The 54,701-nt window shown below is 68.5% G+C and carries 56 protein-coding genes, 2 tRNA genes and 2 pseudogenes (2 of these 60 cut by a window edge); 30 read left to right on the top strand and 30 right to left on the bottom strand.

From position 1 onward, the window contains the following. A protein-coding gene (locus tag NLF94_RS13825) for a DUF7839 domain-containing protein (RefSeq protein ID WP_254838209.1) crosses the window boundary here: on the bottom strand, positions 1-447 show its 5' portion. It extends 327 nt beyond the left edge of the window; 447 of the gene's 774 nt are visible here — the first part of the coding sequence; its start codon is at positions 445-447; the stop codon falls past the left edge of the window. A gap of 80 nt (positions 448-527) precedes the next feature. On the opposite strand from NLF94_RS13825, the gene NLF94_RS13820 reads away from it, so the two are divergent. Then, positions 528-1,226 carry a metallophosphoesterase gene (locus NLF94_RS13820; RefSeq protein WP_254838208.1) on the top strand — a complete coding sequence of 233 codons (699 nt, stop codon included), beginning with the start codon at positions 528-530 and terminating at the stop codon, positions 1,224-1,226. Here the strand turns inward: NLF94_RS13820 and NLF94_RS13815 are convergent. Both NLF94_RS13815 and NLF94_RS13810 read right to left on the bottom strand, forming a co-directional pair. After that, a complete protein-coding gene (locus NLF94_RS13815) occupies positions 1,218-2,477 on the bottom strand; it encodes an NAD(P)/FAD-dependent oxidoreductase (protein ID WP_254838206.1) in 1,260 nt (419 codons plus the stop codon). The two genes, NLF94_RS13820 and NLF94_RS13815, sit on opposite strands and share 9 nt — an antisense overlap. 53 nt (positions 2,478-2,530) lie before the next feature. Continuing rightward, entirely contained in the window at positions 2,531-4,786 is a 2,256-nt protein-coding gene (locus NLF94_RS13810) for a hypothetical protein (RefSeq protein ID WP_254838205.1), read from the bottom strand. A 206-nt stretch (positions 4,787-4,992) separates the two neighbouring features. Here NLF94_RS13810 and NLF94_RS13805 point away from each other — a divergent pair, with 206 nt between their 5' ends. Continuing rightward, complete coding sequence (locus tag NLF94_RS13805) at positions 4,993-6,171, top strand: threonine synthase (protein WP_254838204.1); 1,179 nt, start codon at positions 4,993-4,995, stop codon at positions 6,169-6,171. A gap of 441 nt (positions 6,172-6,612) precedes the next feature. Here the strand turns inward: NLF94_RS13805 and NLF94_RS21005 are convergent. The 3 genes and pseudogenes from NLF94_RS21005 to NLF94_RS13790 all read right to left on the bottom strand — a co-directional run. Beyond that, positions 6,613-6,897 (bottom strand): annotated as a pseudogene (locus NLF94_RS21005) (PAAR domain-containing protein); the annotation flags it as partial. A 1-nt stretch (position 6,898) separates the two neighbouring features. Then, positions 6,899-7,309: a hypothetical protein gene (locus tag NLF94_RS13795; RefSeq protein ID WP_254838202.1), complete on the bottom strand. Its 411-nt coding sequence runs from the start codon at positions 7,307-7,309 to the stop codon at positions 6,899-6,901. A gap of 40 nt (positions 7,310-7,349) precedes the next feature. Beyond that, positions 7,350-8,099, bottom strand: coding sequence for a hypothetical protein (locus NLF94_RS13790; RefSeq protein WP_254838201.1), 750 nt, complete (start codon positions 8,097-8,099; stop codon positions 7,350-7,352). Positions 8,100-8,313: 214 nt separating this feature from the next. On the opposite strand from NLF94_RS13790, the gene NLF94_RS13785 reads away from it, so the two are divergent. After that, positions 8,314-9,003, top strand: a complete 690-nt coding sequence (locus NLF94_RS13785; RefSeq protein WP_254838200.1) for a LysE family translocator — start codon at positions 8,314-8,316, stop codon at positions 9,001-9,003. Here the strand turns inward: NLF94_RS13785 and NLF94_RS13780 are convergent. Continuing rightward, positions 9,000-9,698, bottom strand: coding sequence for an HD domain-containing protein (locus NLF94_RS13780; protein WP_254838199.1), 699 nt, complete (start codon positions 9,696-9,698; stop codon positions 9,000-9,002). The genes NLF94_RS13785 and NLF94_RS13780 overlap by 4 nt on opposite strands. A 227-nt stretch (positions 9,699-9,925) precedes the next feature. On the opposite strand from NLF94_RS13780, the gene NLF94_RS13775 reads away from it, so the two are divergent. Both NLF94_RS13775 and NLF94_RS13770 read left to right on the top strand, forming a co-directional pair. Beyond that, positions 9,926-10,897 carry a DUF3179 domain-containing (seleno)protein gene (locus tag NLF94_RS13775; protein WP_254838198.1) on the top strand — a complete coding sequence of 324 codons (972 nt, stop codon included), beginning with the start codon at positions 9,926-9,928 and terminating at the stop codon, positions 10,895-10,897. A gap of 71 nt (positions 10,898-10,968) precedes the next feature. After that, positions 10,969-11,691 carry a GNAT family N-acetyltransferase gene (locus NLF94_RS13770; protein WP_254838197.1) on the top strand — a complete coding sequence of 241 codons (723 nt, stop codon included), beginning with the start codon at positions 10,969-10,971 and terminating at the stop codon, positions 11,689-11,691. A gap of 187 nt (positions 11,692-11,878) precedes the next feature. Here NLF94_RS13770 and NLF94_RS13765 read toward each other — a convergent pair whose 3' ends face one another. From NLF94_RS13765 to NLF94_RS13745, 5 genes are all read right to left on the bottom strand, one after another. Beyond that, positions 11,879-12,244, bottom strand: coding sequence for a cupin domain-containing protein (locus NLF94_RS13765; RefSeq protein ID WP_254838196.1), 366 nt, complete (start codon positions 12,242-12,244; stop codon positions 11,879-11,881). Between the two features lie 55 nt (positions 12,245-12,299). Then, complete coding sequence (locus NLF94_RS13760) at positions 12,300-13,292, bottom strand: hypothetical protein (protein ID WP_254838195.1); 993 nt, start codon at positions 13,290-13,292, stop codon at positions 12,300-12,302. A 66-nt stretch (positions 13,293-13,358) separates the two neighbouring features. Then, positions 13,359-13,463: transfer RNA gene (locus NLF94_RS13755), tRNA-Gln, on the bottom strand. Between the two features lie 43 nt (positions 13,464-13,506). Continuing rightward, positions 13,507-13,944: a metal-dependent transcriptional regulator gene (locus NLF94_RS13750; protein WP_254838194.1), complete on the bottom strand. Its 438-nt coding sequence runs from the start codon at positions 13,942-13,944 to the stop codon at positions 13,507-13,509. Further along, the gene (locus tag NLF94_RS13745) at positions 13,941-14,426 is read right to left on the bottom strand and encodes a ferritin-like domain-containing protein (RefSeq protein ID WP_254838192.1); all 486 of its coding nucleotides are present in this window, start codon (positions 14,424-14,426) and stop codon (positions 13,941-13,943) included. Before NLF94_RS13745 ends, NLF94_RS13750 begins: the two co-directional genes overlap by 4 nt. A 120-nt stretch (positions 14,427-14,546) precedes the next feature. On the opposite strand from NLF94_RS13745, the gene NLF94_RS13740 reads away from it, so the two are divergent. Both NLF94_RS13740 and NLF94_RS13735 read left to right on the top strand, forming a co-directional pair. Next, positions 14,547-15,539, top strand: a complete 993-nt coding sequence (locus tag NLF94_RS13740) for a DUF7972 family membrane protein (protein WP_254838190.1) — start codon at positions 14,547-14,549, stop codon at positions 15,537-15,539. 213 nt (positions 15,540-15,752) lie between these two features. Continuing rightward, positions 15,753-17,024: an RNA-guided endonuclease InsQ/TnpB family protein gene (locus NLF94_RS13735; protein WP_254838189.1), complete on the top strand. Its 1,272-nt coding sequence runs from the start codon at positions 15,753-15,755 to the stop codon at positions 17,022-17,024. 50 nt (positions 17,025-17,074) lie between these two features. Here NLF94_RS13735 and sufD read toward each other — a convergent pair whose 3' ends face one another. The 3 genes from sufD to NLF94_RS13720 are packed head-to-tail and all read right to left on the bottom strand — an operon-like array spanning position 17,075 to position 20,741. After that, on the bottom strand, positions 17,075-18,340 hold the full coding sequence (gene sufD / locus NLF94_RS13730) for a Fe-S cluster assembly protein SufD (protein WP_254838188.1): 1,266 nt from the start codon (positions 18,338-18,340) through the stop codon (positions 17,075-17,077). A gap of 1 nt (position 18,341) precedes the next feature. Next, positions 18,342-19,766 carry a Fe-S cluster assembly protein SufB gene (sufB, locus tag NLF94_RS13725; protein WP_254838187.1) on the bottom strand — a complete coding sequence of 475 codons (1,425 nt, stop codon included), beginning with the start codon at positions 19,764-19,766 and terminating at the stop codon, positions 18,342-18,344. A 51-nt stretch (positions 19,767-19,817) separates the two neighbouring features. Then, positions 19,818-20,741, bottom strand: coding sequence for an ABC transporter ATP-binding protein (locus NLF94_RS13720; RefSeq protein ID WP_254838185.1), 924 nt, complete (start codon positions 20,739-20,741; stop codon positions 19,818-19,820). 239 nt (positions 20,742-20,980) lie between these two features. Here NLF94_RS13720 and NLF94_RS13715 point away from each other — a divergent pair, with 239 nt between their 5' ends. Further along, positions 20,981-22,762, top strand: coding sequence for a histidine kinase N-terminal 7TM domain-containing protein (locus NLF94_RS13715; RefSeq protein WP_254838184.1), 1,782 nt, complete (start codon positions 20,981-20,983; stop codon positions 22,760-22,762). 51 nt (positions 22,763-22,813) lie between these two features. Here the strand turns inward: NLF94_RS13715 and NLF94_RS13710 are convergent. From NLF94_RS13710 to NLF94_RS13700, 3 genes and pseudogenes are all read right to left on the bottom strand, one after another. Further along, positions 22,814-23,398 (bottom strand): annotated as a pseudogene (locus NLF94_RS13710) (hypothetical protein); the annotation flags it as partial. 31 nt (positions 23,399-23,429) lie between these two features. Next, positions 23,430-24,239, bottom strand: a complete 810-nt coding sequence (locus tag NLF94_RS13705) for an NUMOD3 domain-containing DNA-binding protein (protein WP_254838183.1) — start codon at positions 24,237-24,239, stop codon at positions 23,430-23,432. Between the two features lie 65 nt (positions 24,240-24,304). Continuing rightward, positions 24,305-26,587: a DNA-directed DNA polymerase gene (locus NLF94_RS13700; RefSeq protein ID WP_434085363.1), complete on the bottom strand. Its 2,283-nt coding sequence runs from the start codon at positions 26,585-26,587 to the stop codon at positions 24,305-24,307. Positions 26,588-26,746: 159 nt separating this feature from the next. Here NLF94_RS13700 and NLF94_RS13695 point away from each other — a divergent pair, with 159 nt between their 5' ends. From NLF94_RS13695 to NLF94_RS13685, 3 genes are read left to right on the top strand one after another with little or no spacing between them, the layout of a single operon-like run. Then, on the top strand, positions 26,747-26,932 hold the full coding sequence (locus NLF94_RS13695; RefSeq protein WP_254838182.1) for a DUF7331 family protein: 186 nt from the start codon (positions 26,747-26,749) through the stop codon (positions 26,930-26,932). A gap of 30 nt (positions 26,933-26,962) precedes the next feature. Further along, a complete protein-coding gene (locus NLF94_RS13690; RefSeq protein ID WP_254838181.1) occupies positions 26,963-27,304 on the top strand; it encodes a DUF7322 domain-containing protein in 342 nt (113 codons plus the stop codon). Next, complete coding sequence (locus NLF94_RS13685; RefSeq protein WP_254838180.1) at positions 27,301-27,714, top strand: DUF7346 family protein; 414 nt, start codon at positions 27,301-27,303, stop codon at positions 27,712-27,714. The genes NLF94_RS13690 and NLF94_RS13685 overlap by 4 nt, the downstream gene beginning before the upstream one ends. On the opposite strand, the gene rad50 is transcribed toward NLF94_RS13685, so the two are convergent. Genes rad50 through NLF94_RS13670 form a run of 3 tightly spaced genes read right to left on the bottom strand, consistent with a single transcriptional unit; the run spans position 27,715 to position 32,122 of the window. Then, entirely contained in the window at positions 27,715-30,378 is a 2,664-nt protein-coding gene (rad50, locus tag NLF94_RS13680) for a DNA double-strand break repair ATPase Rad50 (protein WP_254838179.1), read from the bottom strand. Further along, positions 30,375-31,763, bottom strand: coding sequence for a DNA double-strand break repair protein Mre11 (gene mre11, locus NLF94_RS13675; RefSeq protein ID WP_254838178.1), 1,389 nt, complete (start codon positions 31,761-31,763; stop codon positions 30,375-30,377). The genes rad50 and mre11 overlap by 4 nt, the downstream gene beginning before the upstream one ends. Then, entirely contained in the window at positions 31,760-32,122 is a 363-nt protein-coding gene (locus NLF94_RS13670) for a DUF7966 family protein (protein ID WP_254838177.1), read from the bottom strand. The genes mre11 and NLF94_RS13670 overlap by 4 nt, the downstream gene beginning before the upstream one ends. Positions 32,123-32,231: 109 nt before the next feature. Between NLF94_RS13670 and NLF94_RS13665 the strand changes: the two genes are divergently transcribed. Next, positions 32,232-32,906 (top strand): hypothetical protein, encoded by a 675-nt coding sequence (locus tag NLF94_RS13665; protein ID WP_254838176.1) that lies wholly within the window; start codon positions 32,232-32,234, stop codon positions 32,904-32,906. 3 nt (positions 32,907-32,909) lie between these two features. On the opposite strand, the gene NLF94_RS13660 is transcribed toward NLF94_RS13665, so the two are convergent. After that, positions 32,910-33,173 carry a winged helix-turn-helix domain-containing protein gene (locus NLF94_RS13660; RefSeq protein WP_254838175.1) on the bottom strand — a complete coding sequence of 88 codons (264 nt, stop codon included), beginning with the start codon at positions 33,171-33,173 and terminating at the stop codon, positions 32,910-32,912. Positions 33,174-33,340: 167 nt separating this feature from the next. Between NLF94_RS13660 and pan1 the strand changes: the two genes are divergently transcribed. Next, a complete protein-coding gene (gene pan1 / locus NLF94_RS13655) occupies positions 33,341-34,558 on the top strand; it encodes a proteasome-activating nucleotidase Pan1 (RefSeq protein WP_254838174.1) in 1,218 nt (405 codons plus the stop codon). A gap of 111 nt (positions 34,559-34,669) precedes the next feature. Here the strand turns inward: pan1 and NLF94_RS13650 are convergent, their stop codons facing one another. Further along, complete coding sequence (locus tag NLF94_RS13650) at positions 34,670-34,813, bottom strand: hypothetical protein (RefSeq protein WP_254838173.1); 144 nt, start codon at positions 34,811-34,813, stop codon at positions 34,670-34,672. Between the two features lie 329 nt (positions 34,814-35,142). On the opposite strand from NLF94_RS13650, the gene NLF94_RS13645 reads away from it, so the two are divergent. Further along, a complete protein-coding gene (locus NLF94_RS13645; RefSeq protein ID WP_254838172.1) occupies positions 35,143-35,355 on the top strand; it encodes a DUF1178 family protein in 213 nt (70 codons plus the stop codon). 183 nt (positions 35,356-35,538) lie between these two features. Here the strand turns inward: NLF94_RS13645 and NLF94_RS13640 are convergent, their stop codons facing one another. From NLF94_RS13640 to NLF94_RS13630, 3 genes are all read right to left on the bottom strand, one after another. Further along, the gene (locus NLF94_RS13640) at positions 35,539-36,534 is read right to left on the bottom strand and encodes an alcohol dehydrogenase catalytic domain-containing protein (RefSeq protein ID WP_254838171.1); all 996 of its coding nucleotides are present in this window, start codon (positions 36,532-36,534) and stop codon (positions 35,539-35,541) included. Positions 36,535-36,585: 51 nt separating this feature from the next. After that, positions 36,586-36,783 (bottom strand): DUF5800 family protein, encoded by a 198-nt coding sequence (locus NLF94_RS13635; protein WP_254838170.1) that lies wholly within the window; start codon positions 36,781-36,783, stop codon positions 36,586-36,588. 172 nt (positions 36,784-36,955) lie between these two features. Then, positions 36,956-37,450 (bottom strand): hypothetical protein, encoded by a 495-nt coding sequence (locus tag NLF94_RS13630; RefSeq protein ID WP_254838169.1) that lies wholly within the window; start codon positions 37,448-37,450, stop codon positions 36,956-36,958. A 129-nt stretch (positions 37,451-37,579) separates the two neighbouring features. On the opposite strand from NLF94_RS13630, the gene NLF94_RS13625 reads away from it, so the two are divergent. From NLF94_RS13625 to NLF94_RS13600, 6 genes are all read left to right on the top strand, one after another. After that, positions 37,580-38,677 (top strand): polymer-forming cytoskeletal protein, encoded by a 1,098-nt coding sequence (locus tag NLF94_RS13625; protein ID WP_254838168.1) that lies wholly within the window; start codon positions 37,580-37,582, stop codon positions 38,675-38,677. Positions 38,678-38,918: 241 nt separating this feature from the next. Further along, entirely contained in the window at positions 38,919-39,290 is a 372-nt protein-coding gene (locus NLF94_RS13620; protein WP_254838167.1) for an HAD family hydrolase, read from the top strand. A 57-nt stretch (positions 39,291-39,347) separates the two neighbouring features. After that, the gene (locus tag NLF94_RS13615) at positions 39,348-40,529 is read left to right on the top strand and encodes a redox-regulated ATPase YchF (RefSeq protein ID WP_254838166.1); all 1,182 of its coding nucleotides are present in this window, start codon (positions 39,348-39,350) and stop codon (positions 40,527-40,529) included. A gap of 67 nt (positions 40,530-40,596) precedes the next feature. Then, positions 40,597-40,749, top strand: coding sequence for a hypothetical protein (locus NLF94_RS13610; protein ID WP_254838165.1), 153 nt, complete (start codon positions 40,597-40,599; stop codon positions 40,747-40,749). 185 nt (positions 40,750-40,934) lie between these two features. After that, the gene (locus tag NLF94_RS13605) at positions 40,935-41,177 is read left to right on the top strand and encodes a hypothetical protein (protein ID WP_254838164.1); all 243 of its coding nucleotides are present in this window, start codon (positions 40,935-40,937) and stop codon (positions 41,175-41,177) included. A gap of 58 nt (positions 41,178-41,235) precedes the next feature. After that, positions 41,236-41,778, top strand: a complete 543-nt coding sequence (locus NLF94_RS13600) for an NUDIX domain-containing protein (RefSeq protein ID WP_254838163.1) — start codon at positions 41,236-41,238, stop codon at positions 41,776-41,778. A gap of 8 nt (positions 41,779-41,786) precedes the next feature. Here NLF94_RS13600 and NLF94_RS13595 read toward each other — a convergent pair whose 3' ends face one another. After that, the gene (locus NLF94_RS13595) at positions 41,787-42,635 is read right to left on the bottom strand and encodes a UbiA family prenyltransferase (RefSeq protein WP_254838162.1); all 849 of its coding nucleotides are present in this window, start codon (positions 42,633-42,635) and stop codon (positions 41,787-41,789) included. 74 nt (positions 42,636-42,709) lie between these two features. After that, positions 42,710-44,956 (bottom strand): DUF2298 domain-containing protein, encoded by a 2,247-nt coding sequence (locus NLF94_RS13590; RefSeq protein WP_254838161.1) that lies wholly within the window; start codon positions 44,954-44,956, stop codon positions 42,710-42,712. Between the two features lie 96 nt (positions 44,957-45,052). Between NLF94_RS13590 and NLF94_RS13585 the strand changes: the two genes are divergently transcribed. The 5 genes from NLF94_RS13585 (at position 45,053) to NLF94_RS13565 (ending at position 48,410) form a co-directional block, all read left to right on the top strand. Next, positions 45,053-45,841 carry a glycosyltransferase gene (locus NLF94_RS13585; RefSeq protein ID WP_254838160.1) on the top strand — a complete coding sequence of 263 codons (789 nt, stop codon included), beginning with the start codon at positions 45,053-45,055 and terminating at the stop codon, positions 45,839-45,841. Next, a complete protein-coding gene (locus NLF94_RS13580; RefSeq protein ID WP_254838159.1) occupies positions 45,838-46,380 on the top strand; it encodes a GtrA family protein in 543 nt (180 codons plus the stop codon). Before NLF94_RS13585 ends, NLF94_RS13580 begins: the two co-directional genes overlap by 4 nt. Positions 46,381-46,440: 60 nt before the next feature. Continuing rightward, positions 46,441-46,515 (top strand) — tRNA-Met (locus NLF94_RS13575). A 132-nt stretch (positions 46,516-46,647) separates the two neighbouring features. Then, on the top strand, positions 46,648-47,163 hold the full coding sequence (locus NLF94_RS13570; protein WP_254838158.1) for a hypothetical protein: 516 nt from the start codon (positions 46,648-46,650) through the stop codon (positions 47,161-47,163). A gap of 98 nt (positions 47,164-47,261) precedes the next feature. Then, a complete protein-coding gene (locus NLF94_RS13565) occupies positions 47,262-48,410 on the top strand; it encodes a 5-(carboxyamino)imidazole ribonucleotide synthase (protein ID WP_254838157.1) in 1,149 nt (382 codons plus the stop codon). A 22-nt stretch (positions 48,411-48,432) separates the two neighbouring features. Here the strand turns inward: NLF94_RS13565 and NLF94_RS13560 are convergent, their stop codons facing one another. Beyond that, positions 48,433-49,146 (bottom strand): CPBP family intramembrane glutamic endopeptidase, encoded by a 714-nt coding sequence (locus tag NLF94_RS13560; RefSeq protein ID WP_254838156.1) that lies wholly within the window; start codon positions 49,144-49,146, stop codon positions 48,433-48,435. Positions 49,147-49,207: 61 nt separating this feature from the next. Further along, on the bottom strand, positions 49,208-50,803 hold the full coding sequence (locus tag NLF94_RS13555) for a GMC family oxidoreductase (protein WP_254838155.1): 1,596 nt from the start codon (positions 50,801-50,803) through the stop codon (positions 49,208-49,210). A gap of 124 nt (positions 50,804-50,927) precedes the next feature. Here NLF94_RS13555 and purE point away from each other — a divergent pair, with 124 nt between their 5' ends. The 5 genes from purE to NLF94_RS13530 all read left to right on the top strand — a co-directional run. Beyond that, entirely contained in the window at positions 50,928-51,551 is a 624-nt protein-coding gene (gene purE / locus NLF94_RS13550; protein ID WP_254838154.1) for a 5-(carboxyamino)imidazole ribonucleotide mutase, read from the top strand. A 140-nt stretch (positions 51,552-51,691) separates the two neighbouring features. Then, positions 51,692-52,096 carry an NADH-quinone oxidoreductase subunit A gene (locus tag NLF94_RS13545; RefSeq protein ID WP_254838153.1) on the top strand — a complete coding sequence of 135 codons (405 nt, stop codon included), beginning with the start codon at positions 51,692-51,694 and terminating at the stop codon, positions 52,094-52,096. Further along, positions 52,093-52,779: an NADH-quinone oxidoreductase subunit B gene (locus NLF94_RS13540; protein WP_254838152.1), complete on the top strand. Its 687-nt coding sequence runs from the start codon at positions 52,093-52,095 to the stop codon at positions 52,777-52,779. The genes NLF94_RS13545 and NLF94_RS13540 overlap by 4 nt, the downstream gene beginning before the upstream one ends. Further along, complete coding sequence (locus NLF94_RS13535; RefSeq protein WP_254838151.1) at positions 52,776-54,464, top strand: NADH-quinone oxidoreductase subunit D; 1,689 nt, start codon at positions 52,776-52,778, stop codon at positions 54,462-54,464. The genes NLF94_RS13540 and NLF94_RS13535 overlap by 4 nt, the downstream gene beginning before the upstream one ends. Then, positions 54,465-54,701 carry the 5' portion of a complex I subunit 1/NuoH family protein gene (locus NLF94_RS13530; protein ID WP_254838150.1) on the top strand. 825 nt of this gene lie beyond the right edge of the window, so only the first 237 of its 1,062 coding nucleotides appear in the window; its start codon is at positions 54,465-54,467; its stop codon lies off the right edge, out of view.

Genomic DNA, 54,701 nt, shown 5'->3' with positions numbered 1-54,701 from the left:
GGTGACGCCGACCACCTCGCCGGCGTCGGCGTCGGTCGTCGCCACGCCCGTGGCGGGCCCCTCGTCGCCGGGCGTGGCCCGCAGCAGTCCCGCCTCGATGGAGAGCGAGACCCGCTGGCCGGACTCGACGGCGTCGGTGGCGAAGGCGGCGTCCTCCTGCATGCTGCCGAGGACGTCCTCGGTGACGTGGTCGGCGAACCGACGGACGTCGGAGGCCTGCTGGAATATCCAGTCGACGCCCTCCTTGGTCACCCGGTAGCGCGACCGGGCCTCCTTGTCGACGAGCCCCTCCTCGACCAGTTCGCGGATGTACTCCGAGACCGCCTGGCTGGTCACGCCGACCGCGTCGGCGATCTCCCCCTGACTGACCGCCGGCTGCCGGTCGGCGATCTCGACGAGGACCCGGAACTTCGTCGCGGCCCGCTTGTTGTCGAGGACGTCGACCATACCGGGGTCTCGGCGCGAGCGGTCATAAAACCCGGACGATGCGCCGGCAGCCCTTTGCCGACGGCGCCGCTACGCCGCCCATGGAGTTCGAGCCCCGCGACCGCGCGGCCTACCTCCCGGCCGCCGACGCCCTCGTCTGTGCGGACCTCCACGTCGGCCGCGATGCCACCTCGAACGTCGAGTTCCGGGTCGGCGAACACGAGGACCTCACGGCGCGGTTCGGGGCACTCTGCGAGCGGTACGAGCCGTCGGAGGCCGTCGTGGCCGGCGATCTGTTGCACTCCTTCGACCGACTGCCGAGAGGGGCCGCCGAGACGGTCCGGGCGCTCCGGGACGCCGCGGAGGCGGTCGACTGCCGACTGGTCGTCGCGCCCGGCAACCACGACTCGATGCTCTCGGAACTGTGGGACGGTCCCACCGCCGAGGAGTACCGCCTCGAGGCCGGCGAGGAGACGGTCGTCGTCACCCACGGCCACGAACCGCCGTCCACGGATGCCGACTGGTACGTCGTCGGCCACGACCACCCCACCCTCGAAATCGAGGGAATGGCCCGACCCTGCTACCTGTACGGTCCCGAGACGTACGGGTCGGCCGGCGTCCTGATGCTGCCGGCGTTCAGCCGCCTGCCCGCCGGCGTCGCCGTCAACGAGATGTACGCCGGCGACTTCCAGTCGCCGCTCGTCGAGTCGGCCGGCGGCATGCGGCCCGTCGTCCGCGACGAGGACGCGGACCGGACCCACGAGTTCCCGCCGCTCGGGGAGTTCCGGCGACTACTGTAGGTCCGCCCGGACCGCCTCGGCCGCCCGCCGCCCGCTCTCCATGGCGCCCTGGATGGACGACCACCGGGTGTAGTCGCCGGCCAGGTACACCGCGCCGTCGGGGGCGTCGACGGCCGGCAGCGTCCCGCGGAAGCCCGGCGGCTGTGCGAACTGTGCGAACTCGATTCTGTCGACGCCGACCACCTCCAGTTCGCCGAAGTGGTTCTCGGGGTACCACGACGACAGCGCCGACCGGACCGCCTCCCCCAGCGCCTCGTCGTCCTCGTCCTGCTCGCCGAGGAAGGTGGCGTCCAGTAGCTGGCTGCCCTCGGGCGCGTACTCCGGGGCGGCGGCGCTCATCGGCGCAATCGTGTTGGGGCGGTCGTCGGCCGCGTTCAGCAGGATGCGCGAGCCGGTGTCCAGCGACTGGTGGGCCGGCAGCGAGCAGTGGACGGTGACGCAGGCCTTCCCCTCGGTCGGCGTCTCCACGCCGGTCAACTCGGCGGCGGCCTTCGGGTCGGTGGCGACGACGGCGGCGTCGGCCGACACCGCTCCGGCGTCGGTCTCTACGGTCACCGACCCCTCGCCGGCCGCGACGCCGGTCACCTTCCGGTCGGTCTCGACGGTCGCCCCGGCCGTCTCGGCCCGCCGCCGCAGTTGGGCCGGAATGGCACCCATCCCCTCGGCGGGAACGACGGTGTCGCCCTCGGCGAGCATCCCGAAGGTGTACTCGAAGACGTGACTCGATGTCGACAGCGAGCGGTCCAGCGTGATGCCGCCGTAGAACGGTTCGGCGAACCGCTCGACGAACGCCCGCGAGAAGCCCCGGTCGTCGAGGTACTCCCGTATCGTGGTCTCCGGCCCCTCGAACGGGTCGTCGGCGTCGCGGCCGCGGAGTTCGCGCTGGAGGCGGAACAGCCGGAGTTTGTCGCCCACCGTGACGTCGCGGTTCAGGAGCGTCGGGACGGCCGCGCCGGGGTCACCGAAGGGGTCGGAAAGCGTCGAGCGGTGGTCCGGGGCCGCGATGGTGGCGCCGGGCGCGAACCGCCGCAAATCGAGGTCACCGAAGTCGAGTTCCCGCCGGGCGGCCGGGTAGCCGGTGAAGAGCACCTGGAACCCGCGGTCGAGCGTGAACCCCTCGACGACGCGGGAGCGGACGCGGCCGCCGACCCGCTCGTCGGTCTCGAACAGTTCGACCTCGGCGCCGGCCGACGCGAGGTGCTGTGCGGCGACCAGGCCGGCGAGCCCTCCGCCGGCGACGACGACGTGCATGACCGCCGGTTCGGGCGGCCTCGTCAAACAGGTTTCCGTCCGCGGTCGCCATCTCAGAGTTTCTCGGTCTCCAGCGCCTGATCGGTGCGGCGCTGGGCCTGCTCGAGTCGGGAGTCGATGGCCCGGACGGTCGGCGCCGGGAGGTCGCCCCGGGCGCCCTCCAGTCGGTCGGCGACGTCGACGAGGCGGGCGGCGACGTTCTCCAGCGCCCGGTCGGCGTTGCCGCGCTCGCCAGCCTTCGCCCGCTCTGCGGCCCGGTCCGAGGCCGACAGGACGGCCTTCAGCGCCCGCAACAGGCCGGTGACGCCGCTGACCTGGCGCCCGGTGTTCTCGGATACGAGGAGGCCGTCTTCGTCGTCATCGTCGTCCTCGGTCGGCGTCGCGGTCCGCCGTGGGCCGTCGCTTCCTCCTGGGTTGCCCCGTTCACCGCCGCTTTCGGTCGGCGTCGGCGTTGCGGTCCCGTCGTCCGTACCGATCACGTCGTCGACTGTCCCGCCGACGTCGTCGAGGGTGACGTCGGCGACCGCCGCGACGCTCGCTGCGGTCTCCCGGCCGATGGTGGAGACGAAACTCGCAAGCGATGCCTTCCCCGTCCGCGGCGTTTCGATACGGATGCCCTCGCTGCCGTCGGTGCCGTCGCCGCCGTCGCCCTGGCCGGGATTGACGCGGAAGGCTCCCAGCGCGCCCTCGGCGTCCTCGACCTCGGAGGTGTAGGCGCCGCCGCGGTGGACGTAGACCGCGTCCTGGCCATCCATCGGGGCGTCGTAGAGACGGCCGCCGAAGTCGTCTTCGACTGCCAGCCGCTCCAGTTCCGCCTCGGCCCCGTCGGCGTCGACCTCCAGTTTGACGGCCTCGCCGGACGGTGCGAGCGGGATTTCGCCCTCGACGCCGGCGACATCGGTGCCGCCACCCTCGGTCACCTCCACGCGCTCGCTGTGCGGGGCCGACCCCGCACCGTTGACCGTCAGCCGGTGTTCGCTGGCTGGCAGGTCGTCGACGACGAGCGTCCCGGCGAACGTCGGCACGGCGACGGGGTCGCTCTCGACCAGCGCCGCCTTCTCGGTGGTCGGCTCGCTCGTGGTCACGCCCTCCCCTTCGGGCGCCTCCTCGTCGGGCTCGACGCGGGTGACCGTCGCCACGAGCCGGTTGAGCGGCGCCGGCTGGCCGATTGCGTCGTACGACTCCGACAGTGCGAGCCGATGGGCCGGGTCCGAGATGTCGGCCGCCGGGTTGTCGTAGCGGGGCTGGTCCCACGGCACCTTCGTCGTCGTGATGTGGCCCGCGACGAGGTCCTCGCCGAACTCCGGGACGGCGAACTCGAAGCTGAGCTGTGGGCCGGTGAAGGCCGTGATGTGTTCCAGTTCGGCCGTCGGCACCAGGTCGTAGGCGACGTCGACCTCCATCTCGGCGTCCGCCTCGTCGAACGCGAACAGGAGGCCCGTCTCCCGATTCGGCAGCTCGCTCGGCGGCTCGGCGAGGTCGTCGAACGAGCGCACCGTCAGCGACTCGTCGACGAGCGCCGTCCGGTCGACGGCCGGGAGCCGCTCGTGTTCGTAAATCGGCTCGCCGTCGAGTTCGGGGACCACGTACGGCAGCCGGAAGCCCTCGTCGCGGGGCAGGCCGTAGGCCGCCGGAACGTCGGCGTTGAGCCCCTCGAGAGCGTCGTTGGTCACGTCGGCGATCGTGTTCTCGACGGGGTTCCGGGTGAAGTGATCGGGGATGTCGTTGACCGAGAGGCCGCCGGAGTGCGAGCCCAGTTCCGGCAGGACCCGCGGCACCGCCGTCGTGTCGGGGTCGAGGAACTCGTTGTTCGGCACCTTCCGGGAGTGGGCGCTGCCGACGAACAGTTGCGGCTCGTCGGTGTCGGTGTCGACGAACACCTGCGTCACCTCCCAGTCGTGCCAGTGGAAGTTCACGGAGAACTGGTCGAAGGCGCCGTACCACCAGTACTGGACGGCCGCGAGCGGGGAGTCCTCGTAGCCCACGACGCGGTAGAACACCGTCGGCTCCGGCGGCCCGTCGGCCTCCCGGAAACGTTCGGTGTAACCGTCGAAGGCGGCGAAGCCGTCGACCACGGGGTCGCCTCCCTCCTCGCGCTCGTAGGGGCGGGGGTCCGTCGGGAACCACTTCTCGTAGCGGTCGAAGTAGTAGACCGGCGCGAACCGTTCCGCGAGCCGTCGGCTCTCGGCGTCGTCCACCTCGGTCGTCGGCGCGTCAGGCCCCCGGTCGAGGGCGCCGAGGCCGACCGCGCCAAGGGTGCCGGCGGTTCCGGCGCCGGCGGCGATAGCGAGCAGTTGACGTCGAGTCAAATCGGTCGGATTCACGGTTGTGTCCTTCGGTCGGCCGTCCGCGGGGCGGCGTCCGGCGGCCGACCGTCTCGTGGCCCCCCTTCGAGGTTGCGCCGAATATCTCTTGTGGCTTCGACGACATCTATCCGCCGACCGGCGACCGGAGAAAGCGGCCGGCGACGCCACGGAAGGACAGGGCTTTGCGGCGGGCGACCCTACGGGCGGCCATGACGAGTTTCGAGGGGTTCCGCTGTACCGACTGCGGGGCGACCGTCGACGAGGAGGGGTCGACCGCCTGTCCGGCGTGCGGGGGCGTTCTCGACGCGAGCTACGACCTCGCGGGCGTCTCGCTCGACCGCGAGAGCTTCGAAGAGCGGGAGGGGGCCTGGGGACACCGCGAGTTGCTCCCGCTGGTCCCGTCGGGGATGGGTGAGGGCGAGACGCCGCTCGTGGCGGCGCCGCGACTGGCCGACGAACTCGGCGTCGAGACGCTGCACGTCAAGGACGAGGGCCACAACCCGACCGGGAGCGTGACCGACCGGGGGATGGCGCTCGTCGCCGCCGCGGCCGACCGGGGCGGCGCCGACACGCTCGCGCTGGCGACGACGGGCAACGGCGGCCAGTCGGCGGCCGCCTACGCCGCGCGGGCCGGCCTGCTGTCGCGGGTGTTCGTCCCGAGTCGGGCCACGTTCGTCAACAAGGCGATGATAAACGTCCACGGCGGCGACATGCGGGTCGTCGAGGGCCGCTTCGACGACGCCCACGAGAGCTACGAGACCGAGCGCGAGGAACTGCCCGCCGCCGACGAGGAGACGTGGTTCCCCGCCGGCGCCTTCGACTCGCCGTACCGTCACGAGGGCGCCAAACCGGTCTACTACGAGGCCGTCGAGGCGCTGGAGTGGTCGGTGCCCGACGCGGTGGTCGTCCCCGTCGCCCACGGGGCGGTCGTCGCCGGCGTCTGGAAGGCCGCCCGGGAACTCGAACGGCTCGGACTCACCGAGCGAACGCCCCGGGTGTTCGCCGCCCAGCCGGAGGGCTGTGCGCCGGTCGTCGAGGCCGTCGAGTCCGGCGACGACCCCGCGCCGTGGGACGTGCCGGACACCGTCGTCGGCACGCTGGAGGTGCCGGACCCTGCGGGCGGCCTGCCCGCGGTCGAGGCGGTCCGGGCCAGCGGCGGGACCGGCGTCGCCGTCGACGACGAGGACGCCCTCGACACGGCGGCGACGGTCGCCCAGCACGAGGGCCTGGAGATCAGCGTCGCCTGCGGCGTCGCCGCCGCCGGCGCCTGGCAACTGCGGGAGGACGGCGAACTCGCGGCCGACGACACCGTCCTCCTCGTCAACACCGGCGCCGGGAGCAAGGACGCCGACGTCGTCCGCAGTCGGCTGATGGGCCGCGGGATGTAGCCCGGCCGGTTAGACCAACTCGAAGAAGCCGGCCACGTCGGTGAGGACGTCGATGACCTCCCACTTGACGTTCTTCAGCGTCCCGATGCCGGTTATCGTCACGTCGCCGTCGACGATGGCCCCCTGGAAGGCGCCGACGGGGTCGTCGGCCCCGGCCAGGTCGTCGACGGTGGCCTCGTCGGTCTCCATCCGGAGAGTGGCGTCCTCGCGGGTTCCGCGCTCTAGCTCACGGATTTCGGCGGCCTCCGTCGTCCGGAAGGAGAACTCGGCCTCGCCCTCGTCGGCGGTCACGTAGAGGTCGACCACCTCGCCGCGAAGCTGGCTGGCGGCCGTCCCGAGGTCCGCGCCCGCGACGTCCTCGTTGTGCCGTTCGGCGTATGTCGTCAGCCGGTCGTACAGCGAGGCGGTCCACGACGGCTCCGTCGAGGTGGTCCCGCTGTCGACGAGAACGGTTGGCGCTCCCGTTACGATGGTGTTCGGGGGGCCACTCTCGGCAATGACGTCGCCCATCCTGGCGGCGGGGTAGCCGTTTATGAGGACCGTCGTCGACCCCGAGACGACGACGCCGCCGACGTGGGGGGCGGCCCCGGTCGACAGCGGGCAGGTGTGGACGTCGGCTCCCGCCCGCCAGGCTGGCATCCCACCGATGAGGACGTCCGGGCTGCCGCTCCCCGTCAGCGGCGTCCCGTGGGCGGTCATGTCCTGGACGCGGGCGGCGGGCGGCATATCAGTTCAGGCGGACGAGCGCCCCTTCCAGCGTCAGGACGCCGTCCGTGCTCACGGTCGCGTTGCCGGTCGACTCGATGTCGATGACCGGCGCGGCCATCCGTATTCGGGTGTCGCTCTCGATGGTCACCTCGCCCGTGCTCTCGTCGCACTCGACGGTGCAGTTGCCCGCCGCCTGGCCGCCGTCGGCCACCGCCCGGGGGGACGGTCCGTCGAGCGCCGCGGCCAGCGTCTCCCGCAGCGCGCCGAGGTCGTCGCCGACCTCGCCGTCGCCCGGCACGCGCAGGCCCCCGTCGGCGTCCAGCACGTACTCGCTTCCCGACTCGGCGTGTTCGAGACGAATCTCCTCGGCGTCGCGGTCGACCGCCAGTCGCCAGCCCGCCGCGTCGATTGTCTCTCCCCCGTCTGACATGTGCGTCGTATTTGGTAACCGATCACATAAACCCCGGGTGCTATTCCGGGGTCGTCGCGGACTCGGGCGCCTCCCGGCAGTCGGCGTCCGGCGGTTCGATGCGGTCGACCGCGCCCCACTCGCGGTAGTCGACGACCGAGGCGTCGGTCTCGACGCGGCGGAGTCGGCGCGTCTCGCGGTCCACGTAGTAGGTCGGCCCGCCGTCGGCGTCGTCCCGTTCGAGGACGAGCGTCTCGGTGCCGTCGATCTCGTCGGTTCCCGTCACCGTCAACTCGGGTTCGGCGTCGCCGGTCTCGGGCGACTCGACCGACCCGACGCTCCGCAGGCCGGCGTCGAGGTCGGGGTAGACGGTGCACGCCCCGTCGACGACGACGTAGCCGTCGCCGTCGACGAGGTAGGTCTCGACGGACTCGTCGCCCTCGAAGTCGAGGTACCGGTCCTCGCCGCGGAACCGGCCGGCAAGCGTCGTCGTTCCGTCGGCCGCGTTCCGCACCGTCACGGCGTAGGTGTCGCCGAACCGGAAGGCGCCAGCGTAACCGACGCTGTCGCCCGGTTCGAGGTCCTCGACGAGCGGGTCCTCGCCCGATTCGAGGACCGAACAGCCGGCCAGCGCCGTCGCGGCCGCCGGTGCCGCCACGCTCTTGAGGAGTTGCCGGCGTCGCGGCGAGGGGAACGACTCCCGCATCCGCGTTTCGGAGTCTCCGCCGGTCGCGGCCGTCGCCCCGTCTCCGAGTCGGTCCCCGCCGCCCGTGGCGCCCCGCTCTCCATCCGCGGCACCGTCGCCGGTCATGCTCGTCCGGAACCCCCCGTCCCGCCCCGGTCGCCCGCCGTCGAGCGGTGTGTCACTCCCGGGTACTTTCGCCTGCGGGAACTAATACGTTACCGTCCCACAGGGTTCGCCCCGGACCCGCGGCGGACGGAGGGGTAGCGGAGTCCGGGACGGAACCGTGTCACGAATTCCCACCACGCCACGCTTTTCTCGGCCCGCCCGATAGCGGGGTGTGATGGCGCTCGTCACGACGTTGCTCGCGGGGGTAGTCTTCGGGTTGGCGCTGGCTGCGCCGCCGGGACCGATGAACGCGGTCATCGCCGAGGAGTCCGTCCTCCGGGGGTGGCGGTCGGGATTCAAGGCCGGTCTCGGGGCGATGACCGCGGACTTCGTCTTCTTCGTGCTGGCGCTCTTCGGTGCCGTCGCCGTCGTCGAGCGGGTGCCGACGCTCCGCAACGCGATGGTCGCCGTCGGCGGCCTCCTGATGCTGTACTTCGCGTACGGCGCGGCCCGCGGCGCCCGCGAGAGCTTCCGGGCGTCGGCGACGCCCAACAGCCGTGGCTTCTCGAAGGCGTTCGTGCTGGCGCTGACGAACCCCTACCAGATACTGTTCTGGCTCACGGTCGGCGTCGGCCTGCTGGCGCCCGGCCGCATCGACGTGCTGTCGTACGCGACGGAGGCGCTGGCCGGTCTCGTCGTCGTCGAGACGGGCCACCCCGCGCTACTCGTGGGTCTCTTCGGGGGGATTCTCGTGTGGATAGTCGGGTTCCCGTGGGCGCTCTCGGCCGCCGAGAGCCGGACCGAGCGAGCGGCGCCGGTCGTCGCCGTCCTCAGCGCGGCGGTGCTGGTCGCGTTCGGTCTCTACTTCCTCTACGACGCCGCGACGGGCTTTGCGCTCTTCGAACGGCTGTCCGGACTCCTCTAGAGGTCCAGCGCCGGCGGCGACCCGGGTTCCATGTCGGCGACTTCACCTTCGAGCCACTCCTTGAACCACCGGACCCGCTTGATGCGCTGATGGGCGATGCTCTCGGCGGTGTCCGACCGGACGCGAGCGACGGCGTCCTCGCCCCGTTCGAGCACCCGGCCGACCATCTCGTTTGCGTCCATGTGGGTCCGGGCCTCGTAGCCCATCCGCAGCAGCATCAGCGCCGTGCCGTTGGCGCCGACCTTGTCCAGCAGGTCCGCCTCCATGAGACACCGCGTCTCCAGGTTCACGTCCGCGAGGTCACCCTCGTAGGAGTGGGCCTCGACGGCGTCGCACACCTGCTCGATGAACGACTCGGGGTAGTCCATCCGCGTGGTGAGGTACTCGCGGGCGACGCGGGCGCCCGCCTCGGCGTGGACGTCCTGGTCGGCCTCCAGTTTCGAGATGTCGTGAAACAGCGCCGCAACCCGCGTCACGTCGACGTTTGCGCCCTCCGACTCGGCGATCTCGGCCGCCAGTTCGGTCACGTTGAGGATGTGGTTGTACCGGTACTCCGCAGAGTGCCACGGGTACCACCGCATTCGGCCCCCCTCGTCTTCGCCCTCGACGCTTGCAGTCAGGTAATCGCGCACGAACCGCTTCATCTCCTCGAACTCCTCGTCGGAGACGGGCGATTCCCTGATTTCAACGCCCATGTATCCACCTCCGGCGGAGAGATGCGAACGCGTCGGTCATCTTACTCATAAAAATGTAGGTTCGACTCTTTAGGCTTACGACACCGTCACCACGGGGAAAACGACGACCGAACGACCCGGTGTCGCGCTCCTCGACGGATCGTTCGCCCACCGCACCGGCCGCGTCAGGTCACTCCCGGCACACGTCCGAGGGAACGCTTAGTGTCCTCGCACCCGCTGCCACACACATGAACGTCAGGCAGGTCATCCCCAAAGACGCCATCCCGAGCGTCGACGACCCCGTCTTCGGGACGGCCTACGACGGCGACGACACCGACCGCGTCGTCGTCTACGAACCCGCCGACGGCCCGCCGCGGGCCTACCCGCTCCGGCACCTCAACTACCACGAGATCGTCAACGACGCCGCCGACCACCCCATCGCCGTCACCTGGTGTCCGCTCTGCGGGAGCGCCGTCGTCTACGACCGCCGCGTCGAGACGGACGGGACGACGGCCGGCGACGACCCCCTCCAGTTGACCTTCGGTGTCTCGGGCAAACTCGCCGACGACGACCTGGTCATGTACGACCGGGAGACCGACTCCGAGTGGAAACAGTCCCTCGGGGCGTGCATCGCCGGCCCCCTGGAGGGCGCCGAGTTGACCGTCCTGCCGGCGACGGTCGTCGAGTACGGCACATTCCGCGACGAGTACGACGGCGTCGTCCTCCAGCCCCCGGGCGGCGAGAGCGAGGCCGCCGGCGAGGGCGAGGAGCCCGAACCAATCGAGTACGACAGCCAACCCTACCGCGAGTACGAGACCGGCGAGGGGTTCGGTCTCGATGCCCACCGGGGCACGGGGGGCCGCGAGTGGGACCGCGACGACATCGACCCGAAGGCGGTCGTCCTCGGCGTCGAGTGCGGCGGCGAGGCCGTCGGCGTCCCGCTGTCGGTCGTCGAGGAAGCCGGTGGTGTCCTCGACGTCGTCGTCGGCGGACGCGACCTCGTCGTCTTCGGTACCGAGGGGCTCGCCGCCTTCGAGAATCCCGGCTACGAGTTCGTCGTCGAGGGCGACGAGATTCGTGCCGACGGGACGACCTGGGACGGTGCGACGGGCGCGGCGGCCGACGGCCGCCGTCTCGAGCGCGTTCCCGCAAAGCGGCTCTTCGCGTTCGCCTGGCAGGACGATCACGGTCCCGACGCCCTCCTGACGTTCCCGCCGTAGAAAGTGGATGTTCGGCCAACTTTCGCGGCGGTGGTTCGGTTTTATCACACCTCGGAGCGTACCGAATCGGTATGGACGTACGCGAAGCGACGACGGCCGACGGTCCGGCCGTACGGTCTATCGCACTGCGCTCGATGGAGGCCTCCTACTCGCTGAGTCCCAGCACGATAGAGAACGCCATCAGACAGTGGTACGGCGTCGACAGCTTCGCCGAAAAGCTCGACGACGACGACGTGCTCGTCCTCGTCGCCGAGGAGGACGGCGAACCGGTCGCCTTCTCCGAGAGCGTCATCGCCGGCGACCGCGGGGACATCCACTGGCTCCACGTCGCCGCCATGCACCGGGGTCGGGGACTCGGCCGGGACCTGTACGAGGCGACCCGCGAGCGTCTCGAAGCGGCGGGCGTCGAGACCATCCGCGGGCTCGTGCTGGCCGACAACTCCGAGGGCAACCGCTTCTGGGAGAACCAGGGCCTCACCAAGGTCGGCGAGGGCTCCGTCGAGATCGACGGCACCGCCTTCGTCGAGAACATCTACGTCGACCAGGAGGGCGTCGACCTCCAGCCGATCGTCGTCGACGGGAGCGAACACTACGTCGACCGCAGCGACGCCGACCGCGGCTCCGAGGGCGAGTTCTACACCGTCTACACCGACGAGGCCCGCGAGAACAAGTACGGCTACTACTGTGCCTCCTGTGAGAACCTCGTCACCTCGATGGACGCCATGGGCCGCCTGGAGTGCGAGGAGTGCGGCAACACTCTCAAGCCGACCCGGTGGGACGCGGCTTACATGTAGAAACTTTTTGCACGGCGCGCTTCGCGCGCCGGCAAAAACTTTCATGAAAAAGACACGTCGGGCCTCCCGCCGCGAGCCTCCGGCTCGCGTTGGTCGGCCCTCGGTCCCGCGCGCCTGCGGCGCGCGGTGAACCGCTCGCTCACTCCGTTCGCTCGCGGATGCCAGCTCTTCCGAACGTTCGGGCGGGCTACTCGATTCGTTCGAGGTCCGTCTCGGTCCGTTCGCTCTCGACGTTGCCCGTGTTGCGGGTGTCGGCCGGCTCGAACAGCAGCATCTCCGTCTCCTCCTCGGCGACGGGGCGGTGCTCGACCCCCTGCGGGACGACGAGAAGTTCACCCTCCTCGAGTACGATGTCCGACGATTCGCGGAACTCGATGCGGAGTCTCCCCGAGCGAACGAGGAACAGTTCGTCGGCGTCCTCGTGGTGGTGCCAGACGAACGAGCCCTCGGCCTTGGCGAGTTTGACCGCCTGTCCGTTGAGTTCCCCCGCGAGTCGCGGCGACCACTGCTCCTCGAAGGACGCGAACGCTTCCGCCAGGCTCACCTTCTCCATACCGGACGGACGGCCGCCGGCCGGAAATAGCTCGTCCGACGTCCTGGCGAGGGGCCTACTCCCACTTCGGCTCGTAGTCGCCCTCGATGGGTGGGTCGGTGCTCACCCACTCGGCGCGGGCCGCGTCGCTCGTCAGCGTCTCCGTCGGGCCGCCGTCGACGCTGTAGGTGACCGTCAGGTCCGACAGCGAGCAGTGGGCGTTGTACCGGAGCGTGTCGTCCGGCGCCATGTAGGCGACCGTCTGCCAGTGGTCCGGCGGCGACTCGACGGTCGCCTGGAGGTCTAGCCCCTCGCCCTCGCCGCGGAACCGCCAGTGGCCCACCTCGTCGTGGTCGATTCGGTTGGCCGATGGGCTGGCCGGGAGGACGTCCTTCAGGCGGTTGAGCGGGTACACCTCGCCGTCGACCCGGAAGCAAAGCGAGAGCTTGTCGTCCAGCCGCAGCGCCTCCAGCACCGCCGAGTCGTCCTCCGCGAAGTCGTTGCACTGCACCCACGTCCACTCGTTCGGCGGACTCCTCGAGGAGACGGTGTGTCCCTGGTGGCCCGGGGCGTCGTCGAGTTCGACGGTCCGGTCGCCGACGGTTACCTCGCCGGACATGAATACCGACTCGTTGCGGCTCCAGTGTTTGCCCGTCCCCACCAGTACCGACAGCAGGTCCGTCAGCGTCTCGCTCCGCAGCGGCGTGAAGGCGTAGCTGTCGGGTTCGTACTCGAGGTCCCAGGCCACGTCCTCGACGCGTCCGGTCGCCGACGAGGAGGTCAACACGGCGTCGCCGACGGTCAACTCGAAGGGGTCGCCGTCGGCCCGAACCGACTCGAGGGGGTAGGCCGCCGAGACGAACGTGGAGCGTTCGGGCTCCTCGCGGTCGGTCAGGGCGGCCCACAGCCGACCCTCCCGGTAGCCCGACTCCGTCGACAAAAGCGTGTAGCGGTACCAGAATGCGACGGAGGCGTCGGGCGGACTCACGAGCGAGTACCACACCTCGCGGCCGGGGTCGCCGGCTCCGAGTGGCCACTCCTCTACGGGATCGTTCGGGTCGGGGTGCATGGATACCGAATGGTCGACTCGCCGCGGATTATAAGTTGCCCTCGGGCGGCCGCGTCGAGACGGCGATAGCCCCGAGCGGATTCGAACCGCTGTCATGGGCTGTCCTCCGGATGCTACCGTCGCAGTCACCCGTCCAAAGGCCCATATGATTGGCCACTACACCACGGGGCTGCAGTTCGAGGTACCGCCGCGCCGCACTTGAACACTTCGAGAGTTAGTCCGCGGCCTCGGACTCGACGCCGACGTCGAGCAGTTCGCAGGCGTCGGTCTCGGCGTCGAAGCAGTCCGGACAGCAGTCCTGTCGGTCGATGATGGTGTCGAGCCGTTCGGCGACCGTCTCGTCGATGACGCTCTCGAGTTGGCGGGCCTCGACGCGGAACTCCTCGACCTCCAGGACCTCGTGGAGGAACCGCTCGATGATGCAGTACGTCTGCAGCGACTCGCTTGCCCGCAGGATACCCTCCTCGGTCAGGGAGACGCCCTTGTACTTCTCGTGGTCGGCGAGACCGCCCTCCTCGAGTTTGCCGATCATCTCGTTGGCGCTGGCCGGGCTGACTTCGAGTCGGTCGGCTATCGCGCCGGTCGACGCCGGGCCGTCCTCCTGCTGTTGGATCAGGTAGATCGCTTTCAGGTACTGGTCCTGGGTGTTCATTCTTTCGCCTCCATGAGCTCGGTCACTTCCTCGACGCCCTCCTTTTCCTCCTCGCGGATCGACCGCAGCGTGGCGAGCAGTCGGTCCTGTTCGATGCTGAACTGCACGTCGGACTCCTCGATTGCGGTTATCAGGTCGTCGTAGAACTTGTAGGCGGTCTCCTCGTTGCAGAGCTGGTCGTAGAGCACGCCGTCGAAGTCGGTGTCGGACTCGTAGCGGGCGGCCACGAGTGCCTCGATCTCCTCGTAGGCGACGGGGTCGGCGTCGAGTTCGTCCACGAGAGCCTCGAGCCGCTCGCGGTGCTCGGCGGACTCCTCGGCGGCCTCCTCGAGCAGGGCGACGAGCTCCGGGTCCAGCTCCGCGTCGTCGAGGGTCTCGTAGTGTTTGTGGGCCCGCGCCTCGACGACCTCCTCCAGCACCATCCCGATCTGGAGCAGCCGTGCGAGCTGGTGGTCCGACGCGACCGGGTACGAGAGGCTCACGGGACCCCCCTGCGCCCGGCGAGCGGTGCGTCAGTCATACACGCCGGTCGGCGCCCCGCGGACTTAAGGGGTTTCCCTCGACGCGAGGATTTTTTGTAGCCACCCTGAGAAGTACCGGTGATGGCAGACGACGAACCGGCCGACACGATGCGGGAACGCTCCCCGCGGAGCGCCCTCACGATGCGGCTGCTTCTCGACGCCGACCGGTGGCTCATCACGGCCGGCATCGTTGCGCTGGTCTTCGTCGGCGTCGTGGCTGCCTCCTTCCTCTTCGAGGACGCCGGGGCGGCGCTGCAGGCCGACGACCCCATCGAGACCGCCTTCCAGGCGCTCATCGGCGCCACCGTCACCGGCGTCACGCTCGTGCTCACCCTGAACCAGCTCGTGCTCTCGCAGGAACTCGGCGCCGTCGACGACCAGCAGTCCCGCATGGAGGGTGCGATGTCCTTCCGGGCCGACGCCGCCGACATCCTCGGGGAGACGCCCCCGGCCGAGCCGTCGGCCTTCCTCCGGAGCCTCGTCGCCGAGACGGCCGACCGCGCGCGAGCGGTCGGCGACGCCGCCGGCGACGACGAGGAGATCGAACGACTCGTCGACTCGACGGTCGGGAACGCCTCTGCGGTCGAGGACCGCCTCGAGGGCGCCAGCTTCGGGCAGTTCGCCGTCGTCCGGGCGGCGCTGGACTTCAACTACTCCTGGAAGCTCTACGCCGCGAACCGGCTCCAGGACCGCGAGGACCTCGACTCGGCCACGCTGGAGGCGCTCGAGGACCTCGCCGAGGCCCTCCGGCTGTTCGGTCCCGCCCGCGAGCACTTCAAGACGCTGTACTTCCAGTCGGAACTCATCGATCTCTCCCGGACCGTCCTCTATACGGCGATCCCGTCGCTGGTCGTCGCCATGGCGGTCGTCCTCTTTCTCGACGTCCAGAAGTACCCCGGGACGGTGCTCGGCGTCGACCTCGGCGTCGTCCTCGTGGCGGCTGGGGCCGCCATCGTGCTCGTCCCCTTCGCGGTACTCCTGGCGTACGTGCTGCGCATCGCCACGATAACCGGCCGAACGCTCTCCATCGGGCCGTTCATCCTCCGGAAGACCGACCGGGACACCCAGAAGTAGGCGAGTGTCTCGCGTCGGCTGAAGAAGATGTCCGTACCCGGGTCGGACGGCGGCGGAACGCCGTGCCGACTTACAGTGGTAACAAGGCGAAAGCCCACGGCTTCAGCCGTGGGATGAAGCCGACAACTGAGAATCAAACCACGCTCGTAGCTCCGACAGGATATTCAACATCGAGTGCCAGTATTTATATAAGAGAAAAAACTCTGCTTACATATGTTGAATCGGGTCGTCACTCGGACACTCAAAGCGAGTATCCACAACCACTCGCAAGTCCGTGATGACCTCGATTCGCATGGCTTCGCCGCCAGCAAACTGTGGAACGTCGGACGGTGGACGATTTCGCGTATCTGGGACGCTATCGGCCACATTCCAGACGCCGATGAACTCTGTTTGTACCTCAAAAGCCACGAACGGTATGCGGATTTGCACTCACAATCTAGTCAGCGAGTTCTTCAGGAACTCGGTGAGGCGTTCGTCTCGTGGTACGAACAGAACGACCCGGACGCGAACCCGCCCGGCTACCGCAAACACGGCGACGACCACCCACGCTCGACGGTGACGTGGAAAAATCAGGGCTTCAAACTCGACACCCAGTACAACCGTGTCCGGCTCTCGAAAGGGACGAACCAGAAAGAGTCGCGGTACGCCGCTGACTACATCCTCTGCGAATACACACTCCAGGCAGACGAGCAGACGCTCGACGCTGTTGAAACCGTCCAAACGGTACGTGCTGTCTGGACTGGCGATCAGTGGGAACTGCACTTCGTCTGCAAGATGCGGATTGAGACGCCTGAGACGCCTGAGACGCCTGGTGAGAAGACAGCAGGTGTTGACCTTGGCATCTGCAACACGGCGGCCGTCTCTGTCGGTGACGAAACACTGTTGTATCCCGGAAACGCCCTGAACGAGGACGCCCACTACTTCCGACAGCAGGAATACGACACGGAAGGTGAGAACGGCCCCAGCAACCACGCAGAGTGGGCCAGACAAAACAAATCCCGGCGACAGGAGCATTTCCTGCACGCGCTCTCGAAAGACATTGTAGAGCAGTGTGCCGATCGTGGTGTTGGGACGATAGCAGTCGGCCATCCGAAAAACATCCGTGACGACAAAGACTGGGGACGACACGGGAACAAACGCCTGCACGACTGGGCGTTTGAAACCCTGCTTAGTCACATCGAATACAAGGCCCAAGAGCGTGGCATCGCGGTTGAACGGGTCGATGAGTACGAGTTGGCCACGTCGATAACGTGCTGTGAGTGTGGGATGAAAGCGGGTTCAAACCGTGTTGAGCGTGGGTTGTACGTCTGTGAGAACTGCGAGTTAGTCGCCAACAGTGACCTGAATGCGGCAGAGAATATGCGAGCGACGGTAACTCCGAGTCCGTCACAGGATAGGAGTAACGGCTGCTTGGCACAGCCATCGGTACGCCTGTTCGACAAATCCACGGGCAGAGTACGCCCACAAGAACAGGTTGCCCCGTAGACCCTAATATCCCAACGTGGGAATCCCACGGCTTTAGCCGTGGGAGGATGTCAAGCCCGTGCCTGCAGGCGGTCCTGGATGCGGCTCCGGAGGTCATCGCGGAGTTCCTCGACCTCGATCTCCTCGAAGACGGGGACGTAGAACCCCTCGACGAGCATGTTCCTGGCGGTCCGCTCGTCGACGGCACGGGAGGTCATGTAGAACATGTCCTCGGCGCTGACCTGCCCGACGGTGGCGCTGTGAGACGCCTCGGTGTCGTGGTTGTTGATGATGAGCTTCGGCGCGGCGTCGGCCTCGCTCTCGTCGCTCAGCATTAGCGTGTTCTCCCGCTGGTAGGAGTTCGTGTCCCACGCCTCGCGGCCGACGTGCTGGACGCCCTCGTAGACCGAGCGGGCGTGGTCGTCGACCACGCCCCGGGTGACGAGGTCGGCCGTGGTGTGCTCGGCGTTGTGCCACACGCGGGCGTTCACGTCGAAGTGCTGGTCGTCGTGGCCGTAGAAGGCGCCGACGATTTTCGTCTCCGAGGAGTCGCCGTCGAGGTGGCTCTCGACGGAGGACTTCGTCAGCCGCGAGCCGAGATTGCACTCGATCCAGTTGACCGTCCCGTAGGTGTCGACGGCGGCCTCGCGGCGACTGTAGACGTACGTGGACTCGTCGACGTCCTGGAGGTTGCCGAACTGGACGTAGCTGTTCTCGCCGGCGACGATTTCGGTGATGCCGCTGTAGTAGCGGTCGCCGTCCATTCCGGCGGCTTCGCCGCCTTCATCTCGTTGCGCCGTCGGCGCAACGCTGTCCTCGCCCGTCTCCTGCCGTTCGAGGATGGTCACCGACGAGGACTCCTCGGCGACGACCAGGGTGTAGTTGAACAGCGACCGGGAGTTCATCTCCGTGCGGACGGTGACGTCCTCGGCGTCGACGCCCTCGGGAACGTAGACGACCGTCCCGGTCGTGAAGAGCGCCGTCGACAGCGCCGTCAGGTAGTTGGTCTCGGGGGCGACGACGCTGCCGAAGTGCTCGCGGAGCAACTCCTCGTGTTCGGCGACGGCCTCGGCGAACGGCAGGACCTCGGCGTCGGCCGGCCCGACCTGGTCCTTGGACTCGGCGGCCGACAGCGGGTCGACCAGGGCGTCGTAGTCGAGCCCCTCGAGGTCAGTCCACTTCCGGCCGGGCGTCTTGATGACGTCCGGGAAGTCGACGTCGTCGAGCGCCGAAAGCGCCTCGAGGCGGGTCTCCAGCAGCCACTCGGGCTCGTCGAGGTCGTCGCTGATCTGGCGGACGGTGGCTTCGTCGATCGCGGCGTGTACCTGCGTGCTCATGTTATCCGAGCGAGCCCTCCATCTCGAGCTCGATGAGGCGGTTCAGTTCCACGGCGTACTCGATGGGCAACTCCTCCGTGATCGGCTCGATGAAGCCCGAGACGATCATCTGCTTTGCGTCGTCGTCGTCCAGCCCCCGCGACTGGAGGTAGAAGACGTCCTCGTCGCCGATCTTGCCGACGGTCGCCTCGTGGGCGACGTCGACCTTCGACTCCTCGATCTCCATGTACGGCATGGTGTCGGAGGTCGACTCGTTGTCGAACATCAGGGCGTCACACTCGACGGCCGTCGAGGAGTCAGTAGCGCCGTCGGCGATGTGGACGAGGCCGCGGTAGTTGGTCCGGCCGCCGTCCTTGGCGATGGACTTGGACTCGATGGTGGACTTCGTGTTCGGCGCGTTGTGGTAGACCTTCGCGCCGGTGTCGATGTCCTGGCCCTCGCCGGCGAAGGCGATGGTGATGTGGTTGTCGGTCGCACCGGGGCCCTTCAGGATGGTCGAGGGGTACAGCATCGTCGCCTTCGACCCCATCGAGCCGGAGACCCACTCCATCGTAGCGTCGGCCTCGGCGATGGCGCGCTTGGTGTTGAGGTTGTAGGTGTTCTTCGACCAGTTCTGGACGGTCGAGTACTGGACGTGGGCGCCCTCCTTGACGAACACCTCGACGCCGCCGGAGTGGAGGTTGAACGCCGAGTACTTCGGCGCCGAACAGCCCTCGATGTAGTGAACCTCCGAGTTCGGCTCGGCGATGATGAGCGTGTGCTCGAACTGGCCCATCCCGTCGCTGTTCATCCGGAAGTACGCCTGGACGGGCATGTTGACCGTCGTGTCCTCGGGGACGTAGACGAACGACCCGCCCGACCAGATGGCGCCGTGCAGCGCCGCGAACTTGTTGTCGCTCGGGGGGACCGCCTTCGTCATGAAGTACTCGCGGACGAGTTCCTCGTGTTCCTGGACGGCCTTGTCCATGTCACAGAAGATGACGCCCTTCTCCTCCCACTGTTCCTTCATGTTCTGGTAGACGATCTCCGACTCGTACTGGGCGCCGACGCCCGAGAGGGCGTTCTTCTCGGCCTCGGGGATGCCCAGTTTGTCGAAGGTGTCCTGAATCTCCTCGGGGAGGTCCTCCCAGTTTTCGGCGCCGCCGCGGGTCTCGATGTCCGGCCGGATGTAGGGGACGATCTCGTCGACGTCGACCTCCGAGAGGTCGGGCGCGCCGGGCCAGTCGTCCGGCATCGGCATCTCCTGGAACTGCTCTAAGGCGCGGAGACGCCGCTGGAGCATCCACTCGGGTTCGTCCTTGTCCTCCGAGATGACCCGGATGGTCTCCTCGGTGAGCCCCTTCTCGGCCTGGAACGCGGAGCTTTCCTTCTTCTTGAACTCGAATCGGGCTTCGGTGTCGGTGTCCTGTAGGTCCTCTGAACTCATGGTTGTAAGTTACGTTTGTATGCTTATTATCTTGTGCGTAACCGAATACGGTTACGCGGCCTCGTAGACTTCCTCGCGGACCCAGTCGTAGCCCTTGTCCTCGAGCTGTTCTGCGAGCTCCGGGCCGCCGCTCTTTGCGATCTCGCCATCGATCATCACATGGACGTGGTCAGGCTCGACGTAGTCGAGGATCCGCTGGTAGTGCGTGATCTGGAGGACGCCCGACCCCTGCTCGTCACGGAGGGCGTTGATTCCCTTCGAGACGTCCTGGAGGCGGTCGATGTCCAGCCCCGAGTCGATTTCGTCCAGCACCGCAATGGACGGTTCGAGGATGGCCGCCTGCAGCACCTCGTTCTGCTTCTTCTCGCCGCCGGAGAAGCCGGCGTTGAGGTACCGCTGGGCGAACTTCTCGTCCATGTCGAGCAGTTCCATCTTCTCGGCGAGGATCTCCTGGAACTCGGCGACGCCGACGTCGCCCTCGTCGGCGGGGCCCTCCATCGGGGAGGTGTCGTATCCGGCGGCGTCCTCGTTGGTGTCCCCTCCGTCGGCGGTCTCTTCGTCCTCGTCCTCGAAGAGCTCCTCGCGCTCCTCGAGTTTGGCGTTGAGCGCCGTCCGCAGGAAGTTCACCATCGTAACGCCCTCGATTTCGGCGGGATACTGGAAGCCGAGGAAGATGCCCAGCGCCGCCCGTTCGTTGGGCTCCAGTTCCAGCAGGTCCCACGTCGTCTGGTCGTCGTCGATGTCGACGCCCTCGAACTCGTCGGGGTCGATGTGGAGCAGGACGTCGCCCCCGGTCACCTCGTAGGCCGGGTGGCCGGCGATTACCTTCGCCATCGTGGACTTCCCGGAGCCGTTCGGACCCATCAGAGCGTGAATCTCGCCGGAACTGACCTCGAGGTTTACGCCCTGGAGGATGGTTTCGCCGCCCTCCTCGGCGACTTCCGCGTGTAGGTCACTGATTTCGAGTGTAGCCATAGTCGTGTCTACCAATTGGTGGGGGCGTGACGGCCATAATGGTTTCGGGTTCGTGGTGATTTGGGTTTGTGATTCGAAAAATTATTTTCCCATGTGAAAAGATGCCACACCGATGCCGACCAGGTATGTCCAGTGTTTTTTATACATTCGTGTCTCGTAAATAGGGCGCAGAAGTCTTGAAACTCCGCTTTTGCCTGGGGTTGGTTTTATTACCGGTGGGGTTCAGCACGGAATAGCCCATGCCACTTCAGTTCTCGATGTACGTCGTACCGCTGGCGCTCGCGGCCGTCGTGTCGGCGGTGCTGGCGGCGGCCGTGTACGGAAACCAGAACAAGCGGACGGCGACGCAGCTGCTCGCTATTCTGGTGGCCACGTTCATCTGGGCGGGCGCCGACGCCGTCAAGCTCGCCGTGACCGACCCGGCCTCGAAGTTGCTCTGGCACAACGTCAGGTTCCTCGGGTCGACGCTCGTCGTGCTCGCCGTCCTGTTGCACGCCCTGGAGTACACCGGTCGCAGCAAGTGGCTCTCTCGGGGATCGATCGCCGGCCTGGGGATGATCCTGGCAGCCACGAACGTGCTGGCGTGGGGCGATTACTTCGTGACGAGCGGCTTGCTGGACGGACTGGTCTACGCCGGGTTCGAGACCGCACGGGTCGGCTCGGCGACCGTCATCGACGTCCAGTACGGCCCGTGGTTCTTCGTCAACGCCGTCTACTCGTACGTCCTGTTGCTCGGTGCGATGGGTATGTACGTCTCGGAGTTCCTCCAGCGGACCGGGACCTACCGGCGACAGACCGGCGGGCTCATCGTCGCGCTGGCGGTTCCGTGGGCGATGAACGGCATCTACCTCGCCGGCTTCTCGCCCATCGACCTGACGGCGTTCGGCTTCACCGTCACCGCCGTCGCCTTCTTCGCGCAGTTCTACTGGTTCCGCCTGCTCGACGTCGTCCCCGTCGCCCGCAGCACCGCCATCGAGCACATCGACAGCGGCTATCTGGTCGTCGACACCGAGAGTCGAGTTCTCGACGCCAACGAGGCCGGTGCGGGACTTTTCGGTATTGCTCCCGACGAGGCCATCGGCCGGACCATCCAGGAACTGACGGAGGCGTCGGCCGCCCTGGTCGAGACCGACGACGGGGTCGGTGGCGACGAGACCGTTACCGTCGTCAGAGAGGGCGAGCGCCGCTACTACGACGTCGACACCTCTGCAGTGTACGACGGCCGCGACCAGCCCATCGGTCGGGTCGTCCTGATCCACGACGTGACCGAACAGCGCCGCCGTCAGCAGACGCTTCAGGAACGAACCCGAGAACTCGAGCGACAAAACGAGAAGCTCGACCGCTTCGCCAGCATCGTCTCCCACGACCTGCGGAACCCCCTGTCGGTCGCCGACGCGGAACTCGAGAAGGTCCGGAAGTCGGGTGAGTCGCCGGACTACGACCGCATGCAGGAGGCCATCGACCGCATGGACGACATCACCGAGGACGTCCTCGAACTCGCCAGGCAGTCCGAGGCCACCGTCGACCACGAACCGGTCAACCTCGCACGGCTCTGTGACCGCGCCTGGGACACCGTCGACACCGGCCGGACGGTCCGTGCCGACCCCGGCCGCCTCCGGCAGGCGCTGGAGAACCTCTTCCAGAACGCCGTCGAGCACGGCCCCCGCGGCGTGACCGTCCGCGTGGGCGACCTCACCGAGGGGTTTTACGTCGAGGACGACGGCCCCGGCATCCCGCCGCACCTCCGCGAGGAGGTCTTCGACCACGGCTTCACCAGCACGGACCACGCCACCGGTCTCGGACTCGCCATCGTCTCCCGGACCGCCGACGCCCACGGCTGGGACGTCGAGATCGGCAAGAGCCAGGCCGGCGGCGCCAAGTTCCAGTTCACCGGCGTCGAGGAGGCCGACACCGACGTCGATGGGCTCTCCGGCGACTCCGGCGAACTCGTCAAGATCGGCGGCTTCGTCTTCGGCGAGGGTACCGCCGACGACGAGGCACCGCGTCCGGCCTCCCGGTAACGCCTACCTTTCAACAGCGAGAGAGTCCCGCCGTTCACGGCGGGGAGGAGGTCATACGAAGTTCCCCAGTCCCGTCTGCTCCTGGCCGCTCTTGACCTCGTCCCAGGAGATGTCCAGCGCCTCCAGCACCCGCGCTATCGGCCCCTTCAGCGTCTTGTCCAGCATCTTGTCGTAGTCGATCTCGAAGGCCTCGGGCACCTGGTCGTCGAACTCGAAGCAGATGACGTCGGGGTCCCGTTTGAACTCGCCGTACAGCGCGTCCTCGGCCGGGTCCAGCCCCCGCTCGGTCTCCACCTCGCGGAAGAACTCTGGGTGGACCTTTTCCAGGTAGAGCCGCTTGGGCTTCGATCCGCTGGCGAAGTTCGTTCCTAAGAGGAGATTCGCGTACTTCGCACCTCGGACCTGGGCCGTGTCGGTGTCGTAGTTGTCGAGTTTCTTCCCGATGCCGCCCGGAATCCCGATCTCCTCCAGGCTCACGTCGCCCGCCCGCACCCGCTCGATGACGTCGTGGACGTAGGACTTGATGTCCTCGCGGTCGGCGCCGGTCACGATCATCTCCAGCACCTCCCGCTGGACCTCCTTCGTGATCGGTGCGATGTCCGAGCGCTTGTACTCGAAGCCCGTGATGTCTATTTCCGGTGGAGAGAGAAACGTCCCTCGTAACTGTTCAGTCATCGCTCACGACCTCCAGTACTTTCTCCCTCTCGTCCCACGGTACGTGCACGTCACAGGGAATTTCATCGCCGATAGCTACGTAAAGGTGGTTGGAACACTCTCTCATAAATGCCTTCGCCTTCCGCACCGACCGTTCGGTCGCAAACCCCTTGACCTCGATGACGCAATCGTCGACGACGAAGTCGGGGTAGTACGACCCGACGGAGAGGGTGAACTCCGGTTCGTACTCGTACGCCACGTCGTTGGTGGTCAGTAAGGTGGCTACGTCCTCCTCCCAACTGGACCGGACCGGGTGGGATAGCTCTGAGACCTCGTACGGTTCCGGATAGGTCGGCTCCCTGCCTTCCAGCGCCTCGGAGAGTGCCCGGCTGTACGCGTCGGTCTGCATATACGAGGTATCTCGATTCGACGCAGCCTCGGATAGCTTCCGTCTGTGTTCGTCGGATATCTCGTTCCCACTGTTCTTCCGGGATATCTTTCGCTTCGTCTCCTCGCTCTGGGTATGTCCGGTCAACGCCGAACTGATCTTTTCCCGGACTTCGGGTCGCTTGGCCGGGTTTTCGTCACCGGTGAACTCCGTTACCACCTTGTCACGTTTCATGGGGTTGAAACTCCCGTTTAGCGCCGCCTCAGGCGTTCTGGTATCCACGATTTCACAAACCATGTCCGGGGACAGCCACCCGTAGTCGGCGGCTATTACGTACGACCCGTCTCCGGATTCGTACCTGTCGGCGATTTCGGTCCCGTGTCGGTTCTCCACCCACTCGGACGGTTCGCAGTCGTGGGCCGATCTGAAATGCATCACCTGTAATCTCGATAGCTCTTTCGAGCAGTTCTCCACGGGACAGGTGAAACCAGCCATCCGTCTCACCCCATCCATATCTTCGAACCCGCGTACCGCTTTTTCTTGCCGGCCTGGAAGAACCGACGATAGAGCTTTTCGAACTCGATTTCGAACCGGTGTTCTGCTGCCCCCAGCTCGTCATCTGCGAAGCTGTCATACGAGTCGTTGATGCGTTCTTCGAGTTCGAATCCGACCTCCACCGTGGCAAGGAGCGACTCGACCTCTTCGTCTTCCATGTCTGGATACCGCTCCTGAAGGGCCTCGAGCTGTTCGGCCGTGGTCTCTACGTCGTCGATGTCGGCCGAACTTATCTCTAACATGACAGAATCGGTGTCCCCGTATATCACCTCGTATCCGCTCTCGTTGACTATCCCCTTGGTGAACCGAATAACCTCTCTGCCTGTTGCGGTTACGGCAGCACCCATCTCCTTGTCGTAGAGCCTGAATCGATCCCATCCAAGCACACCGTAGAGCGAATTCATAATAACTTTGACAGCTGATTGCTGCCTGTCGTAGAGTTCGTATGCCTGGGTCCCGGGCTCGTTTTCGTTCCGCAAGGATTTCTTTTGCTCCCGCTCCTCCAGCAGTTCGTCGACCATCTCCCGGATGACACCGTCCGGTTCCTTCCGGAAGTGGGTGCCATTGGGCGCGACGTAGGTGTCCCCGTCGTAGGTGTCGGGGTCGACCTTCGTCTCCGGGGAGGCGTTGATGGTCACCATGCACATCGGATATAGACTTTTTAGATCAAATACACTTACCATCTCCTTGACCCCGGAGATGGGGTCGAAGACGGCGCCGCCCTCGTACGCCTCGCTCTCCTGGGCGCCCTTCGAGGGCAGCGCGAACTCGCCGTGAATCTTGTGGAGGACGTACATGTCGACGGCGTCGCCGGGGGTGGTGGCGTCCTCGAGTTTGCAGCCGACGAAGGCGGCGACCTCCCGCCAGAACGGGACGATGTTCTGCTTGCGGTCCAGTTCGACGCAGAGTTCGACGTCCCGGAGGTTGTACTCCAGCAGGCGCTCGGGGTCGTCCTCCCAGAGGTCGCCGATGTCGCCCGGGTAGCGCTCCTTGCCGACGCCGAGTTCCTCCTCGCCGACGGCGTCGAGGCGGTAGGAGTCGAGTTCGGAGAACTGCGTCCGCTGGTAGGCGTAGAGCAGGTCGAAGACGACCCGGCCCTTCACGTCCGGGCCGCCCCAGCCCGAATCCCACACCTCGTCGACCCGAGAGAGGCGGTCCGAGTCGAGGTCGTCGTCACGCCCCGCCAGCCGGTCGATGCGCGCGATGAGGTAGGGTGCGTCGAAGTCGTCGAAGTTCCAGCCGGTCAGCACGTCCGGGTCGGTGTCGTCGACGTACTCGAGGTAGTCGGACAGCATCGCGGTCTCGTCGCCGAAGCCCCGCACCTCGACGTCGACCGGGCCCTCGCCGATGGGGTCGTACTCCTCGATGGCCTCGGGACCGGGGACGCCCTCGGGGGACTCGTAGAGCCAGACGACGTACTCGTCGCGGTAGGAGTCGTGGGCGGTCAGACAGATGATCGTCTGCTCGCCGTCCTCCGGGAAGCCGTGACGGTCGTCGACCTCGATGTCCAGCGTGTGGACCCGCGGTTCGACGGAGCACTCGACCGCCTCGAGTTCGGTGTGGTGTACCTTCAGGCTGCCGTCCTCGAGTTCCCGGGCGGGCACCCGGACGCCGCTGTTGATGTCCTTGTCGATGAGCAGCCGGTTCGGGAAGAGGATGTCCGCCTCGTAGTGGTCGAACCGGTCCCGTAACTCCCCGACGTCGCGGGGCGTCTGGCCAAACACCTTCAGGAGGTCCTCGCCCCGGATGGACTCGTAGACGACCACTTCGCTCGGTTCGCGGCCCTCGGGGACCTCGTCCGACCGGTCGCCGTAGGTCTCGACGCCGGTGAGCCGGTCGTGGTCGAGGCGGGAGTCGACGATGTCCTGCGCCTCGAGCGGCTCCTCGGCGTCGACCGCGAGCTCCAGTTCCGAGACGGGCGTGTAGAAGTACGGCCGGAAGTCGTAGACGCGGACGTGAGCCGGGTCGCGGTCGGCCGTCCGACCGAAGACGTGCAGGACGGGGTGTTCGTCATCGCCGCTCCCCTCGATGGTGTAGTCGACCTGCGTGACGGAAAGCTCGAAGTGGCCGTCGGCGTCGGGGAACCGCCGGTCGGAGAGGTCGACCAGGTCGGCGGTCGAGTCGCCGCCGTTGCCCGCGACGGCGGCGGCCTCCCCGGCGGGCCGGTCGGCCCCGTCGGTCCCGCCGCCGAACGCGCCGAGGGTCCCCTGCTCGCTGTCCTGTTCCATGGACTCACTCGTCGGCGCTCGGTGGTAAAAACCTCGGTGTTCCGCTCGCCGTCGGGCCGGGTAGAGCGAATCGACACCCGTTACGTCCCCCGTTTCGAAACGTGACATGGCCACAAGGGATTTACATTGACATATCGTACCATATGTTGGTGAAACACCATGCCCGACCCTGATGCGAAGGCCGAGCAGGACAGTGCGGGGGAGCGTCCCGAACCGGTGGTTGCCGACGCCGTCGAGACGACGGAGTCCTACCAGACGGAGGAGGGTGTGGTGTTCTACGACGCCGAGAACCCGCTCGCGTGGATGCAGGCGGCCGACGTGATCGACCTCGACGAGGTCGCATAACTTTTCACCACGGAGCGGCTGACTGGAGTCGTGGACCCCTTCAGCGACGGGGACGACGACTCGAACGAGCCCGAGGAGTTCGACCCGAGCAGCCTCGGCCCGGAGGTTCCGACCGTCGATACCCCGTCCGCCGACGGCCCGGAGATAGACGCCGACGTCGACGAGGTGCTCCTCCGGACCTTCTGGGGGTCGGTGATCGCGCTCAACGTCGCCATGGCGGCGGTCCCACTCGGGCTGATGCTGATATACTTCCGCGGCGACTGGGAACTCGGCGGTCTCGCTATCGCCGTCGGCTGCGTTGCAGGCGTCGCCGCCGCCCGCTTTTATTACATCTTCAGGACCGACCGGACGGGCGGAGGTGGCCCGCCGTGAGGACCGTCGACCACGACGGCGAGCGCTACCTGCTCCTCAAGCGGTCCGGCGAGTCCAGTCTCGTTCGCCACCCCGAGACGGGCGAGGAGCGGTACCTGCCCAACGAGGAGTTGACCGAGAGCGGCGAGTCGCCGCTCGTCACTGCCGCGCGCCGCGTCCCGGACGCGACCCGGCAGGTGGTGACCGCCGTCCACTCCGAGCGGGCGCTCGGCGTCCTCGTCGAGTTGGACGAGCGGGGGCCGCTGTCCGTCCGGGCCGTCCTCGGCGGGTACGACCTCTGTGAGTCGGACCTCCACGGGTTGTTCGGCGAACTGCGGGCCGCCGGCCTGGTCGTCGAGACCGAGGTCGACGGCGAGCGGGGCTACCGGCTGACCGACCGCGGCCGCGAGGGACTCGACGGCCTCCGGTAGTCAGGTCGGCGCCTCGAGGGTCGCCGACCGCTCGACCGACGACCGGTTCGTCGTCGGGTCCTTCCGCACCGCCACGAGGTCGTCGGCCGCCTCCACGAGTTCGTCGTCGTGGCTGACGACGATTATCTGCTCGACCCCGTGTGCCGTCATCGACTCGATGAGTTCGACCAGCTTCGAGACGTGCCCCGAGTCGAGGAACACCGTCGGTTCGTCCAGGATGAGCGGCGGCGTCGGCGCCTGTCCCTCGATGCCCTCGGCGAGCAGCCGGTAGATCGCACACCGCAGCGAGAGGTTGAACAGCGCCCGCTCGCCGCCCGAGAGCTGTTCGGGGTCCAGCGGCGTGCCGTCCTTCTGGTAGACGGTCAGTTCGTAGTCGCCGTCGAGTTCGATGCGGGCGTACGAGTCGTTCTGGTAGACCAGCTGGAAGGTCTCGTTGAGCATCGCCTCCAGGGTCTCGACGTTCCGCTGGCGGAGTTCCGCCCGGAGGTCCGCGTAGGTCTGTTGCAGTTCGTAGGCCTCGTCGTACAGCGAGTCCAGCCTGTCGACGACGGCCGCCAGTTCCTCGCGCTCCTCCCGCAGGGCCTCGAGCTCCTCGATTTCGTTCTCGACGGCCCCAACATCGGCCTGGAGTTCGTCGCGCTCCTCGCGTTTCTCCTCGAGGTACGGCTTGACCTGTTCGAGGTAGTCCTCCGCGCGCGCTTTTTCCTCCTTCGCCTCCTCGAGGGCGGCGGAATCGAACTCGTCTTCGAGGGCGGCCTTCCGCTCGCGCTTCTCGGCGAGTCGCTCGCGGCGCTCGTCGTTCAGTTCGGCCTTGTTGTCGCGGCGCTCCCGGAGGGTCTCCATCTCGGATTCGTTCTCCTCGACGTCCTCCAGCAGTTCCGCCACCCGTTCGAGTCGTTCGCGTCGGTCGCCGAGGGTCGCCTTCTCGCCGTTCAGTTCGCCGATGGTCTCCCGCGCGTCGTCGGCCTTCGCCTCGGCAGCCTCGGCTTCCTCTGCGGCCTCGACCGCTTCCTCCTCTGCGGCCTCGGCCCCCTCGCGGAGCGTCTCGACGCGGTCGGCCTGTTCCTCGAGTGTGGCGGCCTTCTGGTCGATCAGCTCAGCGACGTTCTCGCGGGACTCCTCGCGGCGCGAGAGCTCGGCCGCCGTCTCGGCCACCTCGACGGCCCGCTCGCGTTCCGCCGCCAGTTCCTCGACCCGTTCTTCGGCCGCCTCGAGGTCGTCTTCCAGTTCCGCGACGCGCTCGCGGTCCTCGTCGATGGTCTCGACGTGCGGGGAGCCGTCCACCGGTTGGCCGCACTCCGGGCACTTGCCCTCCTCGAGGAGGCGCTCGGCCTCCTCGACGGTCGCCTCGGCGTTCTCCAGTTCCGCCCGGAGTTCGGCGACCCGCTCTCTGGCCTCGGTGAGCTCCTCCTCGACGGAATCGCGGTGCTCCTCGACCGCGTCGCGGTCGACCGGCGCGTCCGCCAGGGCCGCGCGAAGCTCCTCGATTTCGGCGTCGAGTTCCTCGAGATTCGCCCGCCGGTCGGCCAGCGCCGCCCGCTCCTCTTCGAGGTCCGCCTCCAGGTCGTCGGCTTCCGCCCGGCGCTCTTCGGCCTCCTCGCGCAATTCCTCGGCCCGCTCGCGCTTGGCTTCTGCCGTCCCCGCGTGCTCTTGGGCGGTGACACTCTTCTCCTTGATTCGCTCCCGAATCGCCTCGGCCTCGTCGTCGAGTTCCTCGATGCGGGCCTCGACGGCATTCGGGTCGGCCGCTTCGAGGTCCGTCTCGGCGACGGTCTCCTCGAGGTCGGCCTCCAGCGACTCGGTGGTCTCCCGGAGCGACCGGATGCGCTCGCCGAGCGCCTCCCGCTCGCCTTCGGTCTCCGAGATGGTCTCGGCCAGGTCGTCTATCTCGGCCGCCAGTTCGTCCATCTCCTCGCGGCGGCTCTCGTACTCCTCGACGACGCCCTCGGCGTTCTCGAGGGTCGCCTTCGCATCCTCGCGGTCCTGCCGCTTGTCCTCGATGTCGTCGACCACCTCGGCGAGTTCGGCCTGCAGGGCGTTGAGCCGGTCGTGGAGGTCCTTGTCCTCCTTGGCCTCGATCTGGGATTCCACCTGCGAGAGCGCACCCTGCTTGTCGTCGCGCACGCGCCCGACGCCGACCCGGGCGTCGCTGGCTCGCTCGCGGTACTCCTCGAGCTTGCCCAGCTGTAGCAGGTCGTCTATCATGTCCTGTCGCTCGTCCGGCGAGGCGTTGATGAGCTTGTTCACCTCGCCCTGCCGGACGTACGCGCAGTTGACGAACGCCTCGGCGTCCATCCGGAGCAGCGACGCGATCTTCGCCTCGACGTCGGTGACCTGCTCGACGGTCCCCTCCGGCGTCTCCAGCACGCAGGTCGTCGTCTGCGCGGTGTCGCCCCGGAGCTTCACCTCCCGTTCGACGTGGTACTGACCGCCGCCGTGGACGAACCACAGTTCGACGGCCATCTCCTCGGCGCCGTTGGAGACGACCTCGTCCAGCGTCCCCTCGACAGCGTCGGCGCCGTACAGCGCGAAGAAACACGCCTCCAGGAGCGACGACTTCCCGCTGCCGTTGACGCCGTGGACGACCGTCACCCCCGGGCGGAGCGTCAGTTCGGCCTCGTCGTAGCACTTGAAGTTCCGGAGGCGGACGCGCTCGAAGTTCACAGGTAGTCCTCCATGGAGGCCTGGTCGTCGCCCGCCGGGGACGTATCGTCCTCCACGTCGGGCTCGACATCGGTTCCGCTACCCTCCTCAGACGGAGCGTCCGAGCCGGCGACCCCGACGCCCGCCTCGCTTTCGTCCGTCGTCGGCTCGGCGGAGTCGCCGTCGGCAGCCGCCGGGTCGTCGCGGTCCTCCGCCGTCGGCCCGTCGTCCGCGTCGTCCCCGTCGTCACCGAGTCTGTCCGCGACCGTCTCGGGTTCCTCGGCGGGCGCCGACTCGAAGGCGGACGGCTCCTCGAGCAGGTCCCCGACGCGCCGTTCGACCTCGCTCGACACGTTCGAGTCGGCGACCTTGCTGGCCCGGATGGTCTCGTCGAGGTCGCGGGCCGCATCGCTCAGGCCGAGTTCCCGGACCCGCTCGCGGACCGCCTCGTCGGGGTCGGCGAAGGCGACGTCGAGGTCGGCCTCCTCGCTCACCTCGCGGCGGTCGGTCACCCGCGCCACGAGGGCGCCCTCCTCGGCCGCGAAGTTCTCGATTCGGGCCGCCGAGACCGACTCGCCCGCCCCCGAGAGCGTGACGGTGACGACCGCGTCGGCGAGGTCGTGCTCCCGGAGGCGCTCGCGGACGCGCTCGAAGCCCTCCCCTTCGGCGAGTTCGAGGTCGACGAAGACGAACGCCCGGGTCTCGATGCCGCGCCGGGCGACGTGGACGCCGTCGTCGAACTCGACGATGTTGTAGCCGCGCTCCTCGCGCTCGCTGGCGCTCGTGCGCTCGGTCGACCCGCAGTAGGTGACCCAGGTGCCGTCGACCTCCGCTCTGGTCGCGGCGTGTTCGTCGCCCAAGAGCAAGGCGTCGAAGTCGACGGTCGCCTCGGCGAGCACCTCCGCGGCGTCCCACTCGACGTTGCCGTAGTCCGGAACGAGCGGTTCGAAGAGACCGTGCGAGACCAGGGCGGCGTGGTCGGCGTCGTGGGGTTCGAACTCGTAGTCGAGGTCGGCCCGCTGGTTTCGGGGGACGAAGTCCAGCCCGTAGAAGGCGGTGTCGCCGACGACCACCGGGTCCTGGCCCAGGCGGGTGGCCAGTCCCATCGCCTCGAAGAGGTCGAGCCACTGGGCGTCCCGCTTGGTCTCGTGGTTGCCGACGACGGCGAGAAACGGGATGTCGGCGTCGTCGAGGCTCTCGAGGACCGACTGTGCGCCCAGCAGGTCCGACAGCCCCGGCCGGCGGTCGTGGAAGAGGTCCCCCGCGTGGACCACGGCGTCGACGTCGTCCTCGATCGCGTCGGTCGCCACGCGCCGGAAGGCATCGAGGAAGTCCTCGCGACGCTCCGGCAGGTGGTACTGCCGGTATCCGAGGTGGGTGTCCCCGGTGTGAATCACCCGTGTCATCGGGACGACGCTTCGTCGTCCCGTCTTAAATCGGTTCCGCGACCGGGGTGAAACTGTTCGTCGGGGTCGAGCCGTCCCGCCGCCGCCGCGCGGAACCGCCGGAACGACGCCAGCGCGCGCTGGCCCCGCTCTGCGAGTTCGGGGTCCTCGACCGTCTCGATGGCCGCCTCCAGTTCCGCCAGACCCGTGGTCTCGACGAACTGGGCGGCCGCATCGAGGTCCTCCCTGGCGGCGTCGGCGCGCTCGATGACCGTCCGTTCGTCGGCGCCGGCCAGTCGCCGGAGCGAACCCTTGACGCCCTCCGGGTCGGGGGCCTCCGTGTCGTCCGGGTCGGGGTCGCCTGGTTGGTTCGAGACCACGCACGAACCTGGTCCCGGTTTCGGATATAAACTCTCGGCCTGGGCCGGCCCGACCCGATCCCAACATGTGGGGACAACCCATAACGCCTTCCGAGCGGAACCTACCGTCGTGATTTCGGAACTGCTGGGCGCCCTGCTGGGCGTCCACGTCGTGGCGGGGGTCGTCGCGCTGCTTTCGGGGCTCGTGGCAATCGGGACCCGGAAGGGTGGGCTGTGGCACCGTCGTGCCGGCCGCGTCTACGCGGCGACGATGGGAGTGGTCGTGGTGACGGCGCTGCCGCTCGCCGCGGTCGACGCCGACTACTTCCTGTTTTCCATCGCCGTCTTCAGCGGCTACCTCGTCTTCGCGGGCTACCGGGTGCTGTCCCGGAAGCGCCCGGAACCGGGCGAGGCCGCGTCGGTCGACTGGGCCGGTCACCTGACGATGGTCGGGTTCGGGCTCGGCATGGTCGGTCTCGGCGGCTACGACCTGCTCGGCGGGGATTCCCTGGGCGTCGCACTGATGACGTTCGGGGGTATCGGTCTGGCGCTGGCCGGCCGCGAGATACGCTCCGTCTACCGACCCTCGCCGGAGCCGCGGGAGTGGTTCTTCAAACACATCGTCTTCATGGGCGGCGGCTACATCGCCACCGTCACGGCTGCGGTGACGGTGAACCTCACGATGCTGCCGCCGCTGCTCCGCTGGGTCGGCCCGACGCTGGTCGGCACGCCGGCAATTCTCCTGACGACGATCAAGTACAGGCGCCGGTTCGATACCGACTCCAGCGAGGCCGCTCCGAGGTAAGGATCACTCCTCTATGGCGAGGGTGTAGACGCGCTTTCGTGCGTCGGTGAAGGAGAACCGCGAGTCGACGGCGTCGACCTCCTCGAGCCGCGTGAGCGCGTACCGGACGGTCCGCGGCGGCAGCATCGTCTCCTCGGCTAGCTGACTCTGGGTCAGCCGGTCGTTGTACTCCAGCACCTTCGCGACCAGTTTCGCGCTCGGGGGTAGCTCCGCGACCGCCTCCCAGCCGCCGGGGTCCCCCTCCACGTCGAGTTCGCTCGCACTCATGTGTCCGCCCATTTACGATGACGGGGGATAATACTTACTCTTCGTTATTATTTCCAAAAGTAATAACACGTCCCGCGGGACGGGTCGCAGTCCCGGGATTTTCCACCCTCGTCGGGGCGGTGAGGCTACCCGAAGTCTCTTGTAACCGCGGGCGCTACGATCCACTAATGACCGATACTGTTGACGACGTCGACCTCCCCTACGAGGACGACGCGTCACAGCAGGAGAAAGTCGAGGCGCTCGAGGAACGCCTCGAGATACTCGAACAGCAAAACGAGGAGATGCGCGACAAGCTGCTGGACGCCAACGCGGAGAACAACAAGTACCAGCAGAAGCTCGAGCGGCTGACCCACGAGAACAAGAAGCTCAAACAGTCGCCGCTGTTCGTCGCCACCGTCCAGGAACTCACCGACGAGGGCGTCATCATCAAACAGCACGGCAACAACCAGGAGGCGCTGACCGAGGTCACCGACGAGATGCGGGAGTCGCTCGACCCCGACGACCGCGTCGCGGTGAACAACTCCCTGTCCGTCGTCAAGCAACTCGACGACGAGACGGACGTCCGCGCCCGGGTCATGCAGGTCGAGCAGTCGCCCGACGTCACCTACGAGGACATCGGCGGCATCGACGAGCAGATGGAGGAGGTCCGCGAGACCGTCGAGATGCCCATCGAGAACCCCGGCATGTTCGACGAGGTCGGCATCGACCCGCCGTCGGGCGTGCTGTTGCACGGCCCGCCGGGCACCGGCAAGACGATGCTGGCGAAGGCCGTCGCCAACCAGACCGACGCCACGTTCATCAAGATGGCCGGCTCCGAACTCGTCCACAAGTTCATCGGCGAGGGCGCGAAGCTCGTCCGCGACCTCTTCGAGCTGGCCCGCCAGCAGGAGCCTGCCGTCGTCTTCATCGACGAGATAGACGCCATCGCCGCCAAACGGACGGAGTCGAAGACCTCCGGCGACGCCGAGGTCCAGCGGACCATGATGCAGTTGCTCTCGGAGATGGACGGCTTCGAGGACCGCGGCCAGATATCCATCATCGCCGCGACCAACCGCTTCGACATGCTCGACCGGGCCATCCTCCGGCCCGGCCGCTTCGACCGCCTCATCGAGGTGCCCAAGCCCGAACGCGAGGGACGGGAGATCATCTTCAAGATTCACACCCGCGAGATGAACGTCGCCGACAGCGTCGACTACACGGCACTGGCCGACGTCGCCGCCGACGCCTCTGGAGCCGACATCAAGGCCATCTGCACCGAGGCCGGCATGTACGCCATCCGCGACGACCGCACCGAGGTCGAGATGGCCGACTTCGAGGACGCCTGGGAGAAGATCCAGCAGACCGAGGACGCCGCCGAGGCCGAAATCTCGAAGACCTTCGCGTAGCCGCTTTCTGCACCTCCTCTCGGCGCTTCGCGCCGCTCGCTGATACTTGCCTCCCGATGCGTCTCGACTGCGGGTACTCCGTTTACGAATTCGCCCGTGACGGGGACCGCCCTACAGCAGCGTGAAAATCAGCCACGGCAGTCCGAACAGCAGGAGCGTCATCACGGCCAGCACGAGCCCGTAGGCGAGGAAGGTCCCGGCGGCCGTGAACCAGGCGGGGTGGTCGTACTCCTCTCTGAGGTCGGCGACGTTCATACGCTCCCGTTCGGTCGCTGTCCCTTAGATGTACCGCTCTGCGGAACCACGGCGGCACGGCCCGCGACGTCGGCGGAGACTGTCCGACCCACGGGGGTCACGCCCGCCGTCGACCGCTCCCGGCGGGCCACCGCGCTCCGGTCCGACTATAGCCCGGTGGATAACTCGAAATGCGTATCGATTACTGCCGCCCCAGGAGACTCTCACCAGAATCGGTTCGCGGTGATGCGCACTGAGCGCCGGCCGCGGCGTGACCGGGTAATCGAAAGGCGTTACTCCTCGCTTGAACGGTACCGTACAGTTATTACGGTTCTCGCGGGAGTGGCGGTATGGAGCAACTTACACGTGGAATGGTAACGTGCCCCGTGTGCGGCGCCACCACCGTCGTCGGACTCCCGCGGTCGACGACCGATCCGGTTATAAGCGCCAGCCCCTCGCCCGAACTCGACGACGCCTACACCGGCGAGAACGCCGGGCGACGGAAGCGCCGGCAGTCCTGCTGTCCGAACGGCCACGGCTTCTACATGTACTTCGAGTTCTGATACTGCCGGCTGTAACTATCCAAACCAGTGGTGGCGGAAATCAGACCGTACAGAACGGTTACTGTCGAACCTCACGAAACGGCCTGCACGTAATTACAGCCGGCAGTACGAGCCGTCGGGCCCGCCGACCACCGGCCGGCACCGGCCACGACCGGTCGGTCGCCGCCGCCCGAACCCGCGGTTCTACGGTACGACGACGGCACGGCCTGCGACGTCGCCGGCCGCCAGTCGGTCGAAGGTATCGGGTAGTTCGGCCAGGTCGACCCGCTCTACGTCCGCCGTGATGCGGCCCTGCCGGGCCAGTGCCAGCACGTCCCGCAGTTCCGCCGACGTACCCCACTGGACGGTCCGGTAGGTCACCTCGCTGCCGACGAGAGGGTTCCACGAGAAGTCGAGCGTGCCGCCGCCGATGCCCGCGAGCACGAGGTGTCCGTCGGCGCCGAGGACGTTCGATGCCCACTGCAGCGTCTCATCGACGCCGACGAAGTCGACGACTGCGTCGACCGGCCCGTCGGCGGCGGCCTTGACCGCCCGCGGGACCGAGCCCCCGGTCTCGACGGTCGCGTCGGCGCCCAGCCGTTCGGCGCGGTCCAGTTTCGCCGGCACCCGGTCGACGGCGACGACCCGACAGCCCCAGGTCCGGGCCAGCTGGACGCCGAACTCGCCGAGGCCGCCGATGCCGACGAGCGCGACGGAATCGCTAGGACCCACCTCGGCCCGCCGGAGCGCGCGGTAGGCGGTGAGGGCAGCGTCGGTCAGCGGCGCCGCCTCGACCGGGTCGAGACCGTCGAGCGGCAGGCAGTAGTCCGCCGTCGGCACCCGCAGGAACTCGGCGTAGCCGCCGTCGTGACCGATGCCGAGCCAGTTCGAGAGGTTACAGAGCTGGTCGGCGCCCCGGGCACAGGTCTCGCAGTTCCGGCAGCCCCACCCGCCGAAGACGGCCACCTCCGTCCCGGCGTCGAGGGCGACGCCCTCGCCGGTTTCTGCGACCGTGCCGGCGACCTCGTGGCCCAGCACTCGCGGCTCGACCAGGGGGATGTCCCCGTCCATGACGTGCAGATCGGAGTGACAGACGCCGCAGCCGGCCACCTCGACGAGCACCTCGCCCGGGCCGACCGACGGCCGCGCTACGTCCTCGATTCGGAGCCCCTCGCCGGGATGGAAGCGCGCCGCTCGCATGGGTCGGTAGCCCGGGGCACGGACAAAGAGCGTTCCGGTGGCCGGCCGAGGTCAGTCGAGTATCTCCGCGATCCGTCGCGGCTCCGAGGAGAGCGCGGGGTCCTCCTCGACGAGTTGCAGCACCTCGTGGTCGGTGACGTCGGGGTAGTCCTTGTGGGTGGCCTCCTCTATGAGGTCGGCCTCCAGCCGGAACTCGGTGCCCTCGTAGATCACCTCGACTCCCTGTTCGTCGAACGACAGAACGGTCATGTCCTCGCTTGGCGGCTGCCACGTATAAGCGGTGCGTTGAGAACGCGACGGAGTTTCCCCTCCCCGTCGCGGGGGCGCGCCACGGCGGGCGCATCGACGGCCCCGACGTGGGGGTTCGGGCACCTGACATAAGTGCGTGTGGGCCGAACGTCGGATTCCGTACCCGACGGCATCACTCCATCGCCGAGGGGGGAATCTTGAACGCGACCGCATAGAGGAACTCCCGGCTGGGCACCTCGTAACCGACCCTGTAGAGCCCGGGGTCGTTCGTGACCGGCCACACCGTCACGGGCTCCAGCGCCGCCGCGTCCGGCGCCCCGGCGACGGTGTCGGCGACCAACTCGACGGCGCTGCGCTGGACGGCGGCGTAGGGTTCGCCGGCCGCCGACAGCGGCGTGTGGTCGTTCAGTTCCATCAGTTCGCTCGTCGCCGCGGTCGTGTCCGGGTGGGAGTCGGCGGCGTTGACGTCGGCCTGGTACTCGACCATCAGCGAACCGTTCCGGTAACTGAATCCCAGCGTCCCGTTGGACGGACCGAAATCGGTGTTGCGGAACGAGACGGTGGCGCCGGGCGAGGCGGTGTCGACGACGGACTCAAGCAGCGAGCGGGCCGCCTCGCGCTGCTGCTCCGGTGGTCCCTCTCCCCCCGCGCCGTTCGGCTCCGCCATACCCGTATCTGCACACCTGCCCGCATAAAAATACCGAGTGGGTGCGGCCGGGACGCGTGCCGCGTCGCGTCGGACGCACGTCTGACGCCCCGGGGTGGTTTTAATATGGGGCACGCGTGATTGTCCACCGTGCTGGGTTCCGACCCGCTCGAGGAACTGGCGATTCCCGACGGCACGCACGTTCAGGAGCACGACCTCGTCACCGAGGGGGACGTGCTGGTCGGCGGCCAGAGCGACGTCGAGCTGGGCGTCCGTGGCGGCAACGTCATCGCCGGCGAGCGGGTGACCTTCGGCGGCGACATCGAGGCCGACGGCGACTGCCGACTCGACATGTGGTGCGACGTCGACGGCAACGTCCTCGTCGGCCAGGACGCCTACCTCGGCGAGCGGGTCCACATCACCGGCCAGCTCATCGTCTCGGGCGACCTCGACATCGGCGACGACGTCGACATCGAGCGCGGCTTCGAGGCCAACGGCTGGATCGTCATCCGCAACCCGATGCCGACCATCGTCTTCCTGTTCGTCTACCTCTCGCAGTTGCTCCGCATCGGCGAGGAGGAGGCCGCCGAGGAGGTCGCAGAGGAGTTCCTCGCCGACGACCGGGAGGTCGACCCCGTCGTCATCCCCCGGGGCGCGAACGTCTCCGACGACGCCTGGCGCGTCTCGACGCCCGCGACCGTCGGCGACGACTGCCGGATGCACGGCAACGTCCGCGCGACCGACATCGAGGTCGGCGCGGACACCGAGATATTCGGCAGCCTCCGCGCCAAGGAGGACATTCGCGTCGGCGCCGGAACCGTCGTCCACGGCGACGTGACGACGAAGGGCGGCGACGTCGTCGTCGCGCCCGACGCCCACGTCCGCGGCGACATCTCCTGTGAGGACTGCGACCTCTCGGAGGCCGCCGAGGTCGACGGCGCCATCCGCGCCCGCGGCGAGACGAACGTCACGGCCGTCACCGAGGGAGCCGACTCCCGACGCGACGACGGGCCGGGAGCCGTCGACGACGCGTCGACCGACGGGGCGAGCGCCGACGACGCACCGAGGGACGAGACCGCTCCCGAGGCCGCCGTCGTCCCCCTCGGGGAGGGGGACCTCGACGTCGAGACGACGCCCGCGGTCGTCCCGCTCGCCGAGAGCGACGTCGACTGGGACGCGGTCGGCGCGGCGGCGACCAACGGCGACGGTGACGTCGAGGGCGTCATCGCGGAAGCCGAAAAGCAGTAACCACCCGTCCGAGAACGCCGCGGTATGCGTGCCCTGTTCTTTGACCTCGACGACACGCTCCTCCACGTCACCCGCGACTACCCCGCGTTGCTGGCCGACGCCTTCCGCGACGTTCACGGCGAGGTGCGCGAACCGTGGCTGGAGACGTACGAGGAGGCGTTCCTCGACGCGTTCGCGGCGCTGGAGCCGGACCCCCTATCGCCGGGGATTCCGGGCGACCGGGCTCGACCCCGACCCGCTCGTGGCGGCGCTGTTCGAGCGGGAACTGGCGGCCTGCGAGCCGCCGGCCGGCGCCGGCGCGGACCTCGGGCGGCTGGCCGGGAGCCACCGGCTCGGCGTCCTCACGAACGGCGTCCCGGCGTGGCAACGGGCGAAACTCGACGCCAGCGGCCTCGCCGAGCACTTCGACGCCGTCGTCGTCTCCTACGAGGCGGGCGCCCACAAGCCGGCCGCCGCACCCTACCGGCTCGCCGAGGAGCGGCTTCCGGCCGACGCCTACGCGATGGTCGGCGACAGCGACGACGACGTCGAGGGCGCGGCGGCGGCGGGCTGGAGCGCCCGCCGCTACGAGGGCGAGGGGTTCGGCGATTTGCCCGCGTCGCTCCCGTGGTAGTCCGGCGACGCGCGGCCCGACCGAAAGGCAATTCGGCCCGCCCCGCCGAGGGTGGGTATGCTCTCTGTCGCTCTGGCCGGCAAGCCCAACGCCGGCAAATCGACGTTCTACAAGGCCGCCACGATGGCCGACGTCGACGTCGGTAACTACCCCTTCACGACCATCGACGCCAACCGGGGGGTGAGCCACGTCCGCACCCGCTGTCCCTGCCTGGACCTCGACGAGCGGTGCGGCAACGACGACTGCCACGACGGCAAGCGCTACGTCCCCGTCGAGTTGCTGGACGTGGCCGGTCTCGTCCCCGGCGCCCACGAGGGGAAGGGACTCGGCAACCAGTTCCTCGACGCGCTGTCGAACGCCGACGTCATTCTCAACGTCGTCGACGCCTCCGGCGGCACCAACGAGGAGGGCGAACCCGTCGAGGCCGGCTCCTACGACCCGGTCCAGGACGTCGAGTTCGTCGAGACGGAGATGGACCTGTGGCTGGCCTCCATCGTCGAGGACAACTGGGAGACCGTCGAGCGGGGTTCCCGCTCCCCGGAGTTCGACTTCGAGGACGCGCTGACCGACGTCCTCACCGGCGTCGGCGCCACCGAGTACGACGTGATGGCCGTCCTGCGGGAGATGGAGTACTCGACGGACCCGATGGCCTGGGACGACGCCGACCGCGAGGAACTCGCCCGGCGCATCCGGGAGCGGACCAAGCCCATCGTCGTCGTCGCCAACAAGGCGGACGTCGCGCCCGAGGGCAACGTCGAGCGACTCCGGGAGGCGGCCGACCGCGTCGTCGCCGCCACCGCGGAGGGCGAACTCGCGCTCCGGAAGGCCGTCGAGGCCGGCGTCGTCGACTACGACCCAGGCGACGAGGAGTTCGAAATCACGGGCGAACTCTCCGACGCGCAGACCAAGGGCCTCGAGCGCGTCCGCGAGGTGATGGTCGAGTTCGGCGGCACCGGCGTCCAGGCCGCCCTCGACGAGGCCGTCTACGACCTGCTGGACCGCATCACGGTGTACCCCGTCCAGAACGAGACCCGCTGGACCGACGGCCAGGGCAACGTCCTGCCCGATGCGTTCCTCCTGCGGAACGACGCCACGCCGCCCGACCTCGCGTTCGCCGTCCACTCCGACATCGGCGAGGGCTACCTCCACGCCGTCGACGCCCGCGACGGCCGCCGTGTCGGCGAGGACCACGACCTCTCCGAGGGCGACGTCATCAAGGTCGTCTCGACGGCGAACTAGCGGGTTCCAGCAAGCGCTTCGACGGACCGTGCGTATTAGTATCACCAGCCCTTTGCGGGAGTGTACCATGTGCCACGGATTCGACCTGCGTGACCGACGCGAGTTCGAGCGCGAGGAATCGGAGGACGAGGAGCCGTCGTTCGTCAACGAGGAGGCGAGCGTCGAGACCGAGGTGCTGACCGACGGCGGCGACGAGGAGCAGGAAGCGCCGGACGAGTAGCCAAACCCCGGCGCGTCGCTCGACTCGAACCTTCGACCTTCTTTCGGCCGAGGCCACCGAAGAGCCGCGGCGATAGCGCCGTCGTGAGCCGAAACCGCTGCAGCTACCGCTCTCCGCGGGATGCTCTCGGTGAGACCACACCGTGCTCCGGAAAACTTATATTTCATAGCCAGAGTCAGAAATATATGGACACGGGAAGCAAGCTCGTCCTCTCGGGATTTCTCACCTTCGTCGCGCTGGGGTTCATCCTCGTAGCCGGCCCGATAGGCATCGTGGCGATACCGCTTGTGCTCATCGTCGCCGGGTTCGTCGAGATGGCGAGCGGGGGGTCGGACTCGACCGCCACGACTAGTGTCAACTGCGAGGGCTGCGGCGCCCCGAACGACGAGGACGCCGAGGCCTGTCACCACTGCGAGGAACCGCTCTGAGGCGCCCGGCACCGCGACCCCCAGGGCTAACTGCGCGCCCGGCGTACCCGCGGCCGTCATGGCGTGGACCGCCGAGACCGACCGGGTGGACTACTGTCCGACCTGTGGCGCCGACCTCGACACCGAGACGGTCGAGGGGCGAGCGGTGCCGCACTGTCCGGCCTGCGACCTGCGGCTGTACCGCAACCCGGTGCCGGTCGCCCAGGCGACGGTCGTCGACGGCGACCGTGCGCTGTTGATCGAGCGCGGCGCGGCGCCGCACGCCGGCGAGTGGGCGCTCCCCGGCGGCCACGTCGAGCGCGGGGAGTCGCCGGCGGCGTGTGCGACCCGCGAACTCCGAGAGGAGACCGGGCTGTCGGCCACGGCGGCTGACCTGCGACTCGTCGGTGACGGCTTCCTCGAGTTCGAGGGCGGCGCCGCGATGGTGTCGTTCAACTACGCGGTGCCGGCCGCCGCGACGGCGGGCACACTGCAGGCGGCCGACGACGCGGCCGACGCCCGGTTCTGGTCTCGCGAGGAGATTCGACGCGAGTCCCCGCGGCTCCGGGCGTCGGGCCGCGAGCAGGTTCTCGAGGCCATCGACGACCTCGGGGAGGGCTGACCGTCGCGCTACCCGAGCCACACCGCCGCCACCAGCACCGCCAGAAAGAGATACGACCCCCGGATGAGCAGTTTCGTCGCCAGGCCGTCGTCCTCGCCGGCCCGCCACGCGAAGGCCGCCACGACGCCGAAGACGACGGGTGCGGCGGCGCTGGCCGGCGGGAAGACCCCGATACCCGCGAGCGCCACCACGACGACCATCCCGGTGGCCATCAGGCCGTAGGCGAACCGGCGGGCCCGCCCGGGACCGAGGACGACGGCGACGGTCCGCTTGCCGATGGAGCGGTCGTACTCGTAGTCCTTGGCGTCGTCGACGGTCTTGATGCCGCTGAGGACGACGAAGAAGACGACGGCGAAGGCGACGACGCGGGCGGTGAGTGCGGTCGCCTGGACGTAGTAGCCGCCCAGGAGCGCGAAGGCGATGCCGGCGGGGTAGCCGGCGGTCGCCCCGACCGGATTGAGGTCCAGCTGGGGCGCGTGGAGGTAGCCGATGACCCACCCCGGAAGCGTCAGCAGCGCGGCCCACGCGTTCACGAGGGCGCCGATGGCGAGCAGGCAGGCGAAGAAGACGGCTGTGGCGCCGGCCAGCGCGACCCGGCAGCCGACGGCCGACAGCGGGTGGTCGTCGTCCTCGCCGCGGCGGTAGAAGTCGACGTAGCCGTCCTTGATGTGGGCCGTGTAGAGGGCGGCGAAGGCGGCGGTGAGGTGGATGGCCAGTAGCGCGGCGTCGAGTCGGTCGGCCAGCACCGCGCCGAACGCCGAGGCGGCCAGCGGCGGCAGCATGAACACGGGGTGGACCTGCGAGACCAGCGCCCCGACGTCCGCCCGGACTCCGCCGCCGTGGCGTGCGATTGCCATGTTCTCACTATGGTAGCGACCCACATTATTCTACGGACGGGGGCGACCCGCGCGGGGTGTCCGTGCCCGCCGCGTCAGCGCTGGACCTCGTATATCGTGACGTCGCCCTCCCGGAAGGCCACATCGAGGTCCGGGTGGTCGGTAACCGCGACGTCGTACCGGTTGCGCTCGGCGGGCCCGACGTAGACGTACCGGACATCGTAGCGGTCGAACAGGTCGGACTGCTCGTCGGTCGACCCCTGGTAGATGGTTCGGACGTCGGCGAGGCGCTTCTCGTAGGGTTCGTCGCCGCGGTACTGTCGCTCGTGGAACCACCCGAGGACGGTCGGATGTCCGGTGAGACTCGCGGGCGCGGAGGCGCCCTTGCCCTCCTGTGGTTGCCACCGGTAGCCGCCGGGGGCGGCGGTCACGATGGTCCGGCGGCCGGGCTGCCGGTTCAGCCACTCGATGGCGGCGGCCTCATCGGGGTAGAGTGCGCCCGCGTAGGCCGTCCCGTCCAGCGTCGGGCCGTCGGCGCCGACCGGCTCGTTGTCCACCGCGGCCGGCACCGCGAAGCCGGCGTACAGCCCCGTCAGCGCGACGAGTGCGACGGTGAGGACGGTTCCCGTCTTCCGGAGGCGGTCCCGGTCGACGTCGAGACCGAGCGCGGGCCGGCCCCGGGCCAGCATCGGCAACAGTACCGCGGCCGCCACCGACCAGAGCAGCCAGACGTGGGCGTACGGCTTGAAGATGACGTTGAACCGCTCGCCCTCGATGGTGACGAGTTCGACGAGCAGGACCAGCCCCGCCCCGGCGACGACGAGCACGAGCGGAAAGCCCGTCTCCGGGCGGGTCCGCAGCAGCCACCAGCCCCCCAGCAGGAAGGGCAGCGTCAGGCCGAGCGCGGGCGCCCCGAGGACCGTCACGACCGCGAGGAGGCCGAGTCCGCCGAGCAGGACCGCCGCCGGAGGGACCCGCCCGGTCGCCAGCCGACGGGCGAGGTAGGCCGCGAAGACCGCGAGGAAGGCCCCGTGGACGACGAGGAGCGGTCCCAGCGGCGTCCACGGCTCCCAGTAGGCGAGCGTCTGGTCGGGACCGCCGGCGACGACGCCGACCCAGTAGGGCAGCGTCCACGCGAGGGCGCCGAGCAAGACGGCGACGGTCCCGAGGGCGGCGACGCCGAGGCGGGCCGCCTCCTCGCCGACCGGCCCGCGGTCCTCGAAGATGCCCTCGCCGTACGACCCGAACAGGGCCGTCGCGTCGCCGGGGGCGAAGGCGAGCGCCAGGAACGTCACCCCCAGCGCGGTCGGGAACGACCAGAGGTTGAACAGGGCGACCAGCCCCACGACGGGCGGCAGCGCGCCGAACAGCACCAGCCGTCGGGTCGACGGTTCGGCGCGCCAGTAACTGAACAGCAGCGCGACGGAGAGGAGCAGGAATGGCTGGCTCATCATGTGGGCGTGCAGGTCGCCGTTGAGCCAGGCGAAGAGCGGGAACTCCGTCGCGGCCAGGAAGTCGACGGAGGGGTCGTCCGGGCGGACCGGGAGGACGCGGCTGGCGTCGAAGTAGGAGAACGCCGAGGGGTTCCACGAGGCGGCGCTCTCGGGGACGCCCGGCAGCCCCGCCACCAGGTCGCCGGGGAGCAGCCACCCGGCCACCTGGCCGGCGGTGTGGAGGTTGCCGGCGACGCCGACGAAGAACGCGCCGAGACCGGCCGCCGCCCGGCGCGGGACGTCGCGGGCGGCGGCGACGGCGCCCGCCAGCCCGTAGGCCGCGGTGACCAGCGCCGCGTAGAAGCCAGCCAGGGCGAGATTGTACGCGAACTGCGGCCCCGTCCCGGTGAGGCGCGTCAAGAGCGCCGACAGCATGTGCCCGCCGTAGTGGTACTGGACGGCCTTTCCCGCGAACCACATGTCATCGGGGGGCAGCGCCCCGGCCCGCAGCGAGGACTGGACCAGCCCGAAGTCGAGCATCTTCTCGCCGATGGCGACCGGCAGCGGCGCGATTGCGGGGTTGAAGGACCGGATGGCGACCAGAAAGAGGAAGGCGACCGCGAAGACGGCCGACGCCTCGCCGTAGGCGCGTTCCTCGACGGCGTCGGCGTCGCCGAGGACGGCGCTGGCGCCGACGACCGCGGCGAGACCGGCCAGCAGTGCCGGCCACCCGAAGGCGAGATGGCCGACGAGGTGGCCGACGACGGCGACGACGGCGAGACCGACCGGAATCGCGAAAATCGCCCCGCGGCCGTCGAGTCGAGGAAAGAGCGCGGCCGCGAGCGGGAGCGCGGCCAGCCCGAGTATCAGGTACATGGCGAGCCACAGCACGACGAGCCCGTATTCCATCACCACAATCGCCGGCGTCGCCCCGTATACCTCTTGCGGAGTCGACGTTTTCGCCGAATCGAACCGCTTTTGCTGGCACGGGCGCGAGGGGCTTCCATGACCCGCCTCGGGATCGTCGTCCCCGCCTTCCGTCCCGATGTCGACCGGCTCGAGGCGTACCTCCGCGAGCTGGTCACCGAACTCGACCCCGCCGCCCTCCGGCTCGAACTCGACGACCCGACCGCCGCCACCGTCGAGGCCGTCGCCGCCATCGAGGTGCCCGGCCTCGAGGTGAACACGGTCCCGTACCGTCGCGGGAAGGGCGCCGCCGTCACCGCCGGGTTCGAGGCGCTCTCGACCGACCGGCTGGCCTTCGCCGACGCTGACGGGAGTACCCCCGCCCCGGAGATGGCCCGCGTCGTCGGCGCCCTCGACGACATCGACCTCGCGGTCGGCTCCCGCCGCCACCCCGACGCCGAGGTGGTCGGCCACCAGACGTTCGCCCGCCGGTTCCTCGGCGACGGCTTTGCGTGGCTGGCCCGAAGGCTGCTCGCCGCGGACCTCTACGACTACCAGTGCGGCGCGAAGGCCATCCGGGCCGAAGCCTGGGCGACCGTCCGGGACCACCTCTACGAACCCGGCTTCGCCTGGGACGTCGAACTCGTTGCGATGGCCGCCGCGCTGGAGTGTCGGGTCCGGGAGGTCCCCATCGAGTGGGAGGACCAGCCCGGCTCGACCGTCGAACCGGTGTCGACCGCGCTCGATCTGGGGGCGGCGCTCTTGACCGCCCGCCACCGCGCAAAGCGCCTGCAGGACAGCCGCCTGCACGGGGCCATCGCCGCACGGCGCGAGGAGACGGCGCTCGTCGACCGGACGCCGGAGGAGCGGGGAGGCCACGGGCAGTGACGACGGCCGACCCCGACGACCGCCCGGAAGCCAGCGACGCCTCGGCCGACGGGGCCGCGCCAGGGCCGGTCGAACTCCTCCAGGACCGCGCCCGCGCGCTGGTGGCCGCCGACCGCATCGGCCAGTTCGTCTCCGTCGGCGTCGCGGGCGCGACCTTGGAGACCATCATCGTCGCGCTTCTGACGACCGGCTTGCTCGCGGTGACGGCGCCGCCGCTCGCCGCGAAGGCCGTCGGCGCCGAGGCCTCCATCACGCTGATGTTCCTGCTGAACGACCGCTGGACGTTCGCCGACGAGGGCGAGACTGGCCTGGGGTCGCTCCTCCGCCGGTACGGCAAGTCCCACGTCGTCCGGCTGGGCGGGCTGTCGGTCGCCTTCGGGGCGCTGTTCGTCCTCACGTCGCTGACCGACGTCACCCTCGTCGTCGGCGGTGCGAACCTGTGGCCGACCGTCGCCAACGGCATCGCCATCGGCGTCGGGATGACGCTCAACTACGTCGCCGAATCGCTGGTGACGTGGCGGGTGCAGGACGCACGGTAGGATTCCCCGGACGGCACGCATATCACAACCCTTAATTGGCGCACCGGGTTACGGGAAGGTAGCGGGATGGGATAGCCAGGAGATTCCGCCGGGCTCATAACCCGGAGACCGGACGTTCAAATCGTCCTCCCGCTACTCCCGTTCGCGGCCGTTCTCGTCGACAGTTTTCGCCGACCACCGTCGGGTAGCGTCTCGACGCACGGTTCCAACGTCGTGCTGCGACCCTCTCCACCAGGCTTTTTATCCGACAACGAGTAGGATTATATTATGCCAGGCGAGACGGACGAGACCCGCTGGGGACTGCTCGTGGGCGATACGCGCCAGGTGACCGCGGCGGCGCTCGTGGCGGCGCTGGTGCTGTTCTGCTTCGCGACGGTCAACGAGTACCTGGCTCTCCAGAACCTTATCCAGCTACGCGAGTTCAACCCCTTTCTCGACATCAGTGTCGCGTTTGAGGTGTCGCCAATGACGGAGCTCCACGGCTGGTGGTGGATACCCGGCTATCTGTTCGTGATTACGTTGAGCGCCAGCCATGCCTACTTCAACAGAGGGTACCTGCCGAGTCTGATCCTCGGGCTCGCTCCGGCCGTCGGCGCCAAGCTCTGGATAGTCTACGGCATCGACGACTACGTGGGGCTCGTTTCCGCCCACAACGTGTACGACATGGTGGTGGTCGAGGGGCTGGTGTTGGCGACTATCGGCTTCCTCGCAGGGGTCGGCCTCCGGCACGTCCGTCGACCGGAGCGGCTGGTGATGCGATTCACGGACCCGGTCGACAGCTAGCGCCGCTCGCCGCAGTCGCACGCCGGGGTCGTCGCGTACGAACGGCGTTCCGACCCCGAACAGCAACCTTCTCGGTGGCCCCGCCTCGACGACCATCCATGACTCACACGACACCTGCGGCCACGCTGGGCGTCGTCGGCGGCGGCCAACTCGCCCGGATGCTGGGGGAGGCGGCTGGGCCTCTCGGCGTCGAGGTGGTGGTCTCGGACCCGACGCCGGACTGCCCGGCCGCGCCGGTGGTCCGCGACCAGGTCGTCGGCGACTTCGACGATTACGACGCCATCCGCGAACTCGCCGAGCGTGCCGACGTCCTCACCTTCGAAATCGAGTTGGCCGACCCGGACGCCATGGAGCGGGTCAGTGAGGCGACGGGGACGCCGGTCCACCCCGACCCCGACACGCTGCGGACCATCCAGGACAAACTGGTCCAGAACCGCGCGCTCGCCGACGCCGGAATCGCGGTCCCGGCGTTCCGAGGCGTCGACACCGCGGCCGAACTCCGGGCGGCCGGCGAGGAACTCGGCTGGCCGCTGATGCTGAAGGCCCGCGAGGGCGGCTACGACGGCCGCGGCAACTTCCCCGTCGAGGGCCCCGACGAGGCCGACGAGGCCATCGCCGAGACCGGGCCGGCGCTGGCCGAGGAACTGGTCGACTTCGAGCGCGAACTGGCCGTCATCGGCGTGAAGGGCAACGACGAGGTCAGGGCCTTCCCGGTCACCGAGACGGTCCACGAGGAGGAAATCCTCCGGGAACTCGTGACACCGGCCCGGACCAGTGCGGCCGTCCGCGAGCGCGCCCGCGAGGTGGCCCTCGACGTCCTCGAGACCCTGGACGGCCGCGGCGTCTACGGTATCGAACTGTTCGAGACACGGGACGGAAGCATCCTCGTCAACGAGATCGCGCCCCGGCCGCACAACTCCGGCCACTGGACCATCGAGGGCGCCCACAGTTCCCAGTTCGAACAGCACGCCCGCGCCGTGCTGGGGTGGCCGCTGGGGTCGGCCGAGCGGCGCGCGCCCTCCGTGACGACGAACATCCTGGGGGACATCGAGTCGCCCGAACCCGCGGAGCTGTCCGGCGTCGAGTCGGTGCTGTCGACGCCGGAGGCGTCGCTGCACTGGTACGGCAAGCGCGAGGTCCGGCCGCTGCGGAAGATGGGCCACGTGACGCTTTCGGACGCGGATTCGGACGCGGAGACGCTGCTGGAGCGGGCACGCGAACTCCGGGACGGGTTGACGTTCGAGTGACCGTCGCCGGGGGTCCGCTCCCTCAGAACAGCGCCACCACGAGCACGTAGGCGTAGGCGTTGTTGAGCAGATGCAACAGCCACGCGCTCGTCAGGTCGTCGAAGTAGAGTCGCAGCGCGGTCGGGAGGACGCCCCAGACGGCGGTGAAGAGGACGCCCGTCGGTCCGAGACTGACGATGTGCATCGCGCCGAACAGGACGACGACGACCGCACCGGCGACGGCGGGGTGGAGCCCGCGGGCCAGCAGCGCGCCGAGCAGGTAGCCCCGGAACAGCACCTCCTCGACGAGCGGCGCGAGGACGACGCTGCCGACGACGACGATGGCGACGGTCACCGGGTCCGACAGCGCGTAGTCGAAGCCACCCATCGGCGGGAGACCGACGACCTCGGCGGCCGCGGTGACGACCGGGAACAGCAGGATACCGACGACGAACGCCGCGAGCGTGGCCGCCAGTTCCCGCCCGTCCGGGCGGTCGAAGGCGAAGACGGCCCGCCGCGCCGCCCCGGAGAGCCTGATGTAGAGACCGGCGCCGACGACCGCCAGCGCCGCCCCGTAGACGAGCGAGGCGTCGACCGCCGTGTACTCCCGCCCCGGTCCCACGAGGACGGCGTGGGCCGCGAAGGCGGCGGAGGTGAGGACGACGGGCAGCAGCGCCAGGACGGCGCTCTCGAGGACGCGGCCCTCGAGGGGACGGAGCGACTCCGCGGTCGGCAGTCGCGGGTGGAGGGTTGCCATCGGCCGGGAGTCGACCGGCTCGAAATTCAAACTACCGGCGAGCACACCGTCGATAACGCCGCTATTCGACAGCCTGCCCGTCCCGTATCAGGTCGGCCGCGCGCTCGGCTATCATCGTCGTCGGCGCGTCCGTGTTGCCCCCGACGACCGTCGGCATGACCGAGGCGTCGACCACGCGGAGGCCCTCGACGCCGTGGACCCGGAGGCGGTCGTCGACCACCGCCATCCCGTCGTCGCCCATCCGGCAGGTCCCCGCCGGGTGATAGATGGTCTGGGCCGTCGCGGCGACGTGTTCGGCGATGGCCTCGTCGTCGGTGGCGTCGGCGCCGGGGTGGACCTCCGTGCCCCGGTAGTCGTCCAGCGGCGGTTCGGCGGCTATCTCCCGGACGCGGCGGACGCCCTCGACGAGGACGGACAGGTCCCGGCGTTCGGCGAGGTAGTTCGGGTCGATTCGCGGCGGGTCGGCCGGGTCGGCCGACCGGAGTTCGAGGCGACCGCGGCTCTCCGGGCGGACGAGCGTCGGCCCGGCGCCGAAGTGGTGGCCCGGGCGGCGCTCGAAGCCGTGGTCGACGAAGTGGACCGGCCCAAAGTGGAACTGCAGGTCCGGCGCGCGCAGGTCGGGGTCGGTCCGGACGAACCCGCCGGCCTCGGCGACGTTGGAGGTCAGCGGCCCGCGGCGGCCGAGCAGGTACCGGGCGGCGTTCCACAGGACGTTCGGGAAGGTGTCGGCCTCGTCGAGGCTGACCGGGTCGGTCGCCTCGTAGATGACGGGCACGAAGAGGTGGTCCTGCAGGTTCCGCCCGACGCCGGGCCGGTCGGCGACGACGTCGATGCCGTGCTCCCGCAGGTGGTCGGCGGGGCCGACGCCGGACAAAAGCAGCAGTTTCGGCGAGTCGACGGCGCCGGCCGACAGGACGACCTCGCGGTCGGCGTCGGCGAGATATCGGTCGCCGTCGCGGCGGTAGGCGACGCCGACGGCCCGGCCGTCCTCGAAGCGGACGCGGGTCACCTCGGCGCCGGTCCGGACTGTCAGGTCCCGGCGGTCGAGGACCGGCGTCAGGTAGGCGTCCGCGGCGCTGTGGCGCTGGCCGTCCCGCTGGGTCACCTGATAGAGACCGACCCCCTCCTGGCGGGCGCCGTTGAAGTCGTCGTTGTGGGGGTAGCCGGCGGCGACGGCGCTGTCGACGAACGCCTGCGAGAGCACGTTCGGGTCCCGGAGGTCCGCGACGTTCCGGGGTCCGTCCCGGCCGTGATAGGCGTCGTCGAGTCGCTCGTTGTGCTCGGCGCGCCTGAAGTACGGCAGGACGTCCTCGTAGGCCCACCCATCGTTGCCGGCCTCGGCCCACCGGTCGTAATCGGCGGGGTGGCCGCGGACGTACAACTGGGCGTTGATGGCCGTCGACCCGCCGAGGGTCTTCCCGCGCGGCCAGTAACACCGGCGGCCGTCGAGGTGTCGCTGTGGCGTCGTGTAGTACGCGCGGTCGAGGTCGGTCTTCAGGAGGTCGCCGAACGCCGCGGGAATCCCGACGCGGGGGTCCCGCGGCGGATCACCGGCCTCCAGCAGCAGGACGTCGTGGTCCACGGAGAGGCGGTTGGCGAGGACACACCCCGCGGCGCCCGCGCCGACGACGACGTAGTCGTGGGAGCGTCGACCCATCCGTACCCTTCCGGTCGGGGGCGGGGTGGTTAAGGGTTCGGCGGGCCGCCGGGTGGGAGAACGCCGCGCCCGCGCCACGCCCCGGACCGCAACGCCAAAGCACCCGCCGAACCGGGTCCCGCACATGACGCGCTCACAGGAGGTGCAGGACCTCGTCGACGCCCTGGAGACCGAAGCCGGGACCGAGCGGGGCTCCGAGGACACGCCCGACGTCGGAATCATCATGGGGTCGGACTCGGACCTGGACGTGATGTACGGCGCCTACGAGGCGCTGACGGAACTGGGGTTCGAGGAGGTGACCGACTACGACGACCCGCCGGCCTCGCGCTTCACGTTCGAGACGTACGTCGTCTCGGCCCACCGGACGCCGGAGTTGATGTACGCCTACGGCGAGACAGCCCGCGAGCGCGGCCTCGACGTGATCATCGCCGGCGCCGGCGGGAAGTCGGCGGACCTGCCGAACATGACCGCCTCCATCGCCTATCCCCTGCCGGTCGTCGGTGTGCCGGTCCAGGAGAAGTCCGTCGACTCCGTCGTCGGGATGCCGACGGGCGCGCCCATCGTCGCCGTCGACGCCGGCAAGTCGTTCAACGCGGCGCTGTCGGCCGTCCAGATCCTCTCGCGGGCCCACCCCGAACTGGTCGAGCGGCTGGAGGCCTACCACGACGAGCTGCAGGACGGCGTCGGCGAGGTGTCCCGCCGACTCCACGAGGAGGGAACCGAGAAGTTCCGCGCGGACCGCTCGTAGGACCGCTCCGGTCCGTCACCGAACGGCACCGGTCTCGGAGATCGGGACCACCACGCATTGCCCAACAGTCGTTCGGCGTGCGAGCCGGTTAATCAACTCTTATGTATGGGTGCGCCTAATCGTCATACGATACAGACGCGATGAGCAATCCATGGATCGCCGTCGGGGCGCTGGCGCTGGTGGGCATCGCGATTCCGCTGTCGATGGTCGCGATTTCGAGCCTGCTGCGGCCCAGCGTTCCCGAGCAAGGTAAACGCGCCATCTACGAGTCCGGTGAGATACCGACGGGGTCGACGCGCATCCGGTTCAACATCCAGTACTACCTGATCGCGTTGCTGTTCGTCGTCTTCGACATCGAGACGGTGCTCATCTTCCCGTGGGCACTGATCTACAGCGACGCTGTCGCCGAGTTCGGCCTGACCGACGTGCTGGGTCCGATGCTCGTCTTCCTCGCCATCCTCATCCTCGGACTCGGGTGGGCGTGGCGCAACGGTGCCGTTCGCTGGGTCAAAAGCGAGCGTGCGGAAATCAAGAGTGAACTATGAGTAGCGACCAGGAAATCCACGACACAGTCTCGACGCAGGAAGCCCGGATGGGCGAGGGCGTCGACAACCGGTTCAACTCGAAGCTTCGGGAGGCGTTCGGCTCCTCGCCGTTCATCCTCACGAAGTTCGACAAGTTCATGAACTGGGTCCGGGGTTCGTCGATGTTCATGCTGCAGTTCGGCATCGCCTGCTGCAGCATCGAGATGATTCACACCTACGCCATCAAGCACGACCTCGACCGCTTCGGCGCGGGTGTGCCGCGGGCCTCGCCCCGACAGGCCGACGTCATCATCGTCCCCGGGACCATCGTCTCGAAGTTCGCCCCGCGGATGAAGCGGGTGTACGACCAGATGCCCGAACCCAAGTTCGTCGTCGGGATGGGCTCGTGTACCATCTCCGGCGGTCCCTTCCAGGAGGGGTACAACGTCATCAAGGGCGCCGAGGAGGTCATCCCGGTGGACATCCACGTCCCCGGCTGTCCGCCCCGCCCCGAGGCGCTCATCTACGGCATCGCCAAACTCCAGGAACGGGTCGCGAACGGCGAGACGTCGCCGGTGACGGTCAAGCCCTACGAACTCGAACAGTTCGGCGACCTCGAGCAGGACGAACTCGTACAGCACCTCGCGGACGAGATCGACGAGGACGACCTCGTGATGCGGTACAACTGGGCCAACTCGCCATGAGCTTGGAAGAACCGCGACCCACGGACGTCGGCGAGACGGCGGACGGCGAGGTCGACTACGACGAACTCGAGGCGCTGCTCGGCGAGACGGCGCTGGAACGGGAGGACCACGTCAACGCCCCCGCCTTCGTCGTCCGCCCCGACGAGGTCCAGGACGCCCTCTCGGCGCTGCGGCAGGAGGCCGGCTTCGACTACTGCTCCTGTGTCACCGCCCAGGAGTACGAGGACCGCTACGAGTCCATCTACCACCTCAAGAAGTACGACGACCCGACCCAGGAGGTCGGCGTTGTGGTCCCGACCGCGACGGACGAACCGGTCAGCCAGACCGCCGAACCGGTCTACCGGACGGCCGACTGGCACGAGCGGGAGGCCTACGACCTCGTCGGCATCGAGTACGAGGGCCACCCGGACCTCCGACGCATCCTGCTACCCGAGACGTGGCAGGGTCACCCGCTGGGGAAGGACTACGACCCCGAGAAGCCGCAGGTCGTCCCGTTCCGCGAGCACGCCAACCCGCTGGAACCCGACCAGCGCGCCGGGTCCGACGAACCCGGCGAGTCCGACACGATGTTCATCAACGTCGGGCCGCACCACCCGGCGACCCACGGCGTCCTCCACGTCAAGACGGTGCTGGACGGCGAGCAGATAGCCGACGTCGAACCCGACATCGGCTACCTGCACCGCTGCGAGGAGCAGATGTGCCAGCAGGGAACCTACCGGCACCAGATCATGCCGTATCCCGACCGCTGGGACTACGTCTCGGCGGGCATCCTCAACGAGTGGGCCTACGCGCGCGCCGCCGAGGACCTCGCGGACATCGAGGTGCCCGAGTACGCCCAGGTCATCCGGACGATGTCGGCCGAACTGTGCCGCATCGCCAGCCACATGCTCGCGCTGGGGACGTTCTGTCTGGACGTGTTCGGCGACTTCACCGCCACCTTCCAGTACGCCTTCCGGGACCGGGAGGTCGTCCAGGACATCCTCGAGGACCTCACCGGCCAGCGGCTGATGTTCAACTACCTCCGACTGGGCGGCGTGGCCTGGGACCTGCCGGAACCCCGCGAGGAGTTCTTCGAGAAGACGCGGGACTTCCTTGAGGACCTGCCGGAGAAGATGAAGGAGTACCACAACCTGGTCACCTCCAACGAGATCTTCCAGGTCCGGTGTGTCGACACCGGCGAACTGCCGCCCGACGTCGCAAAGCAGTACGGCGCCACCGGCCCGGTCGCCCGCGGTTCCGGCGTCGACATCGACCTCCGGCGGGACGACCCCTACGGCTACTACCCCGAACTCGACTGGGACGTCGTCACCGAGGACGGCTGTGACAACTACAGTCGCGTCCTCGTGCGCCTGCGCGAGGTCGAGGAGTCCGCGAAGATCATCGAGCAGTGTGTGGACCTGCTCGAGGACTGGCCCGAGGAGGAGCGGACCATCCAGGCCAACGTCCCGCGGACGCTGAAGCCGGACCCCGACACCGAGATCTACCGGGGCGTCGAGGCCGCCAAGGGCGAACTCGGCATCTACATGCGTTCGGACGGCACCGACAAGCCCGCCCGGTTCAAGATCCGCAGCCCGTGCTTCTGTAACCTGCACACGCTGCGGGAGATGACCGAGGGCGAGTACATCCCGGACCTCATCGCGTCGCTGGGCAGCCTCGACATCGTGCTGGGGGAGGTGGACCGGTAGATGCTGCCGGCACAGACGACGCTGCCGGACACCATCGGCCGCCTGCTCGGGTTCGGTTCGGAACTGTCGCCTGCCGAGGACTTCGTCGCCTCCTTCATCGGCGCGGCGCTGGTCGGCACGCTCATGCTTGCGATGACTGCCGTCGCCGGGCCGTGGGCCAAGCGGAAGATAACCGCCGCCTTCACCGACCGCTACGCGGTCAACCGGGTCGGCCCCGCCGGATTGCTCATCATCGTC

The sequence above is a fragment of the Natronomonas marina genome, assembly GCF_024298905.1.
Lineage (GTDB): Archaea > Halobacteriota > Halobacteria > Halobacteriales > Haloarculaceae > Natronomonas > Natronomonas marina.
This window is presented reverse-complemented; position numbering and strand designations above follow the sequence as displayed.

Bases quoted from the DNA above. Each gene is read 5' to 3' on its own strand.
- mre11 (WP_254838178.1), bottom strand. From the start codon at position 31,763: ATGACACGGGTGATTCACACCGGGGACACCCACCTCGGATACCGGCAG.
- NLF94_RS13595 (WP_254838162.1), bottom strand. From the start codon at position 42,635: ATGGCAATCGCACGCCACGGCGGCGGAGTCCGGGCGGACGTCGGGGCG.
- NLF94_RS13760 (WP_254838195.1), bottom strand. From the start codon at position 13,292: ATGCACCCCGACCCGAACGATCCCGTAGAGGAGTGGCCACTCGGAGCC.
- sufD (WP_254838188.1), bottom strand. From the start codon at position 18,340: ATGAGCACGCAGGTACACGCCGCGATCGACGAAGCCACCGTCCGCCAG.
- NLF94_RS13795 (WP_254838202.1), bottom strand. From the start codon at position 7,309: ATGTCAGACGGGGGAGAGACAATCGACGCGGCGGGCTGGCGACTGGCG.
- purE (WP_254838154.1), top strand. From the start codon at position 50,928: ATGACGCGCTCACAGGAGGTGCAGGACCTCGTCGACGCCCTGGAGACC.
- NLF94_RS13540 (WP_254838152.1), top strand. From the start codon at position 52,093: ATGAGTAGCGACCAGGAAATCCACGACACAGTCTCGACGCAGGAAGCC.
- NLF94_RS13650 (WP_254838173.1), bottom strand. From the start codon at position 34,813: ATGAACGTCGCCGACCTCAGAGAGGAGTACGACCACCCCGCCTGGTTC.
- pan1 (WP_254838174.1), top strand. From the start codon at position 33,341: ATGACCGATACTGTTGACGACGTCGACCTCCCCTACGAGGACGACGCG.
- NLF94_RS13640 (WP_254838171.1), bottom strand. From the start codon at position 36,534: ATGCGAGCGGCGCGCTTCCATCCCGGCGAGGGGCTCCGAATCGAGGAC.
- NLF94_RS13805 (WP_254838204.1), top strand. From the start codon at position 4,993: ATGACGAGTTTCGAGGGGTTCCGCTGTACCGACTGCGGGGCGACCGTC.
- NLF94_RS13700 (WP_434085363.1), bottom strand. From the start codon at position 26,587: ATGGAACAGGACAGCGAGCAGGGGACCCTCGGCGCGTTCGGCGGCGGG.
- NLF94_RS13605 (WP_254838164.1), top strand. From the start codon at position 40,935: ATGGACACGGGAAGCAAGCTCGTCCTCTCGGGATTTCTCACCTTCGTC.
- NLF94_RS13775 (WP_254838198.1), top strand. From the start codon at position 9,926: ATGAACGTCAGGCAGGTCATCCCCAAAGACGCCATCCCGAGCGTCGAC.
- NLF94_RS13820 (WP_254838208.1), top strand. From the start codon at position 528: ATGGAGTTCGAGCCCCGCGACCGCGCGGCCTACCTCCCGGCCGCCGAC.
- NLF94_RS13790 (WP_254838201.1), bottom strand. From the start codon at position 8,099: ATGACCGGCGACGGTGCCGCGGATGGAGAGCGGGGCGCCACGGGCGGC.
- NLF94_RS13735 (WP_254838189.1), top strand. From the start codon at position 15,753: ATGTTGAATCGGGTCGTCACTCGGACACTCAAAGCGAGTATCCACAAC.
- NLF94_RS13615 (WP_254838166.1), top strand. From the start codon at position 39,348: ATGCTCTCTGTCGCTCTGGCCGGCAAGCCCAACGCCGGCAAATCGACG.
- sufB (WP_254838187.1), bottom strand. From the start codon at position 19,766: ATGAGTTCAGAGGACCTACAGGACACCGACACCGAAGCCCGATTCGAG.
- NLF94_RS13785 (WP_254838200.1), top strand. From the start codon at position 8,314: ATGGCGCTCGTCACGACGTTGCTCGCGGGGGTAGTCTTCGGGTTGGCG.
- NLF94_RS13590 (WP_254838161.1), bottom strand. From the start codon at position 44,956: ATGGAATACGGGCTCGTCGTGCTGTGGCTCGCCATGTACCTGATACTC.
- NLF94_RS13545 (WP_254838153.1), top strand. From the start codon at position 51,692: ATGAGCAATCCATGGATCGCCGTCGGGGCGCTGGCGCTGGTGGGCATC.
- NLF94_RS13695 (WP_254838182.1), top strand. From the start codon at position 26,747: ATGCCCGACCCTGATGCGAAGGCCGAGCAGGACAGTGCGGGGGAGCGT.
- NLF94_RS13780 (WP_254838199.1), bottom strand. From the start codon at position 9,698: ATGGGCGTTGAAATCAGGGAATCGCCCGTCTCCGACGAGGAGTTCGAG.
- NLF94_RS13660 (WP_254838175.1), bottom strand. From the start codon at position 33,173: ATGAGTGCGAGCGAACTCGACGTGGAGGGGGACCCCGGCGGCTGGGAG.
- NLF94_RS13645 (WP_254838172.1), top strand. From the start codon at position 35,143: ATGGAGCAACTTACACGTGGAATGGTAACGTGCCCCGTGTGCGGCGCC.
- NLF94_RS13715 (WP_254838184.1), top strand. From the start codon at position 20,981: ATGCCACTTCAGTTCTCGATGTACGTCGTACCGCTGGCGCTCGCGGCC.
- NLF94_RS13750 (WP_254838194.1), bottom strand. From the start codon at position 13,944: ATGAACACCCAGGACCAGTACCTGAAAGCGATCTACCTGATCCAACAG.
- NLF94_RS13765 (WP_254838196.1), bottom strand. From the start codon at position 12,244: ATGGAGAAGGTGAGCCTGGCGGAAGCGTTCGCGTCCTTCGAGGAGCAG.
- NLF94_RS13565 (WP_254838157.1), top strand. From the start codon at position 47,262: ATGACTCACACGACACCTGCGGCCACGCTGGGCGTCGTCGGCGGCGGC.
- NLF94_RS13635 (WP_254838170.1), bottom strand. From the start codon at position 36,783: ATGACCGTTCTGTCGTTCGACGAACAGGGAGTCGAGGTGATCTACGAG.
- NLF94_RS13560 (WP_254838156.1), bottom strand. From the start codon at position 49,146: ATGGCAACCCTCCACCCGCGACTGCCGACCGCGGAGTCGCTCCGTCCC.
- NLF94_RS13610 (WP_254838165.1), top strand. From the start codon at position 40,597: ATGTGCCACGGATTCGACCTGCGTGACCGACGCGAGTTCGAGCGCGAG.
- NLF94_RS13630 (WP_254838169.1), bottom strand. From the start codon at position 37,450: ATGGCGGAGCCGAACGGCGCGGGGGGAGAGGGACCACCGGAGCAGCAG.
- NLF94_RS13720 (WP_254838185.1), bottom strand. From the start codon at position 20,741: ATGGCTACACTCGAAATCAGTGACCTACACGCGGAAGTCGCCGAGGAG.
- NLF94_RS13570 (WP_254838158.1), top strand. From the start codon at position 46,648: ATGCCAGGCGAGACGGACGAGACCCGCTGGGGACTGCTCGTGGGCGAT.
- NLF94_RS13740 (WP_254838190.1), top strand. From the start codon at position 14,547: ATGGCAGACGACGAACCGGCCGACACGATGCGGGAACGCTCCCCGCGG.
- NLF94_RS13535 (WP_254838151.1), top strand. From the start codon at position 52,776: ATGAGCTTGGAAGAACCGCGACCCACGGACGTCGGCGAGACGGCGGAC.
- NLF94_RS13600 (WP_254838163.1), top strand. From the start codon at position 41,236: ATGGCGTGGACCGCCGAGACCGACCGGGTGGACTACTGTCCGACCTGT.
- NLF94_RS13585 (WP_254838160.1), top strand. From the start codon at position 45,053: ATGACCCGCCTCGGGATCGTCGTCCCCGCCTTCCGTCCCGATGTCGAC.
- NLF94_RS13555 (WP_254838155.1), bottom strand. From the start codon at position 50,803: ATGGGTCGACGCTCCCACGACTACGTCGTCGTCGGCGCGGGCGCCGCG.
- NLF94_RS13705 (WP_254838183.1), bottom strand. From the start codon at position 24,239: ATGCATTTCAGATCGGCCCACGACTGCGAACCGTCCGAGTGGGTGGAG.
- NLF94_RS13770 (WP_254838197.1), top strand. From the start codon at position 10,969: ATGGACGTACGCGAAGCGACGACGGCCGACGGTCCGGCCGTACGGTCT.
- NLF94_RS13815 (WP_254838206.1), bottom strand. From the start codon at position 2,477: ATGCACGTCGTCGTCGCCGGCGGAGGGCTCGCCGGCCTGGTCGCCGCA.